Here is a 57,671-nt window from a genome sequence, read left to right on the forward strand (position 1 = left end):
GGCAAGGACAAGGCCGGCGCCGCGGCATCCGCGCACAATGCGGATACTGGAAGGCTGCGTGCCACCCGCGCCGTCACCGAACATCAACGCGGCCGCCGCAGGCGTGCACGGTGTCATACCCGCGCGTGGCGGCCAGCCATCGAGGCCGACAGCCATCGTGCCAGGCGCGAGTGGCGACGTGGTCGGAGTCGATCCTTACTCTAAACGAACCAGGAAATTCACTATGCTGAGCAAACCCGTGTTGACCGTCGCCGAAACGACCCGCATCCTCGAAGCCGCCCGCGCCGAAGCCGAGAAACACCAGTGGGCCGTCGCCATCGTGGTGGTGGACGATGGCGGCCATCAGCTCGGCATGCTGCGTCTGGACGGCAGCGCGCCCGCCAGTTCGTACATCGCGACCGAAAAGGCCCGCACTTCGGCGATTGGCCGCCGTGAAACCAAGGTATACGAAGACATGATCAACAACGGCCGCACCGCTTTCCTGAGCGCGCCGCTGCAAGGCACGCTGGAAGGCGGCGTGCCGGTGATCGTCGAAGGCCAGGTGATCGGCGCGGTCGGCGTGTCGGGCGTCAAGTCGGACCAGGACGCGCAGATCGCCAAGGCAGGTATCGCGGCTATCGCCGCTTGAGTTTGCGAGCCGTTCCGTTCACGAGCCGACCAGAACGGCGGCCCTGAAGCAAAGAATCCACCGTTGCACAACGCGGGCCGATGCCCCCTCATCGGCCCCATTCAGATAGATGGAGCAGTCGATGACTCAGATGAACACGCGCGGCGGACTGCAAGTCGCCGCCAACCTCGACCAGTTCGTCGAAACCGAAGCCCTGCCCGGCACCGGAATCGACAGCGCCGCATTCTGGTCGGGTTTCGACGCCCTCGTGCACGAGCTGGCGCCCAGGAACCGTGCGCTGCTCGCCGAGCGCGACCGCCTGCAAACCGAGCTGGACAACTGGCATCGCGCCAATCCGGGCCCGGTGCGCGATCTGCGAGCGTACCGTGCGTTTCTCGAAGGCATCGGCTATATCGTGCCGGTGCCTGCGAGCGTCAAGGCCACGACCGACAACGTGGACACCGAAATCGCCGAACAGGCCGGCCCGCAACTCGTGGTGCCGCTGTCGAATCAGCGCTATGCGCTGAACGCGGCGAACGCGCGCTGGGGCAGCCTGTACGACGCGCTGTACGGCACCGACGCGATTCCCGAAACCGGCGGCGCCGAAAAGCAGAAAGCCTTCAATCCGGTGCGCGGCGCCGCGGTGATCGCCTATGCCCGCAAGTTCCTCGACCAGGCCGCGCCGCTCGCGAACGGCTCGCATGCCGACGCCACACGCTATAGCGTCGAAGCCGGCAAGCTGGTCGTCACGCTCAAGAACGGCACGAGCGAGCTGAAGACGCCGGCGCAGTTCATCGGCTATCAGGGCGAGGAAAGCGCGCCGTCCGCCGTGCTGCTCAAGCACAACGGCCTGCACTTCGAAATCCAGATCGACGCGAGCGACTCCATCGGCAGGACCGATTCCGCGCACGTGAAGGACGTGGTGGTCGAAGCGGCGGTAAGCACGATCATCGACTGTGAAGACTCGGTCGCGGCCGTGGATGCGGACGACAAGGTCCTGCTCTACCGCAACTGGCTCGGCCTGATGACCGGCGACCTGACCGAAGAGGTCACGAAGAACGGCAAGACCTTCACGCGCCGGCTGAACGCCGACCGCGTGTACACCGCCGCGAACGGCACGGCGCCGGTGGTGCTGCATGGCCGCTCGCTGCTGTTCATCCGCAACGTCGGTCATTTGATGACCAACCCGGCGGTGCTGACGAAAGACGGCCACGAGATTCCGGAAGGCATTCTCGACGCCGTCATCACCACGCTGTGCGCGTTGCACGACCGCAAGCACCATCTGAATTCGCGCACGGGCTCGATCTACATCGTCAAGCCGAAGATGCACGGCCCGGCCGAAGTCGCCTTCGCCAGCGAGCTGTTCGCGCGCGTCGAAGACCTGCTGAAGCTGCCGCGCAACACGATCAAGATGGGCATCATGGACGAGGAGCGCCGCACCAGCGTGAACCTGCTCGCCTGTATCGCCGAAGCGTCGGAGCGTGTCGCGTTCATCAACACGGGTTTCCTCGACCGCACCGGCGACGAAATGCACTCGGCCATGGAAGCCGGTCCGATGATGCGCAAGGGCGACATGAAGTCGAGCGCCTGGATCGCCGCTTACGAGCGCAGCAACGTGCTGGCCGGTTTGAGCGCGGGCCTGCGCGGCCGCTCGCAGATCGGCAAGGGCATGTGGGCGATGCCCGATCTGATGCACGCCATGCTCGAACAGAAGATCGCGCATCCGAAAGCCGGGGCGAACACCGCATGGGTGCCCTCGCCGACCGCCGCCACGCTGCATGCGTTGCATTACCACCAGATCGACGTGCAAGCGGTTCAGCGGGAACTGGAGCGCACGGATTACGCGCAGGTGCGCGACGAACTGCTCGACGGCCTGCTGACGATTCCGGTCGTCGCCGAGGCGAAGTGGAGCGACGACGAGATTCGCAGCGAGATCGACAACAACGCGCAGGGCATTCTCGGCTACGTAGTGCGCTGGATCGATCAGGGCGTGGGTTGCTCGAAGGTGCCGGACATTCATGACGTCGGCCTGATGGAAGACCGTGCCACGCTGCGCATTTCCAGCCAGCACATTGCCAACTGGCTGTATCACGGCGTGGTGAAGCGCGAGCTCGTCGAGGAGACGTTCAAGCGCATGGCGAAGGTGGTCGACGAGCAGAACGCGGGCGACCCGCTCTACAAGCCTATGGCGCCGGGCTTCGATACGATCGCTTTCAAGGCCGCGCAGGCGCTGGTGTTCGAAGGACGCCAGCAGCCGAGCGGCTACACGGAACCGTTGCTGCACAAGTTCCGGCTGGAGGCGAAGAAGGAAGTTTGACGGCGGGTTTGCCGGGCCGTGTGTGATGCGCGGGCCGGCTGAAAGAAAGACGGGCGCCGTGGTTTACGACGCCCGTTTTTTGTTGTCGTTACGCGGGATCTGTCCCGGTGCAATACCGGGGCTACGATCGGGTTCCGACGGTCATTGTTTGCGGCTTAGTGGCGCAGCATCAGATAAACGATGAATGTGCCAACGAGCACGGCACCTGAGCTGTAGAACACGATGCGATTTCGTAGGACATCGAGTTTGGACGGAGAGGATTTTTTCTCCCCATCCAGGTCCCAATAGTCAACGCCGGGGTCCCCGGTGAGATTGATAACGATAAGCCCCGCCGAGCCGACGAAGAGCACGAGCAAAGTCACGAATAACGGCGTTGGCATGTCGGTCAGTCGTTCATCCAATGCATGAAGGCAGGCAGTTCTTCCTGATACATGTCGTTGGTCGTCTGGCCGGCCAGGCCGCCCAGGTTACTACCCATGCATACGAGTGCGACGGCGCATGCAGGTTCAGCCGGCCCGCATACGAAAGAAACCGCAAACCCCGCCAGACCTCCTCCAATCATGCCGCCCGCGATGATACTTCCCTGCCTGGCGACCTCTTTGACTTTATCTGTCGCCGCAACCACTTCACCCGTGGCAATAACCGCAGTAAAGATGATGGCAACCCTAGCGCTGACCTCCAACCGACGCACCTTGGCGGTGACATCGGCGTTGGCCCCGCCCGCCTTCTTGAGCACGGTATAGTAGACAGTGTGCCGTTCTTCGATAGTCAGCATATCAAAGTTCTTGCTGAACTGAACTTGCGCGTACCTGTTAAGGTAGTAGTCGAAACCGCGAGCTTCGAGCTTGAGTTTTTCCGCACGGGCAACACCAACAGCCGACGTGTATTTCCGGTATTCAACGAAGAGCCTGTCGCGCAACTGGCTGCAGTACTCAGCCCCGTCCTTGACCGTCATGTTGCCATAGGCAACTTCCTGCCTGACATCGTCCGATATTTCCTTGATGTGCTTCACATATTGCTTGCGCACCATGTCGTCGGTAATGGCGTTGGCGGCGAAAGTGGTTCCGATGGCCTCGTAGTCCGCGATGGCTGCTTCGAGGATTGCTGTCTGAACCTCATGAGTTTTCCGGGTGTCGAACGACCCGCTGGCAACAGTGTTCCTGGTTGTGGTTGCATCGGACATGCTTATTCCACCATCGCCATCAGAAGGTCGCCCATGACTGAACGAGCGCTTTCCTGCGCATTGCCCAGCACGACATCAACCCTATGGCATGGCGAGGCATTAGGGCGGTCGAAATGCGCCGTGTTATGTGAGTCGAAGACGCTGTCTGCAACTGAATCGTCGGCAAAGTAGGCACGGCAGCGCAGGCCCTCACAACTCCCGGAATCCTTGACGGCAAACCGAATCCAATGGGCTCCGGGCGCTACTTCGGCTAGAGCATCGTTCGCCAATCCATCACCCATGCTCGCCAGTGCGTGACTGTCAAAGCTCTGTGACATTGTGTCCTGAGAAGCGATCATCACAGGGGGTGGATGACATCTGCACACGCAGATGTCGCCTTCCAAGGCCGGATCTTTGCCCATTATGCGCCCAGGCCACCGCGGGCCTTTCTGACCAATATGGCCGGTAATCCGGCACGCTGGGCAGATGACCTGGGCACCCACGAAGGTCAACGCTGTGCCGTGGTGAGTCGCCAACGGAACGCCTTCGATCACCGTTCCACCCGCTGACGATTTGTCACCCACTTTTAGATAAAGACGTTTCATCCTGTGATGTCCTGCTACTCAACAAACGAATTGGTAGCACGAGCCTCAAGGACCCAACAAGGAAAACCGTGTCAAGTTTTGTCAAGATCCGCTGACAGCAGCAGAGCGGCTACCCGGAACGGGTATCGCCTCACTTTCGACTGAGTGAAGAAGGAGGCTTGCGGACGCAGTCGCCAGAGTACGCGCAAAGCGTGGGGCGGCTGAAAAAAGACGGGGCGCCGCGTAATACGCGGCGCCCGTTTAATGTGCGTGACAACCGCACGTTGCTTCTGCGTGGTAAGTTTCACGGCGTGCGCAATCTTGAAGCGAGCGCGGCCCGCATCAAGCCGTCAGCGCTAACCGCAGTGGCTTTCGATGCAGCTCAAGCCGCTTCCGCCGCAAACTGCGCCGGCACGCCATCCTGCATATTGCCCTGCATGTAAGCCTGCAAATACGCTTCAAATTCCGCCTTCACTTCCGGATGGCGCAGCGCGAATTCCACCGTCGCCTTCAGATAACCAAGCTTGCTGCCGCAGTCGAAACGCGTGCCGAAATAGCGATACGCGAGCACCTGTTCTTCAGTCAGCAGCGATTGCACCGCGTCGGTCAATTGCAGCTCGCCACCCGCGCCCGGCTTCAATGCGCGGATATGCTTGAAGATGGTCGGCATCAGCACATAGCGGCCCACCACGCCGAGATTCGACGGCGCCTTGTCCGGCGCCGGCTTCTCGACGATGCCCGACAGCTTGATCACGTTGTCTTCCCATTCGCGGCCGTCCACGACGCCGTACGACCGGCTGTCTTCGCGCGCGATGGTTTCGACGCCGATCACCGAGCTGTGATAGTGATTGAAGGTGTCGACGAGCTGGCTCATCACCGGCTTCGAGCTGTGCAGCAGGTCGTCGGCCAGAATCACGGCGAACGGGCTCTCGCCCACCAGTTTCTCGGCGCACAGCACCGCGTGACCGAGACCGAGCGCTTCGGCCTGACGCACATAGAAACAGTCGACGTTGGCCGGCTTGATGCTGCGCACCAGATCGAGCAGCTTCTGTTTGTTACGCGCTTCGAGTTCGGCTTCGATCTCATAGGACTTGTCGAAGTGATCTTCAATGGCGCGCTTGCTGCGCCCCGTTACGAAGATCATCTCCGTGATGCCGGCGGCAATCGCTTCTTCCACCGCGTATTGAATCAGCGGTTTATCGACGATCGGCAGCATCTCCTTAGGACTTGCCTTGGTAGCCGGCAGGAATCGTGTCCCGAGGCCCGCTACGGGAAACACGGCTTTGGTGACTTTCAGCATGGTAGGCATTCCCACATCGGTTAGAAATTAGTGTGTTCGCGGGCCTGGCGGCCAATCGATGTCGCCGGAAAGACTAGCAAAAAAATGACGCCAGTACGTACGTGAAATTTCCTCAATCCGAATAAATAAATCTATTCTCTTTCGATATGCCGCATCGTGATAAACAGCGGGCAACAATTACGCAATGAAATCGAATTATTTTCCGGCAATTCCGAAAATTTTACAGATCCTGACAACTGGCCTTCAGATGCGCCAAGCCTGCCGACGGATTTGGCGGCGGGCGGGCCTGGCGTCCCTTCCAGCCCGCGTTATTCGTTCTCGTCGAGCTGCGGCAGCTTGCCGGGGGTCATGCGAAAACGACGAATGGGCTCATTGCGCAGCGCCTCCCGGTAGGCGGAGGCGGCGACAAGGATCAGCAGCACGGCAATGCCGGCGAGTAAGTGCAGGTTCATGACTTCACCTCGGGTCAAGAGAATCCGTGGCTTAAATTAGCACGACAAAAGCGGTAAATAATTCGTGGCTGCATCTGCTTATGCTTAATTACAATTAGTCACAAAATCGCCATTTAATTCAATTCAACACGCAATTTTTTATCGATTTTTTACCCGCGTCGTGCACTAGCATGTCAGGCATCGCGGGCGCGTACGGCGCCCGCGCGAATCTGCCAATCTGCATTTCCCCCTCCGTCAGAATAAGGACCGCGTATGAGCGACTCAGCACTGGATGCCGCCGGCTCATCCCTGCCCCTCTCCCCGCCTCGCACAGCCGCCGCGCCACGCGCCCAGAGCGAAGCGCGCGCCGACAGCGCGGGCAAGGAGCACGTCATCGACGCCATGCGGGGCTTCGCCGCGCTGCTGGTGGCGTATTTTCATTGCCGCCAGGTGGAATGGGTGGGCATGCAGGCGTTTCACCAGAGCGTGGGCCATGCATTCAGTCTGAACGCGATCGCCGCGTATCTGACGTTCCCGATTGCATGGGGCTCAGCCGGCGTGCCGATTTTCTTCGTGATCAGCGGTTATTGCATTCACCGCGGCGGCGCGCTGCGCTTGGCCGGCAATCCCGCTTACCGGCTCGATACGGGCAATTTCTGGGTGCGCCGCTTTGCGCGCATTTATCCCGTGCTGCTCGCGGCGCTCGTGCTGACCTTCGCGCTCGACTGGTTCAGCCTGCAACTGCCGCCCGTCAATCACAAGATCCGCGAGATCGGCCTGCAGGCTTTCCTCGTCAATCTGTTTTCGCTGCAAGGCGTGGCCGGCAAGACGTTCGGATCGAACGGCGCGCTCTGGACGCTCTCGCTCGAAGTGCAGTTCTACGCAATCTATCCGCTGCTGTTCGCGCTGCGCCGGCGTATCGGCATGACCTCCGTGCTGGCGATCGTCGCGCTCGTCAACGTAGTGTCCGCCTACGTGCTCGAGCGCCACGACATTCAGTTCTTCACGTCGTACTGGTTTTCGTGGACGCTCGGCGCGTGGATCGCCGACGCCCGTGCCCATCGCGCGCCGCAGGCCCGCTCGTCGATGTGGCTTTACGCGCTCGCCGCGGGCTTCGTCGCGCTCGGCTGCGCCGCGTTTCATTTCGGCCAGTACGGTGCGTTCCAGCTCTGGGCGGTCGGCTTTGCGTTCTACCTGTACAAGGCGCTGGAGCGCGGCAACCCGGAGCGCGGCCCGGCCCTCGGCACGCGTCTGCTGTCGCGCTTTGGCGATTTCAGCTTCTCGCTCTATCTGATCCATCTGCCGATCTTCGTGCTGCTGTCGTCGCTGGTGTTCCGCTCATCCCTGCAAATGTCGATCTGGCCGTCGTTCGGCTACATGCTGGTAGCCGTGCCGGCGGCGTATGTGTTCTACCGGCTGGTCGAGTTGCCGGCGATGAGGTGGTCGGCCAGTTTCAAGCCGAAAGCGGCTTTGAAAAAGGCTTGAACTCACGCAGCAAAAACGCGCGATAAAAAAACGGAGCGAAGGTCGTGAGACTTTCGCTCCGCTGCGCCAACGGCAGGAACCGGCCGAGTCCCTGCCTACCCCGCGTAGAACCTTCCTAGGCCGTTTTCGGCCCCGTCACGCGCTTCAGAATCCGCTCGACACCCTCGACATAGGTGGCGGTGCCGAACCGGCTCAGCGCCGTCTGATACCCGTTCCTGACCAGCCGGTTGCGCAGTTCGTCGTTCGAGCGCAATTCGGCGAGCGCGTCGGCGAGGCCGTGCGCGTCTGCGGGCGTGCACAGCACGCCGTTCTCGTAGTCGTCGATGATTTCCAGCACGCCGCCCGCGCGCGCCGCCACCACCGGCCGCTGCGCCAGCATGCCTTCCACGATCACGCGGCCGAACGGCTCCGGCGTGATCGACGTATGGACGACCGCGTCGACCGCGCACATGCAGGCCGCGATGTCGTGCTGGAAGCCGAGAAAATGCACCCGCCCGCCGAGGTTGTGCGCGGCGACGAACGCGTGCAGTTCGATCTCGTACTGGTCCTCGCCGAAGAGCGGCGCGCCCACCAGCACCGCATGCATCTGTGGATTGAGCACCATCGCTTCGAGCAGCACATGCTGCCCTTTCCAACGCGCGAGGCGGCTGAACGAGCCGACCAGAAAGGCGTCTTCCGGCAAGCCGAGGCGCTTGCGCAGCGTTGCTTGCGGCACGGTGCGCAAGGCGTCGAACGGCGCGGCGGAAATACCGTTGAACACCACGTCGATGCGCTTTTCGTCGAACCGCGTGAGCTCCGCGAACGCGCGCGCCGACGCGGCCGAATTGGCGATCACATGCGTGAGGCCGAGACGCGCGCACCATTTGATGATCGCCAGTTGCTTGCCGCCGAAATGCTCGGGGCTCACGATATCGCGCAGATGCCAGACCACCGGGCGCCGCGCCAGCTTGCCCGCGAGCGCGCCGATCACCATGGCGCGCTGGGTATTCGCGTAGATCACGTCCGCGTTGCGCGCGCGTTTGGCCGTGGCGCGCACGAGCGATACCAAACCCTTGAGCGCCTGGCCCTTCGGCATCGATCCGCCCTGCTTGCGAACATGGCGCAGCGCGCCTGCATCCAGCACGTCGACGGCCACGCCCGCTTTGGCGAGCGCGCTGCGGAACGGCCCGTCGTCGAACAGCACGACCTCGATGCGCGAGCGCAACGCCTTGACGATTTCCAGCAGCGACAGTTCGGCGCCGCCGAGCACGCCGCTTTGATCGACAGCCAGAATGCGCGGACCGCTGGCGACGGTTGGCGCTTTATACGGCACGTACGGCGGCAGCGTCGCCGTGCGCAGCGCCGGCACCGCCGCCCGCACGTGCGCGAAGAAGCGCTCGCGGAAATGCGCGGCGGAGAACTGCTCGGCGTTCGCGCGGCAATCCTGCGGCGAAAAACGCTTCACGTGGCCGTCGAAACGCTCCACCGCGGCGATGATCGACTCGGCGTTCTGGTCGTCGAAGAACATGCCTGTGGGCCGCGGCTCGGACAGATCGCGCACGGTTTCGAGCGCGCCGCCCTTGCCGTAGGCGATCACCGGCGTGCCGCAGGCCTGCGCTTCGACGACCGAAATACCGAAGTCCTCTTCCGCGGCGAACACGAAGGCTTTGGCGCGGCTCATCTTTTCCTTGAGCACCTTGAACGGCTGATAACCCATGATCTCGACGTTCGGCCCCGCTTTCGCGCGGATCTTCTGCATGTCGGGACCATCGCCGATCACGACGAGCTTGCGCTCCGGCATGCGCGCGAATGCTTCGACGATCAGATCGATCTTCTTGTACGGCACCATGCGCGACGCGGTCAGATAAAAATCGTCCTTGTCGGCGCACAGTGCGAAGGCTTCGACGTCGACCGGCGGGAAGATCACCTGCGCATCGCGCTGATAGACCTTCTTGATGCGCCGCGCGATGAACTCGGAATTGGCGACGAAGCCATCCACCGCATTCGAAGTGCGGATGTCCCAGTTGCGCATGTAATGCAGAATCAGCCGCGCCATGGCCGATTTCGGGCCGTTGGTCAGCTTCGACTGCTTGAGGTATTGATGCTGCAAGTCCCACGCGTAGCGAATCGGCGAATGCACGTAGCTGATATGCACCTGGTCGGGGCCGGTCAGAATGCCCTTAGCGACCGCGTGGCTGCTCGAAATCACCACGTCGTACGCGGACACGTCGAGCTGTTCGATCGCGAGCGGCATCAGCGGCAGATACGAACGGTACTTGGTGCGCGCGAGCGGCAGCTTCTGGATAAACGACGTGGTGACGGACTTGCCGCGCAGGAAGCTGCGGTCGTCGAGAAAATCGACGAGGCTGAACAGGTCCGCGTCCGGAAAGCACGCGACGATCTGTTCGAGCACCTTCTCCGCGCCCGCGTAGGTGACGAGCCAGTCGTGCACGATCGCGACGCGCACTGTCTTGTCGGCGCGCAGCGCGGCGCGGCGCGGCGGCGCCTGCACGCCGGGAACGGTGGTGAGTTCGGCCAGTGCGCTGCGCGTCGCGGGTTGCAGCACGGCTTCTTCAAGGACTTCGTGGTTCATGCGCTTTTCCTCGGATTCAGTCGCAACAGCAGTGAACGCGCAAGATCGCGCAAGGCGGGTGTCATCGTGATCGACCAGGCGACATTCGCGCCTACCATCAATACGCCGGCAACAATCGCCATTGCGAGACTCGGCAGGAAGCTGGCGAGCCACAGGCTGGCCAGCAGGAAAGCAAGGTGAGCGAGCATGTCGAGCGCGATCTGCTTCGCACGGATCGCGGACAGTCGCAGCAGCACCGCGTAGTCGAACAGCGCGCGGCCGGCCACGGCCACTGCCGCGCCGGTCAGGCCGAAGCGCGTGATGCCGAACCACAATGCCCCTGCAAACAAGGGCAATTCGAACAAACCGACGCGCGCGGCCGTGGCGGGATTGACCTGCGACTGGATCAGAATCCGCGTGACGTTCGCCTGGCCGACCAGCCACACGGCGACGATCATGATGCGGCCCACCGGCGCGGCCACGGTGGCGATCTCATTGCCCACCCACAGATGCAAAAACGGTTCGAGCACCAGCATCGCGACCAGCGCGACCGGCGTGAACACGCCGTTGAGAAATTCGAGCGACTGCTGCGTGATGGTGTCGGCGTCGGCGCGTCCCACTGCGGAGAGGCGCGGAAACAATGTGCGCACCAGCGCCGTCGGCACGATGTTCAATCGCGTGACAAGGTTCTGCGGCACCGTGTAATACGTGACGAAGCGCGCGCCGAGGCTCGTGCCGAGCATCACGCGGTCGAGCGATTCGGCGATCATGGTGGTGACGCTCGCAATCAGCATCCAGCCGCCGAAATTGAACAGCCCCTTGGCCACGCCGAATTGCGGCGGCAGAATGCGGCGGATTTCCAGCACTTTCAGCGCCGAGCGGCCCAGCAGCAACGCGGCCAGAATCCGCGCGAACACGGCTGCGGCCAGCACGTTCTGCAAGGTCGCGCCCATCCACAGCGCGGCGCCGAGCGGCAGCAACTGGAACAGAAACGTGCCGATGGTCTGATTGGTGTTGTAGACGCCAAAGCGTTCCGCGCCGTTGATCGCGCCCGCGAACACCCACGAGACGTTGGCGATCGGAATCGCCACCGCGAGCCACGGCAACGCCATATACACCTCGTGCTGCAGCTCGGGCGACACCTTGGTGAAATACGCGGTGTAGAGAAACGCGCCGAAATAAATGATCAATCCGCCGATCACGCCGGTCGCGAGATTGAGCCACGTCGCGCTCCAGAACACGCGCGCGCTCTCTTCCTTGTCGCCGGACGCGCGTGCCTTCGAGATGTGATTCTGCGCGGCCATGCTCATGCCGAGATCGAGAATGCCGAAGTAGCCGATCAGCGTCCACACGAGGCTGATCACGCCGTAGCGCTCGACGCCGAGCAGCTTGATATACGACGGCACGGTCACGAGCGAGACGAAAGTCGGCAGCACCAGCCCGAAGAAATTGATCGCTACGTTCTTGAGAATGCCTTTGTCCATCGGATGCCTTGGGTTTGACTACGTTTGCCTGCGGGTCGCCTTGTCATGCGCTGAAGCGCTCATGCCTCGTTCATCACGGCTTCCAGCGGTACATCATCACTTTGCCGCGCGCGTCTTCCTCGACGAACACGAGGTACTCGCCGTTGGCCCGTTTGGCGGCGCTGATGCCGTTCGGCACATCGACCCAGCCCGACGCGCGGCCCACTTCCGGGCCCGGCCGGATCACGCCGACCTCCTTGCCGCTGTCCTTGTCCCACACGTGCACCGCGCCGACCGGCTCGACGCCGAAAATGTATTGCCCTTCGACCGTCAGGCCGATGATCGTGGCGATGGGTTTGCTCTGCGTCTGCCACGGCAGCGTGATCGCATAGCGCTGCACGGGATTGCCGCTCGACCATTTGTCGTAGCGCACCAGCACGCGGCCCACTTCTTTCCAGAAGCCGCGATCGACCGGTGTGTCGGGCGTGTAGCCGCTCACGTACATCGTGTCGGTGTCCGGGTCATAGATCGCGCGATGCAGCTCCGTGAACGGTTGCGGCACCGGGTACTGCGTCATGTTCGAATACGAGTAGAGCGGATTGCCCTTCGCATCCAGCCCGCCGAAACGGAAGCGATAGATGCCCTTGGTGTCGCGCGTGCGCCAGATGTCGCCGGCGGTGTCGACCCACCAGCCCCAGCCGCCCGCGAGCTTCGTGCCGCTCGTGTTGAGCGCGAATTCGTCGATGTTGAACTTGCCGTCGCCGTTCGTATCGCGCCAGATCCAGTCGCCGCCCGGCGGTGCATTCGGCACCTTGGCCACCGCGCGCTCGCGCCCCGCGATGAAGCCGGAAGGAATCGCTGTTTCGCCGTCGTGCTGCGCATCGAAGCGATAGATCTTCAGATGGTCCGCGTACATGTCCGTGAGGTACAGGAAAGTGCGGCCCTTCAGTTTGCGGGCGATCGGCAGGCCGGGATACTGATCGGTGTGGAACACCGGATCGTCCGGGTACTTGAAACGGTTAGAGAGGAAACCTGCGTATTTCCAGTCCTGTCCCGCAGGCTTCGACAGATCGAGTTCGAAGCGCTTGTTGCCGGTATAGACGCTGTCCGGGCGCGACGGATCGATCCACGCGCCATCGACGAACAACAGCCCCTGCACCTGCCAGTTCTGCTTGCCATCCGGCGCGTAGCTTTCGAGCGTGGCCCCGAGGCCCGCACCGATCGGGTCGTAACGCGGACCGATGCCGTTGGTCGACACGTACACGTTGCCGCGCGCATCCACGCCCACGCCAGTGAGTCCGTTGAACCGCTGCGGGCCCGGCTTACCGGCGACGCCGCTGAAAATGCCGCCGCGCTCGCCGAGCGCGCCCGACTCGCCATAACGGCCGTTGTTCTTGCTGAAATACAGCACCTGCTGACGTGGACCGTTATCGGCAATCAGGATGCGGCCTTGCGCATCGACCGCGATATCCACCGCGATCGTTCCGCCAGGCAGCGTAAAGTTTTCGTCGATGCGTTTGCCGGTAGACGTGTAGTGCTCCACGTGCGGCTCACGATCGTTGCGCGTGCCGCTCAACACCCACAGCGTGCCGTCCGGCGCCAGCGCGAGTCGGCCCGGCTCGTGCACGCTCCAAGTGGTTTTTTGCTGCATCGATTCGGCGTCGTACACCTCGATGCGATCGCGCGCCGTGTTCGCCGCGTACAGCGTGGTGTCGTTCGCAGCGAGCCCACCGATCTCGGCGCTCGTGCCGGTCGGAACTTCGTTCATCATCAGGAAGCCGGCCGCCAGCTGCGCGTGCGGGTCGGCACTCTTCGCGGCGGGCTGGAAGGGCGCGGCGCGCTTCGGATCGGCAATCTGCCGGCGCGAAATGCCGTACCACTGCTTGCCCTTCTCCGGCCACACGCCCTGCTCGACCAGGCGTCCTTTTTCATTGCCGACCGCGATCGCAACGAACACGTATTTGCGATTCAAAGCGACCGCGTTGCCGCCACCATTGCCCCAGCCATGGGTGCCGCCCGCGAAGCCGAGCATCTTGCCGTTCTGATAGACGCTCGCCTCAGCGCCGCTTTCGTCCCACGGCGCGTTCGTATAGACCTTGCCATCGGGCGCCACCGCGATCGCGGTGATGTTGATCTGCGCCCAGCTGCCGTCGCCGAAACCGAAGGTATTGCCGATCCACGATGTTTTCGCGTTCAACGCGGTTTCCGCATGGGCCGTGAAACTGGCCGCTCCCGCAGCCAGTCCGGCGGCGCACGCAAAAACAGCGAGCCAGCTTTTGAACGTGAAACGGGGCAAGGTATTTCCTCCAGTCAGCGCCGCGCGCGGGCAATGAGGCTCGCGCGGAAACACAACTCAATGAATGACGCTACGAACGCGGTCGATCTCGTGATGCAGACCGCTAGAAGCCGTGCAAGGACATAGGACAGATTCGTGCGGGAACAGGACTTGGGCAGCGCGTCCCGACAAGCGAACCTCGGCAAACCCCGCAGGTCCGCGCGCCTTGACGGCAATCAGGGCGTGAGGCCCACGCGCCGTCCTTGGCCACCCAATCCGCACGGCTCACATTACGCGGAAAAAACGCCGCGACGAAAATCGAAAATAATTCAAAAATATTCGACGCTTTAAGCGTCGTGAAAGAAACCAATTAAAAATCGATTAAAACGAAATCGGCTATGGCGGCGTTGTCCGCAGACCTGTCAGCATCCATCCTTACCGATGCCCAGCAAAGCAATCCGCACTTATTACATATCCCGTCATGCGTTCGACACAAGCATAAAAATCCATTGTGAATGGATAACGAAACACCCTGTTGCAATCTGATTCATTTATCCAATTCATTCCCGTTTTTTCACGAATTTATTTTCCCTAGAATCGATTGCACTTCCGTTGCGATGCGAAGCGAGCGCGCCTGCTCCACGAAACCCTCGCGCGATCCTTCGCCCGGCCCATCTGCTTCACACCATGGACGGTTCATGACTGCCAGCGCACTGCCCTTAGCGCCTTCCCACTCCCGCCGCATCGTGCAGCTCGACGGCTTGCGCGCCATCGCCGTACTCGCCGTGTTCGCGCAGCACGCGTTGAAAGCGCCGCTATGGATGGGCGTCGATCTGTTTTTTGTTTTGAGCGGTTTTCTGATCACCGGCATCCTGCTCGAACGCAAGGCGCGTCAGCAGTCGTATTTCGGCTACTTCTATACACGCCGGGCGCGCCGCATCCTGCCGCCCTACGTGCTGCTGATGGTGGTGTCATCGATTCTGTTCGGTCTCGGCTGGGCAGAGCACTGGCAGTGGTACGCGTTCTTCGCGACCAATATCGGCGACGCGCTCAATCAGAGCGGTCACGACAGCCTGAATGTCCTGTGGTCGCTCGCCGTCGAAGAGCAGTTCTACATTGTCTGGCCGTTCGTGATCCTGCTCGTGCCCGAGCGCGTGCTCGGCTACGTGGCGGCCGCCTTGATCCTGCTGGTGCCCGTGCTGCGCGCGGTGGCCACGCCCTGGTTCGATTCCTTCTGGCCGATCTATTACCTCACGCCGTTCCGCATGGACCTGCTCGCGGCCGGCGCGCTGCTGGCGGTTGCCGTGCGGCGTGACCGCAATGCGCTCGAGCCTTACAAAGGCGTCGCCGTGCTGGGATTGATTGCGGCGCTGGCCATCCTCGCGTGGCTGCATCTGCACTTTCCGCGCTTTCGCGCGGCCAATACGCCGCTGTCGAACGCCGGGCTCTACAGCGTTTCGCTGGTGCTTTGTACTTCAGTCGTGGTCATCGCCCTGCAGAGCAAGGGCATCGTCAAACGGCTGTTGTGCAATCCCGTGCTGGTCTATATCGGCACCATCAGCTACACGATTTATCTGATTCACCTGAGCGTGCTGTATGCGCTGTGGCCGCTGCATCTGAACCGTTTCGTCACCGCCGCGCTCGCGCTCGCGATCACGCTCGTCTACGCCAGCATCACGTGGTTTGCGTTCGAGAAGCGCCTGATTTTCGGCTCGGCGGGCAAGGCACCGGCGCATGCGCCGACGCAGGCCGCCAACGGCGGCGGCGTCAGCACGGCGCCGCAAGCGCCGCAAAGCCGCGCATGAAGCGCATGAAGCGCCGCGCATGGCTTGCCGCAAGCGTATGCGCCGCTGCATCGCTGCTCGCATCCGCCGCGTTCGGCGCGGCGCCGGGCCCGCGAACACAAGTGCTGATCGAGGCCTACGGCGATTCGACGACGCTCGGCATTACCTGCAGCGAAGGTCATTGCGGCCCGCAGGCGCAAAACGCGGTGGCGTATCTGCAGGACGAATTGCAGGCGCGCCACGGCGAACGGGTGCGCGTGACGAACTACGGCGTGGGCAACACGATGGCGACGCAACTGCGCGACGGCACGGGCAATCGCCGCGCCGGGCCGACGGCGGGTTTGCCGTGGCAGGAACGGCTCGCCGCTTCGTCCGCGCAGATCGTGCTGATCAATTACGGCATTAACGAAGTAATGCAGAACCAGACGCCCGAGCAGTTCTACACGGCCGAAACGACGCTCGTGAAAACCGCCCGCGCACTCGGCAAGCAGCCGGTTCTGCAGACCGCGAACCCGATGCCCGACAACCGCCTCAACGCGCGGCTCGCGACGATGGTCGCGATGACGCGCCGCGTGGCCGCCGAGCAGCAGGTGCCGCTCGTCGATCAGTTCGCGTACATCAGCAATTTGCCGGACTGGAAGACGCTGATGTCCGACGGTGCGCATCCCAAGCCGGGTCTGTACCAGCTTAAGGCCGAACAGGATTTTCAGGTCGTCGAACCGTTGGTGCGGCGGCTGTTGGAAGGCACGCCCTGAAGCGCTTTTTCTCTCTCTTTTAACAATCACGAAGGCAAGCTATGAGCCAACCACGCAAAGCGATCATCACCGGCGTATCCGGACAGGACGGCGCCTATCTGACCAAACTGCTGCTCGACAAGGGCTATATCGTGACCGGCACTTACCGGCGCACGAGCTCCGTCAATTTCTGGCGCATGCGTGAGCTCGGCGTGCTCGATCATCCGAATCTGCGTCTGGTCGAACACGATCTGACCGACCTCGGTTCGACGCTGCGCCTGCTCGAAGGCGCGCAGGCCGACGAGTTGTATAACCTCGCCGCGCAAAGCTTCGTGGGCGTTTCGTTCGACCAGCCGGTGACCACCGCCGAAGTGACTGGCATTGGCGCGCTGAATCTGCTCGAAGGCATCCGTATTCTGAATCCGAAGACGCGTTACTACCAGGCGTCGACGTCGGAAATGTTCGGCCTCGTGCAGGCCGTCCCGCAACGCGAGGACACGCCCTTCTATCCGCGCAGCCCGTATGGCGTCGCCAAACTGTTCGCGCATTGGTCGACCATCAACTATCGCGAGTCATATGGCCTGTTTGCGAGCAGCGGGATTCTGTTCAATCACGAATCGCCGCTGCGTGGCCGCGAATTCGTTACCCGCAAGATCACCGACACCGTCGCCAAGATCAAGCTCGGCAAGCAGGACGTGCTCGAACTCGGCAACCTGAGCGCCAAGCGCGACTGGGGCTTCGCGCTCGAATACGTGGAAGGTATGTGGCGCATGCTGCAAGCCGACGAACCGGACACCTTCGTGCTCGCCACCGGCCGCACTGAAACGGTCCGCGATTTCGTGCGCATGGCGTTTGCGGCGGCGGGCTATCAACTCGAATGGTCGGGTAAGGAAGAGCGCGAGTCAGGTATCGATGTCGCCACCGGCAAGACGCTGGTGCGCGTGAATCCGAAGTTCTATCGCCCGGCCGAAGTGGACCTGCTGATCGGCTGCGCGGACAAGGCTCATGAAAAACTCGGCTGGAAACCGGAAACCACGCTGGAGCAGTTGTGCCACATGATGGTTCATGCGGATCTGGGGCGCAACGAGCATCACGAGACGTTTTGATTCGCGATGAGCGCGTGCGGCCACCGAAACGGCCGCGCGTTAAACCGCGCTCCTGATTTTCAGCGCCGCGCTCTGGTTCTCAGCACAAAAAAACGCGGGCCCGATCTTTATATCGGGCCCGCGTTTTTGTCGTGCGTCTTGCCTTAACGTTAGTGCACCCCACCCGCCGCAATCGCCTCTCCATACACCGACGCCACCCGCTTCGCGATCACCGAGTTATCGAAGTTCTCACGCGCATAACGGCGGCATGCTTCGGCATCCGGTAATTTCAGCGTGCCGTTGAGCGCGCCTGCGAGTCCGTCCGCGATGGCCTTCGCGCCCGTTTCCGGCAGCACCAGATTCGGCGACAAACCCGCCACCGCTTCCGGCAAGCCACCCACCGGCGTCACGAGCACCGGCGTACCGGAAGCCAGCGATTCGACCGTGATCAGGCCGAAGCCCTCAAGCGCCACCGTCGGCACGACGCTGATATTCGCTGCGCGATACAGCGCCGCCAGATGCTGATCGGGCACGAAACCCAGCAACTTCACGTTGTCCTCCAAACCCGCCTCGGTGATGCGCGCCTGCAACTCGCCTTCGAGCCGCCCTTTGCCCGCGATCAGCAGCAGCACATCCGGCGCCGTGCGCTTGAGCAGCTTCACCGCGTCGATCAGATCCTCAAGACCCATACGGCGCACCAGACGCCGCACCGCCAGCACGATCGGCCGGTCTTGCGGCAATTGCAGCTTCAGACGCGCCTCGGCGGGCGTGATCGGCAAATTGAATTGCTCGACATCGACGCAACCCGGCACCACGCGCACGCGGTCCGGCGCAATGCGATAGCGCGAGGTGAGAATCTTGCCGAACGCTTCCGACAACACGATCAGCCGCGACGAGCGCGCATAGACCGATTGCTCGAGATAGCGCTTGGCGCGCTGGCCGAGCGAATCGGCGCCTTCTACATGACTCTCGTCGGCCCACGGCCCCTGAAAGTGTGAAACCTGCGGAATGCCGCGCGTCACGTCGAGACCCGGAAAGGTATAGAGCGCGAAGTGCGAGGAAATCACGTCGGGACGCGACGTGCTGATTTCCTGACGCAGCGCGCGGCGCGCCGCCATCAGCCGCAGCGGCAGCGATTGCGCGGCGGAGCCGAAGCCGTTGATGGCGCCGCCGGTGTCGGCCGCCACTTTGGGCGAGCCGGCCACCACGCCGCGCACCGCGACGCCCGCGCCCGGCAGCGCGCCGACCAGCGAGTAGTACATGCGGTCGAGGCCGCCCGCGCGCTCGGGGAACCAGTGCATCCCGATCTGCAGCGATTTGATAGAGCTCGTCGTCATGGTTGTGACCCCTGTGCGTTCTGAGAGTTGTGATAGTTGAGCGATGAATGCATCGGGCGAGTGAGTGAAACCCGCAACGTCATTCCGCGCTTTTCTGGCCGGCCAGCGTGTTCAGCGTCAGAGCGTCGGTCTTGGCGACCGCTGCCGCTTCCGCCTCGCTGCGTCGGCGATCTTTCTGCTGTCCTGCGAGTTGCCGATACAGCGCGATGTATTGCTCGGCCATGCGCGCCCAGCCGAAGCCGGTCGCGAGTTCATTGGCGGCGACGCCCATCGCGCGGCGCGCCACGTGGTTGTCAGCAAGCCTCGCGACCGCGCTGGCCAGCGCCTTGGGATCGTCCGGATCGTCGAGCACGATGCCGCACTCCGGCGTGATGATTTCAGCGCCGCCAGCGGTGCGCGCCGTGACCACCGGCAAGCCCGCTGCCATCGCTTCGAGCAGCGACAGGCTCATCGCTTCATAGCGCGACGGAAACACGAAGGCGTCGACCGAATGCATCAGCACCGGCATCTCTTTCACGAGACCGAGAAAATGCACGCGATGCGCAATACCGAGCGCCTTCGCTTCTTCCGGATACGGGCTGCCCGGCAGAAAGCCGGCCACCGCGATCTGCACGTGCTCGGGCAGATGTTTGAGCGCGGCCAGCACGGTGCCGAGGTTCTTGCGCGGCGTGCGCAGATCGCCGACGAACAGCAGCAAAAACGCGTCTTTCGGTAAGCCGAATTTCTCGCGGTCGCCGGTGGCCGCGGCGAAGCCTTGCGTATCCACACCGTTGTAGATCACGTCGACACGGTTATCGGGCGTGAGGCCGATCGCGCGGATTTCGTCGGCGACCTTTTGCGACACCGCCGTGATCACCTTCGAGCGCCGGTAAGCCCAGCGTTCGAGCAGCGCATTGCAGCGCGTATAGACGGATTGATACGCGGACCACACGCCCTTGGTAAGACCGAACGGGTAGTACTTGCTGCCGAACCAGCCGCTATGCACGAAGTGCGAGGTGTTGACGTCGGCGGGCATCCACGTGATGAAGCCGTTCACGTGCAGCACGTCGTATTCGCGGCGATGCGCGCGCAGCCACAGCGCGCTCTTGAACGCGAACACCTGCTGGCGCAGCAGATTGGTCGGCCACCAGCGGCCGATTTTGATCGGCGCCCAGCGGACGTTCGGATGCGCGAGCAGATCCGGCGCGACGTGCGAGGCAATCAGCGTGACGCCGATGTTCTCGTCGAGAGCCGCGCGCGCGATCTCGTGGTTGACGCGCCCCTGGCCGTCGTTATGGCGCACGACGTGCGTGACAATGGCGACTCTCAATCAGTGCCTCCGTGGAAAGATAGCGTGTGATTTGACATACGTGCGCGGTTGATCTTTTCGTAATGCACCGCGGAAAGAATCGAAAAAACACTCATGAAAAGCAGCAGCCCGCCCGTGCCGACCAGCGAATTCGTGAACACCAGCATCGCGAAGGTCGCGAGACTCAGGCTCATGCAGGCGGACACGAACTTGTCGTTGCGCAGCTTGAACGACGCGAGCACCGCGCGCGTCACCAGCCAGATGATCCCGGACATGTAGAGCAGCGTGCCGGGCCAGCCGAGCACGAATGGAATGTTCATCACGCCGCTATCGAAGTTGCCGTACTGGCCGAGCTGGCCGCCGTCGTTCGAGAGCTTGGTGGAGGTGCCGGTGGCGCCCATGCCTTCGCCGGAGACATCGGTAAAGGCCGTTTTGGCGAAGGTCGCGTAGAACTCGTTACGCGCGGCATAGCTCTGGTCGTCGTTCAGGTTGACGATGGTGGTCAGGCGCGCCTGCATCCGCTCGGCCACCGGACCGACCGCCAGCAGCGGCACGCACAGTCCCGCCAACAGCACCGCGCTGGCGACAATGCGCACCCGCACCTTGTTGTTCGATTTGACGAGCTGAATCAAAAGCGCGATGACCCAGCCGCCCCACGTCGAACGCACGAGGCTCAGCGCAAACGCGAAGAAGCCGAGCGCCGCGGCGACCCAGCGCACCCGGTGCGTGGCCGCCATGACGAACACCATCGCGCCCATCATCGCGAACGCGAACGGTCCCGACGAGTTCATCGTGCTGAACACGCGCACGCCCATCGGCACGGGGTCGCCTTGCGAATTCATCTGCGAGCCGAGCATCCACAGCGCGTCCCATTGCGGCATGATGAAGAACTGCACCAGACCGTAGCCGCCCATCACCAGCATGCCCCAGATGAACGTATTGACGATGGTGTCGCGGTACTTCGGATACTGGCGCGTGTGCGCCATGATGTGAAAGCCGATCAGAATCGGATACAGCCAGTTCGCGAGGTCGTAGGTGGCCGCGAGCGGCCCGCTCGACATCACGCCGACGAGGAACGCATAGATGAGCCCGAGCAGGACCAGCAGCACCGGCAGGCCGCGCCGCTGCGCGAGCAGTTTGTAGTAGCGCAGCAGCGACAGCGCGCTGATCATCGTCACCGCGAGCGGCGCGACCTGGATCAGGCTGGTCGGCGTGAACGAGCCCTTGGACCAGTCGGCCAGACGCCGCACTTCCGGGCTCAGGAACCACAGCCACCACATGAAGCCGATGTAGCGCGCCGGACTCTTGAAGTAGAGCCACAGGCCCGTCAGGATCGCGAGCACCGGAAACGCGAGCGTGAGCACCGTGCCCTGATGCGCGCCGATCAGCAGCGTCGTGACGAACCACAGCAAAGCCTCCGGCAGCCATTCCTTGCGGCTGCTGGACGGTGCCCGTCCGGTGCCGTTCGCGCTAGCGGCGCTTCGCGTAAGCGTCGACATCGTTCAGAGACCTCCGCGCGACTGGCGCGCCGGCCGCCGCTCGGACTCGGACACGCCCGCCGCCGTCGCCATGCCGACCGCCGAGCGCGTGCGCGCCGCTGCGCGCGCGCGCAGCATCTCCTGCGTGATCTGCACGTGCTGCATGGCGTAGTGCTGCGTCGTCAGATCGCGCGACAGCAGGCCGGCAGCGGCCGCCTGCGCCTGGCGCAGCGCGTCGAGCGGCGCGGCGGCGAGCTCATCGACCGCTTCACGCAGCGCCTGCGGATTGAACGGCGGAATATAGAACGCCTCGCCAGCCGGAAAATAATCCTGCAAGGCGCCGACATTCGTGACCACCATCGGCTTGCCGACCGCCGCCGCTTCGAGCATCACGGTGATGCCCGAGGCGTGCGAATTCGGCCGTAAGGGCACGACGATCAGATCGGCCCAGTCGTACAGTTCGTGTTGCTTCTTGATGCCGGAGAACAGCGCGATCTCGACGTTGGGCGCGCGCAGCGACGCCGGAATCCGGCGCCGGGTCGCAAGCTTCACGGTGTAGCGCGGGTCGTTGCCGAACGCCTTGATGAGCGTCTCCCAATCGCGGTCGCGGTCGTTGCCGATCGCGGCAATGCGGATCGGCGTGTGCGGCGTCCATTCGGCCGGCGTCTTGACGGGGAAGTCGTGCGTGTTCAGGCCGTACAGCAGCGGCTTGGCGTCGCGAGCGAAATAACGCTGGCACAGTTCGGCGTTCTCGCTGGCGAGCGTGGTGAGCTGATCGGCGCGCGCCATCAGCTTGCGATACAGCCAGCTGCGCAGAATGCCGTAGGAAGGCCATTTATCGAGCAGCCACACGCTTTGCGCGAGCAGCAAGGGGGATGCGTCAGCGCCAGCCTTGCGGCCGCTCAGCAGCAGCATAAGGGCTGCGGACAGCCATTCCTGTTCGGTATGCGTCCAGATCACGTCCGAGCGCAGCATCTCGGCGCGGTTGCGCCACGTATGGATGAAGTCGAACCCGAGCGCCGCCTTCAGCGCGCGGCGCAGCAAGCGCACCGGCTTGCTCTCGCGGGCATCCTGCGAATAGGTGAGCTTGAACGCGTCGGATTCCGCGTGGTGATAGCCGTACAGACAACCAATGTTGTCGCCCGGTCGGTAAAAGCGCGGGTCGGCGCCGTAAAACAGATGAACGTGAACTTTCGTACTCATGCAGGCACTCCGCTCTGCCGGTGGAAAGGGGCATCGGCGGCCCGGATGCGGGCCGTGCGCCGATGCGCGAACGTGCGCGACGTGGTGCGCGGTGTGGCGATCACGCGGCGCGTGACAGCGCGCGACGCGCCTCGTGTGCACCGCTGCGCACGGCGCGCCAGCGCGTGAGCTTCAGGCCCGCCTGCTTCGAGAGCAGCGCGAGCGCCGCGTGCGTGAGGCCCGGATAGACCCGCGTGCCCACCAGCGTCCACCACCACCAGGCGGTTTCGCGACGCAGCGGCGGCAACTGGTCGCGCAGGATCAGATGGAAATTGAACGCGGCGTTGCGCAAGGCGGCCATGGTTTGCGCGTCGCGGCGGTCGTCGTCGAAACGCTCGGCGGGGAAATGGTCGACCGCCACGCGCGGGTCGTACATCAGCTTCCAGCCGGCATTCTTCACGGCGAGGCTGAACGCCATGTCGTTGTGGACCTGCGCGCCGGCGCCGCGCAACCGCGCGTCGAAGCGGATGGTGCGCACCGCCTCGCGGCGGTAGCTCATGTTGGCGCCCTTCAGAATGTCGACTTCGCGCGCGCCGCCCACACCCAGGTGATGATTGCCGATGATCTTGCCGTGCGCCGTGACCTTGCCCACCAGCGGCCGCTCGCCGTCCAGTACGCGGCCTTTTTCGTGCACCCAGTCGCGTCCGCCGAGCGCGCCCAGGCGCGCGTCGCCCTCGAATGCGGCCGCGATGCGTTCGACCCAGTCGACGTGCGGCGCGGCGTCGTCGTCGGTGATCGCGATCACGTCGCCGCGCGCGGCGTCCAGACCGCGATTGAGCGCCGCGACCTGGCCGGGCACTTCGACAATCGCCAGCGCGAGCGGCAACGCGCCCGCCACAGACGGATCGCGCAGGCATGCGTGGGTCGGTTCGTCGTCGGCGCGCGCCACCACCACCACTTCGTCAGGCCGCCGCGACTGCCGTTGCAGCGCCGCGAGGCAGCGCGCCAGATCGGCCGGGCGGCGGTAAGTCGGAACCAGTACCGTCACTTTCATCGTGATGTCCTTTGTTATCGTCGTTGCGCGAGGTTCGCAGTGCATCCGCAAACCCGCCGCCTCAGGTGCTCAGGTATTCCTGAACCGCCGCGTAGCCACGGTCGTAGCCGCCGCGCGAGCGCGCCGGCATGCCGTTGAAAATGCCGCCCTGCACGTGCACGCCGGCCGCGCGCAGACGCTTCAACGCATCGTTGATCTCGCCTTCGCTGTGCACGCCCGAGCGCATCACGAAGAAGGTCGAGCCGGCATATGCGCCGATGATCGACGCATCGGTCACGGCCAGCACCGGCGGCGTGTCGATCATGATCACGTCGTAGCGCTTGGCGAGGCCTTCGAGGTACTGCGGCAGACGCGGCGACATCAGCAGTTCCGACGGATTCGGCGGACGGCGGCCGCACGAGATGAAGCTCAGGCCGTCCACCTGCGAACTGCGGATCGCTTCTTCCAGCGAGATCTGGCCGCTCAGCAATTCGGACAGGCCGTTATCCGGCGCACCGCCCAGATAGCGTTCGAGCACGCCGCGGCGCATGTCGCCGTCGATCATCAGCACGCGCTTGCCGGAGTTCGCGAGCAGCACCGCGAGGTTGACCGTCAGGAAGCTTTTGCCGACGCCCGCCATCGGACCCGTCAGCATGACGATGCGGTTCTTCGCGTCCATCAGCGTGAACTGCATGGAGGTGCGCAGACTGCGCAGGCTTTCGACGGTGACGTCCTTCGGCCGCGCGTTCGCGAGCACCGAGCGCAGACGTTCGCCGCCGCGCTGGAAGCTGGCTTCGAGCACGCCCTGTTCGGCGGAGAGCGGCACGAGGCCGAACACCGGCAGATGGAACGCGCGCTCGATGTGGTCCGGGTCGTCGATGCCCTTGAACATATTGCGGCGCAGGAACACGAAGCCGGTGCCCGCGATCAGCCCGAGAATCACCGCCGCCGACAGGATCAGCGCCTTCTTCGGCTTGACCGGCACGCCCGGGCGCAGCGCGGCGTCGACGATATGCACGTTGCCGCCGGTGCCGGCCTTCTGCACGGACAGTTCCTGCACGCGGTTGAGCAGCAGCACGTAGATGTCTTCCGCCACCTTCGCGTCGCGTTGCAACTGCACGGCCTTCACTTCGGTGGCCGGCAGATCGCGGAAGCGGTCGGCGTATTTGGTGCGTTGCGCCTGCAACTCGGCCATCTGCTGACGCGCGGCTACCAGCATCGGGTGGTCATCGCCGTAACGCTCGGTGAGCTGCGCCATCTGCAGACGCAGGCCGGCGATCTGCTGCTCGTATTGCACGCTGCCTTCGAGGTACACCTTGGCCTCGTCGCTCGCGTTGATCGAGCCGGACTGGCGCTGATACGCGGTCAGCGCGGCTTCGGCGCGTTCGAGATCGGACTTCAGGCGCGGCTCCTCGCTCTTGAGGAAGTCGAGCATCTTGCTGGCGTCGGCCTGCTTGTTCAACACGTGCTGGCGCACATACGATTGCGCGAGCGCGTTGGCGACCAGCGCGGCATGTTCGGGGCTCTTGTCTTCCAGCGAGATCTGGATCACGCCGGTCTGCTTGCCCTGCTCCTGCACCGTGATGGACGACTGGAACGCGGAGATCGCGTCGAGGTCGTTGGCGCGCATCACCGTGAATTCCTCGCCCGGGCGCGCCACCAGTTTGTTGACCATGATGGTCACGCCGCCGCCCTGCTCCTGCTGGCCGACCCGCCCGTGCAGCAGCAGCGAGCCGTTCGCGGCGTACAGGTTGTACTGCTGGTCGTCGATCACCTTCATGGTGAGCTTCTGACCTTCCAGCGCGGGGATCACGTCGATCGAATCGACCTCGGCCTCTTCACCGCCCCATGCATACGACGACAAACCGAGCCACGGACGCGCCGGCTGACCCGGCGTGGCCATGCGCGCGGCGATGCTGCCGAGCAGAGGCAACGTCTTCGGCGTGACGCTGAAGTTCAGCTTGAGTTGCTGCACGACCGGGCCGACCACGCCGCGGCTCTTGATGATTTCGATCTCGGCGTCGGTCGGCAACGAGGTCGAGCCGGTGGTGATCGCCGCGCCGGTCTGCGTCTGCGTGAGCGCCTGCGACGTGTTGTCCGATTGCTCGACCCGCACATGCGCGTCGGCCGAATAGATCGGCTTGGCGAGAAAACAATAGGCGCCGGCGATCCCGACGATCACCGCGGCGATGGCGATGAGCCACCAGATGTCGTCGAGGATCACCTGCACCAGTTGTCCGAGGACGACGTCCTCTTCTTCGGTCTTGATCGGACCGGCCATGTGTGGAGAGATTTGGTTGCTCACAATTCGCTTCCCGTATCGGTTACAGCGGTATTTGCTTCGGTCCCGCGCCACGTCCATCACGGACGGCGCGGCGCGGGGCCTGACGACGGCTCAGACTGCGGTTACGACGATCAACGCGTCAGCTGTTTCAGGTAGAACAACGTCTGCACACTTGGCAACACCTGCTGCAACACACGGTTGAAGGTGGTCGACGCGGCGGTGCCCACATACACGACATCCAGCGGCTGCAACTGGAACTGCGAGGACAGCATGATGGCGTCCGGCTGCGTCATGTCGAGGCGGTACACGTCCGGCGTGGTCGGGTGATCCTTCATGCCGCGCATCACGAAGATCTGGCGCGGATTGGCGTCGGTGTCGAGAATGCCGCCGCCTTGCGTGAGCGCATCGGCGATCGTCATGCGGCCTTTGATGATCGGCAGCTGGATCGGCGTCTTCACTTCACCCATCACGAACACGCGGCTGTCGGTGCGGTCCGGCACGTTGATCACGTCGCCGTTCTGCAGCATCACGTTCTGCGTGGTGTCGCCGCGATCGAGCATGCGGTCGGCGTCGAGCACGTAGAGTTTGTTGTTGCGCGTGAGACGCACGCGCTGAATATCGGCGTCGGCATTCGTGCCGCCCGAGCGCGTGATCGCGTCGACCAGCGTGAGCGGCACGTCGCTCATGGCGAGCGGGCCCGGCGTCTTCACCTCGCCGGTCACCTGCACTTTCTGGCCGCGGTACGACAGTACGCGCACGTCGACTTGCGGATTGCGGATATAGCGCACGAGGCCGGTGCTCAACTGATCGCGCACCTCGCCGACAGTTTTGCCGGCGGCCCGGATACGGCCGACGAACGGGAAAAAGATCGTGCCGTCGGCAGCGATGGTCTGGCCGTACGGATCGGCCTGGCCCGGCAGCGCCGCCGTGTACGGCTGCTGCAAGGCGCCGCCGATCGACTGCGTGGTGTTGCCGCCCGCCGACAGCGTGCTGCCCTGCGGCGTGGTCAATTCAGGGTGATCCCATACTGTGATGCCGAGAATGTCCTGCGGCGCGAGGCGGTACACGTACTGCGACGGGTCGCTCAGGTTGGAGGGCGGCAGCACCTGCGTCTTCCCGGCGGCGGCTTGCGCCTGCGCGGTCACGACGGCGGCATCGATCACATGGACCGGATAGGTTTCGGCGGTCTGGCTGTCGTGCTGGCCGTCGTCTTTCAGACGGGACGTATCGAGGTAATTGCCAGGTGCGGTGGCGCAGGCCGACAGAAAGGACGTCAGCAAAAGCGTGGCGGCGAGCTTCGAACTGAGATTCGTGGACTTGCCGTTCGCGAATGAGTGTGCAGCGGGTTTTTTCATCAGCATATTTTCTTCAGCCATCCCATGACCAGATGTTCGATGAGCACGAGACTCTCCCTATAAGCGGTTTCCGCACCGCCGTGCGGATCGGCGACGTCGGAATCCGCTTCCCACTTGCCGAGCGGATAGACCTTGCCGCGTGAAGCCGGATCGAGCGCTTCGACGTCGCTCACCTGCGCGCGCTCGGTGACCAGCACGAGATCGGCATTGCGCACGAGTTGCCGGTCGAGCCGCCGCGAGTAGTGGATGCCGGAGGCCACGCCCTGCTCGGCGAGCAGGCGTTGCATGACCGGGTCCATGGCGTGGCCGTTCATCGCCCGCAAGCCCGCCGAATGAAACGAGATCGGCGCCGCCTGCGAACGCGGCGCCGCGCGTTGCCGGGCCTTGAACAGCATTTCGGCAGCGGGCGAACGGCACACGTTTGCATGGCAGACGATCAGAACGTTGGCGAACATGGCGGGCTCCGTGATGACGGCTTACCGGTACGTTAGCGACCGATCAGCGGCCGGCTTCGGCCGCGTCTGCCGTTTGCGCGTGCTCGTGCGGCAAGGCGTTCGTGCCGACCCTGGCCGGCGCGTTGCGCAGCGCGTGCTGCCGGCCGATCGCGTGATACTCGATACCGAGTTCGAGCAGCGCGTCCGGTTCGTACAGGTTGCGGCCATCGAAAATCAGCGGCGTCTTTAGAATGCGTTTGAGCGAATCGAAGTCCGGGCTCTTGAACACCTTCCACTCGGTGAGAATCACCAGCGCGTCGGCGCCGACAGCCGCGTCCATCTCTTCCTTCACGAATTCGAGGCGCGCGTGTTGCTGCGGCACGTCTTTCAGATCCAGCGCGAAGACGCGCTTCGATTCGTCGATCGCGACCGGGTCGTACGCTTTCACGCGCGCGCCACGGCGCAGCAGTTCGGCGATCAGCGGACGGCTCGGCGCTTCGCGCATGTCGTCGGTGTTCGGCTTGAACGCGAGGCCCCACACGCCGAAGGTGCGGTCCGACAGGTCTTCGCCCAGACGCGAAACGATCTTGTGCGCGAGTACTTTCTTTTGCGTGTCGTTGACGGCTTCGACCGCTTCGAGAATTCGCAGATTCGCCTTGAAATCAGCGGCTGTGCGGATCAGCGCCTGCACGTCTTTCGGAAAACACGAGCCGCCGTAGCCGCAACCGGCGTACAGGAAGTCGTAGCCGATGCGCGGATCGGAGCCGATGCCGCGGCGTACAGCCTCGATATCCGCGCCGACGCGGTCGGCCAGATTCGCGAGTTCGTTCATGTACGAAATGCGCGTGGCGAGCATGGCGTTGGCCGCGTACTTGGTGAATTCGGCCGAGCGCACGTCCATGTACAGCGTGCGTTCGCGATTGCGGTTGAACGGCGCGTACAGACGCTTCATCAGGTCGCGCGCTTTTTCGCCGGGCACGTCTTCGTCGCAACCGAGCACGATGCGATCGGGCCGCGTGAAGTCTTCAACCGCCGCGCCTTCTTTCAGGAACTCGGGATTCGAAACCACCGAGAACATATGCGCGGCGTTGCGTTCGGCGAGTTCGGCGGCGATCACTTCGCGCACGCGCGAAGCCGTGCCGACCGGCACCGTCGATTTGTCGACGATCACCTTGAAGCCCGTCATATGGCGGCCGATATTGCGCGCGGCAGCGAGCACGTATTGCAGGTCGGCGGAGCCGTCTTCGTCGGACGGCGTGCCGACCGCGATGAACTGGATATCGCCGTGCGCGACGGCGGCTTCGACGTCGGTCGAGAACTTCAGGCGGCCGGCCTTGCGATTGCGCGCAATGATTTCCTGCAGACCCGGTTCATGGATCGGCACACCGCCGTTGTTGAGCACGTCGATCTTGCGCTGATCGACGTCGAGACAGAACACATCGTGGCCGATGTCGGCCAGACAAGCGCCCGTCACGAGGCCTACGTAGCCGCTACCGATGATCGTCAGGTTCATGTATTACACCTCGGAAAATGGAATCCAATAATTAGTCACATGACGCGTGACCGAAGCCCGCAAGAAAACGCCGGGCCGTCAATAAGCGTTGCTGCCCACGAAGCCTTTCCACAGCGTCAGCACGACGATCTTGATGTCGAGCCAGAAGGTCCAGTGCTGCATGTAGTACAGATCGAGCTTGACGCGGCCCATCATCTTTTCGATGCGGTCGGTTTCGCCGCGATAGCCGTTGATCTGCGCCCACCCGGTGATGCCCGGTTTGATCCGGTAGCGATGCATGTAGCCCTTCACCAGATCCTTGTAGATGTCGTCGTGCTCGAGCGCATGCGGACGCGGGCCGACCACCGACATCTCGCCGCGCAGCACGTTGATGAACTGCGGCAGTTCGTCGAGACTGGTGCGCCGCAGGAACGCGCCGACCGCCGTGATGCGCGGATCGCGCCGTGTGGCCTGGGTGATCTTGCCGTGCTCTTCCTTGTGCATCTTCATCGAGCGGAACTTGTAGATCTCGAACTGATGGCCGTCGATGCCCTTGCGCTTCTGCCGGAAGAACACGGGGCCCGGTGAGTTGATCTTCACCGCGGCGGCGATCACCAGCATCACCGGCGCGAGCGCGGTCAACGCGGCGAGCGCGAACAGACGGTCGAACACGCGCTTGGGCAGCACGCGCAGATCGGTGATCGGCGAGGCGGCCAGGTTGATCGCCGGCACGCCGAGCAGATCGACCATCGGCTGATTGAAGAGCGTCAGGCTGCGCACGTCCGGAATGAAGCGGATGTTCACGAAGTCGTTGCGCAGATCCATCACGAAGCGATGGATCGCTTTTTCCTTCGAGATCGGCAGCGCCAGCCACAGTTCGCGGATCGCGCGCTGGCGCACGAGCTGCAGCATGCGCTGATAGTCGCGCTCGACCGGCACGCCTTCGATCGCCTCGCCCGCGTCCGGATCTTCATAGTGATTGATCGTGCTGTCTTCATCGAACACCACGACCGGCGAGAAGCCCGCGTCAGGACGGCTGCGCATCTGCTGGATCAGAAAGCGCCCATACGGCGCGCCGCCGACGATCGCCACCGCGCGCTGATTGAAGCCTTCGCGGCGCAGTCCGCGCAGAATCGAATAGACGATCACCTTGGTGACGATCAGCAGCACGATGGTGGCCACGGCCCAATAGACGAGCCACAGCCGCGACAGGCTGTCCGAGCGGTGCAGGCTGAAACTGATCAGCACGCCGGTGACTTCCACCAGCAGCCAGCAGCCCGCCACGCGGCACAGCAGGTCGTAGAGCGGCTTGCCGCGCCACGACTGATAGATCCCGAGCGCCGGGAAAAACACCACCACCAGCAGGCAATCGAACGCGAGCGAGACGCTTTGCATATCGTCCAGCCACACGACTTTCCCGCTGTGCACGGCCGCCGCAATGGCGGCGCCGAGCGCGACCATGGCGATGTCGATGATTCTCGATAGAACGCTCAGCATGCGCTGCCCCTCAGTTCGTCAGTCAAGTGCCATCCGTTGGTTGGTTGAAATGCAGTCCGGCGACGGGACGCACAACGCCGGTAACCGCGTCATGCAATTCCATGCGCGACGCGTAACTGTCTGAACCGGTGCTAATTGCCCTTCTGTTTCCCACGCGAAAAAACTGCCTGAACAGCCGATTGGGAAATCTGTGTCGGAATGAGTGAATACCCTTGTTCAGGTATAGATAAAGCGATATTAAAATTCCCACTGCAAGACCGCAAAATATCTCAAATTGTATCGGTCAATGTTTCGGCATTTTTTCTGAATTTTGTTCGGCAATTGTTACCGAATTCGGCGTTTTAGTGGCGCCTTGCAAGCCTTGATGTCAGCCGGTCTCGCACTTTAAGAGCGTTTTCCTACGAAGCTTACGCGCCGCCTTCCTCTATCATTCTGACGCATGGACAGCGGTAAAAAAATGGTCCGTGATTTTTTTCGGGTAATTTTTCTTTTTAAAAAATTATCCGGACATTTTTTCTTCACGAAATTGAGAATTTGATTAGGCGTTTTATATAGTTTCTATTTAACGCGCTTTTATTGATTCCTGAGTTCGTGATAAAACTCGACGCATTCACCCAGCCTCGAGGAGTCCATCATGACAGCTCCGGTTACGGCAACGCCCGCCGACACCCGGTCCACGCAAGTCAAGTCCCTGAACGTCAAGCTCAAGGTTCATCCCGTGATTCTGGCGGGCGGTTCCGGCACGCGGTTGTGGCCGATGTCGCGCGAACAGTATCCGAAACAGTTGATCGGCCTGCTAGGCGACGATTCGCTGCTGCAATCCACCACGCGCCGTCTCGACGGACTCGAGGCCGGCTATCCGCTCACCGAGCAGCTCGTCGTGGTGGCCAATGAAGAACAGCGCTTCACCACTGCCGAGCAATTGCGCACGAGCGGCAAGCCGACCCGGCTGATTCTCGAACCCGCCGGCCGCGATACGGCGCCGGCACTCACGGTGGCCGCCCTCTCGGTCGCCGCGCAGGACGAAGACGGCATCATGGTCGTGATGCCCGCCGATCACGCGGTCACCGACATCGACGGATTTCACGCGGCCGTGGCCGCCGGCGTGCAGCACGCGGCGGCCGGCCATATCGTGACGATGGGCATCGTGCCGACGCGCGCGGAAACGGGCTACGGCTACATTCGCATCGGCGCGGCGCTTGGCACGACTAATCACACGCAAGAGGCCGACGCGGAAGTGACCGGCAAGGTCGGCGCGCGCAAGCTCGATCGCTTCGTCGAGAAGCCGCATCTGGAACTCGCGCAGCGTTACATCGACTCGAAGGAGTACTGGTGGAATAGCGGCATCTTCATCATGCGCGCGTCGACCTGGCTGAAGGCAATCCGCCATTTCCAGCCGGCTATTTACGAAGCCTGCGATGCAGCCTTCGCGGGCGGCAAGGCGGACGGCGACTTCTTCCGTCTGCAACGCGACGCGTTCAGCGCCTCGCCGTCGAATTCGATCGACTATGCGGTGATGGAACAGCTCGGCAACGATCAAAGCGCGGCCTCGGGCGTGGTCGTGCCGTTGCAGGCAGGCTGGTCCGACGTGGGTTCGTGGGACGCGATCTGGGATATCTCGGACAAGGACGCCGATCAGAACGTGGGACGCGGACGCGTGATGTTCGAAGGCGCGGCCTCGACCTTCGCGCATTCGGAAGGACGCCTGATTGCCTGCGTGGGTACGCAGGATCTCGTAGTGGTGGAAACGGCCGACGCCATTCTGGTCGCCGACAAGTCGCGCGTGCAGGACGTCAAGAAGATCGTGGGCCGGATTCGCAACGACGGCGGGCTGGAAGCGGCCAACCATCGCAAGGTGCATCGCCCGTGGGGCAACTACGATTCCGTCGACACCGGCGAGCGCTTCCAGGTCAAACGGATCGTGGTGAAACCGGGTGCGCGGCTCTCGCTGCAAATGCATCATCACCGCGCCGAACATTGGATCGTCGTGCGCGGCACGGCGCTCGTCACGCGTGGTGAAGAGCGCTTTATCGTCTCCGAAAACGAATCGGCTTATATTCCGCTGGGTGTCACCCACCGCCTCGAAAATCCGGGCAAGATGCCGCTCGAAATGATCGAGGTCCAGTCCGGCTCGTATCTCGGCGAAGACGACATCGTGCGCTTCGACGATACCTACGGACGCCAGTAACGCGCGTGGACGAGGGGCGTCGGTGAACGGCGTCCTTCAGACAACACCAGTGAATCGCAGCGAATGCCACAACGAATGAAGCGGGAACCTGCGGCGGTTGCTCCTACCGGCCGCGGGGAACTGCCGTGCTAGCCGCCGCGCTCACCCCGCGTGGGAGATGAGTTCTGTGTACGACGGATAACGATCTGATGCACTGCTCTCGGTCGCTGCGGTGGCGCCGGCCGGTTCGCCGGGATAACGGCGCAACGGTCCACGGAACGCATTGAGCGGTCCATGCAACGGCGCGCCATGATTGACCGCGACCGGCTCGGGCACATGGCGCAAGGCAGGCAACGGACGTGCCGCCACGGGCGCCGGGTTTGCTGCAACATGTGCCGGTGCTTGAGCCGCAGCCGCGGATTGCTCTGCCGCCGCCAACGTGAGGCATTCGCGGTCGATCCACTGCCGCGCCCAGTCGAGCGCATATTGCTCCGCCGCTTCGGCTTGCGCAAAGCGCGGGCCGACGAGACCGGAACGCTCGACGCGTTTGCCGTCCTTCATGATTTCCGCCCACGCCCGATACATGGCGTTCGGCACCTGCTCGGCCGCGACGTAAATCACGTAGCCACGCCGGTCGGCGATTTCCGTGCCGCGTGGCGCGAGGCTCATCGACAGCGGGCTGCGCCGATCGTCGGGCGCGGAGGTTCCGCGCGCCGACGCGATGGCGGAGTTCAAACCATGCATGGCGGCACCGACCGCGCGCGCTTCGTCCGGACGCGGCAGGCCGGCCCGTACGACGTGCCGTGCGGGCGCTGCGACGGGTGCGGCTGGCGCACGAGACACCGGCGGCACATGCGTGACGCCGGACAACTGACGCGTCATGTCGGCAATCGGATCAGCCGAACGCCAGTTGCCCAGGCTGCTCGACACGCCGCCTGGCGCTTGCCATGACTCGGGGCTCCTCCAGGACACGCCACGCAGATGCTCGTCGCGCACGCTGGGAGTTTCCGCTACCGGTGCCGCAGGTTTGGCCGCGACGGGCGGCGCCGGTTGGGGGACGTACGCAAAGGTGCGCCCGGTTTGCGATAACAGCCGAACCATCTCGAGCAGCGTGCCGTTCAATTGCCACTCTTCAAAACGGCGCCGGCAAGTCGGACCCGACGGATAACGCCCTGGCAGTTTGGACCAGGGTTCACCGGTTGTCAGAATCCACAGGACGGCATTCGCCACGATGCGCGGTTCGGCGCGGGGCCGGCCGCGTCGGTTTAGACGGACGGCCGGCTCATCTGAAACAAGCGCTGCCAGCAGCGCCCATTCGTCATTGCTTAGCTCATCGAAAAACATTGGGTTTTCTCCACGCAGCCTGGCCAGGCCGCGGCTTTGGACTGCCACGGATTCAACTTTCACGACCCGTGTGCAGGCCTCGGTTGCACAAATATGTTTTGTACGTTTTGTTGTCTGGTCAATACCGCCCCGACTTAGTGCGGTTCGTCCCTATTGCGAAGCACAAAACGTGGTCTCACTCGTGCATGGGAGAATTTGTGCACGAAGCATACCATCCCCAGGGTTTGCGTGAATATGAATGAGACAAGTGTTACGGATGGAAACAATCTTGTCCTTTTTGCTGCGTCATTGCTCGCAATGCCGTCATAAAAGTCGCGTCGCTTCCAGCAGAAAAATGGCGCTATTGCACCGCACAACGCACAGGTATCGCGGCGAATAACGTTTATGAATCTGTTGTTCGTCCGGCGCCGGATTTCAATGCGATTTGGCTCGGCATTAGCCGGTCGACTGAAGAGCCGCAAGCGGCGTTGATCAATCTATGTGCGGTGCATCAACGCGAAGGAAATCGCGCGGTGTGAACGCCGCAGGACCACCAATCGAACGACGGAGTTCGTCACTCACCCCTTTGCCGATTCAACCAGTAGACCAGCGTTCAGCGCACAGGTTTCGCCGCGCCCTCGCCTACCACCGTCGTCCATTCACGCACGCGCCAGCGTGTCACGAGACCGGCGAGTACATATGGATCGGCCTTGGCAAAGGCTTCGGCGGCAGCGGCTGAGTCGCCTTGAAAGAGCAGTATGGCGGTGTCCGTGGGCTCGGCCAAGGCTCCGGCCAGCAACAAGTCGCCGCGCTCGGTGGCCGCCCACGCCAGCTTCAGATGCGCATCGCGATACGCTGCGCGCCGTTCGAGATAGTCGGACACCAGGTCGTACATCAACAGATAGTGCATAACGAGCCTCCTCGGCCGGTGTACGAGCGGATCAGCTGCGCAATCGGCGGCATGCCTTCTGGTCGATATTACCCATATGTTGGGTGGTGGAATTTCATGCCGAATTACAATTCAATTGCAAGTGCAGCAATGCGCAAAGCATGCGCTAATTTTTCACCGGTCTCATGGAATTGTTTAGTGCTAATTCGTTTGAATTCGCCCCATGAATTTAATCTGGAATGCATAACATAACTCCATGGTCGCGCCATTCGCATTTCATCCTCTAATCCGCCCTCAGTCCCCGTCGCGTAAGGGAAAACCAGCGTCAGCGCCTGTCAACCGGATTGCGCTTTTAGCCGTTCTGGCAGACAGCATTTGCCATAATGGACGTGCCGAGGGTCCTGGATACCGTTGACGCCCGCGCGCATGAACGACCAAAAACGTTTTCACCACCGATGGAGTGTCACATGAAAATCCAATCCGCTATCGCTACGCTCGTTCTGGGTGCTGTCCTCGTTTCTTCGCCGGTGTTCGCAGAGAACAGCCAGCAAACCAAAATGGCCGACTGTAACAAGCAGGCCGGCGACAAGAAGGGCGACGACCGCAAGGCGTTCATGAAGACCTGCCTGTCCGCGAAGCCGGCCGCCGCTGCGCCGATGAGCCAGCAGGACAAGATGAAGGCGTGCAACACGCAAGCCACGGGCAAGAAAGGTGATGACCGCAAGGCGTTCATGAAGAGCTGCCTGTCGTCCGCACCGGCTAATTAAACACAACGAATCGGCGCCGCGCGACAAGCGCGGCGCCTGCGCGCGTTCAACTCGAACACTGCGGTGCTGTTGGCCTGCGCTAGCTCTGCGCGTGCCCGCCCCTTCCTGCGTACCCCATCCGCCCGAACCCGCCATTTTTCTTCTATGATGGCTGCGGAGACGGCCCACCCCCATACAACATTAGACGGGCCGCCATCTTGTCGTTGGTGCTGCAGAGCATCCATCGGAGGCAAGGATGGTATCGAAGCATAAAAACCGCTGGTTGAGGCGGTGGCTGGTCGTCATCATATTTTGGGCGGTGCCCGTGGCGATCGTGGCGGTGAGCGAAATCCGGGAGGAAATGGCGTACAACGCTGTCGACCTCGACCGTGCGCTGACCAGCTGGAATTTCACCGACGCGCAGCGCGCCGCCGGCGCCCCCGCGCGCTGCCGTGGCAAGCCCGACGAAGCGCAGGCCGCGGGCTGTCCGGCCGATGTGCTGGCGGCCAACGCGCCGCGTCAGCAGGACGCCCGCAATGAATACAGCGTGCGCCGCTCCACTCTGATGGCCTATCTGTGGCACGCGTTCGTTGGCTACTGGATCGTGCCGGCCGTGGCGCTGTTTGTGCTGGGCGTGCTGATCGGCATGGTGCGCCGCGCGCTGCGGCGTCCGCCGGCGGTCAAGAGTCCGGCGAACCACGGTTGAACGCGCGCCCAGATCGAAACGGCCGGATCTCGGGCCGATCAAAGGGCCGATTAACGAGGCGAATTCCGGGCCGAATTCCGGGCCGAGCTGCGGCGTCACGGCAACACTTTCAAATCGATTTCGATGTCGGTTCGGGCAGCGCAAAATCGGTAAAAATGAATGCTCCAAACGATCGCCCTCTTGCTCCTATTGGCTTTGGTGAAACTCGGCGCGACTCGTCCGAACCCATTCAAACGCGCGCTTTGCGTAGCCTCAAGCTGTACTCCGCCGTCGGTCAAAATTACGGCACGGCGCCTTACGATTAGCCCGAAACCCCCGCTGCACAAGGCTTTTCGCCTGACGAGGAAGTGCGCCTTTTGTGCTTGCGTGTGATATAACTCAAAGGCAACCTGGCTAATCAGATGAGGTTGCGCCCCGGAACCATGACGGAGAAAAACGATGCAAAGACGAAACTTCATGTTGAAGACTACCGCTGCGCTCGCTTTCGGAGGCCTTGCACTCGCCGGTTGTACGACCAATAAAGGCAACCCCGATACCCCCGCCACCGATTCAGCCAAACGCCAGTCGATCGACGCTAGCGTCGAGGGCACCATGTCGCGGCTCTATACGACCGTGAAGGGTTCGCGTGAACTGGTCTCGAAGGCGCGCGGCGTCCTCGTGTTCCCATCGGTGCTGCAGGTGGGCTTCGTTGTCGGCGGACAGTATGGCGAAGGTTCGCTGCGCGTAGGCGGCAGCACGGTCGGTTACTACAGCACGATTTCCGGTTCGTTCGGCCTGCAGGCGGGTGCGCAGTCGAAGGCGATCATCTTCCTGTTCATGACGCAGGACGCACTGGACAAATTCCGCAATGCCGACGGCTGGTCGGCGGGCGGCGACGCGTCCGTCGCGCTGATCAAGATGGGCGCCAACGGCGCGATTGACACCACCACGGCCACCGCTCCGGTCGAAGTGTTCGTGCTGACCAACGCCGGTCTGATGGCCGATGTATCGCTGCAGGGCACCAAGGTTTCGCGCCTGAAGATCTAGCCGGGCGCGTTAGCCGATGGCCGGTCTGCGAGGTGTGCGTCTGATCCGCCGGGTTCCGTAAGCAGCGGTGGCCGGATCAGACGCAATCCTGCGCAGCCTGCCTTTGCAACGTCAGCAACGCGGCATGCGCCGCGCCGGTGAGCTTTTGTGGGCCGCAATCGCGCGCGGTCCATCACCACCGCGCGGTGCCTGTCGCGGCAGCCCCAAGTCTCGAGTCGCACGCCAACAAAAAGCGGCCATGCGCATCACGCATCGCCGCTCTTTTTTACCCTGCCGCTCGAGTCGAATCGCTTCGGCTCAGCTTCCCGACGTATCGATCACCTTGAAGCGCGAACGCTTCTGCGCGCGAATCACCATCTGATACGCATCCACATACTGCTGCGCCATGCGATGCGAGGTAAAGCGCTCCTCGAAGCGTTGCCGGACGCCCGCGCGCGGCATCTTGTGCAGGCGATTGACCGCCGCCACCGCGCCGATTTCGTCTTCGACGATATAGCCCGTCACGCCGTCTTCCAGCACTTCCGGCACGGAGCCGCGGTTAAACGCGATCACCGGCGTGCCGCATGCCATCGCTTCGATCATCACGAGGCCGAACGGCTCCGGCCAATCGATGGGAAACAGCAGCGCGTGCGCGCCGGACAGGAATTCGGCCTTCTGGTGATCCGCGATCTCGCCGATGAACTTCACGTGGGGCAAATCCAGCAACGGCCGGATGTCGCGCTCGAAGTACTCGCGATCGGCGGCATCCACTTTGGCGGCGATGCAAATCTGCATGCCGCAGCGGCCCGCAATCCGGATCGCGGTATCGACGCGCTTTTCCGGCGAGATCCGGCCGAGAAACGCGAGGTACTTCTGCTCGACCGGCTGCGGTGTGTAGAGCTGCTCCGGCAAGCCGTGATAGACGGTGGTCAGCCACTTGGCCTGCGGCAGCGGATGCCGCTGCGAATTCGAAATCGAAATCACCGGCGCGGTGTTGAACGTGTCGAACACCGGCTGCTGCTCGGGCAAATCGAGGCGGCCGTGCATGGTCGTCACGAACGGCGTGTCCTGGCGTTTGAACACCGAGAACGAGTAGTAGTCGAGGTGAAAATGCAGAACGTCGAAATTCTCGGCCTGGCGGCGCACCAGTTCCATCAGCAGCATATGGGGCGCCACGCGGTCGCGAATGCCCGGATCGAGACGCAGCGCGCGCGGCCAGACGGCTTCGAGCTTGGCGCTCGTAACGGAGTCGCCGCTCGCGAACAGCGTCACGTCGTGGCCGAGATCGACCAGCGCTTCGGTGATGTACGACACGACGCGCTCCGTGCCGCCGTACAGCTTCGGCGGCACCGATTCGGTCAATGGGGCGATCTGCGCAATCTTCATATTTTGTCTCCGTGAGCTGACGGCTTGCGCCCCGAGGCGGTGCGCGTCAGCGGCGCCGAGTATGACAGCGCCGATACCTCCGATCAATGCAACGGCCCAAGCCGGCCGCCTGCACCACCGGCATCGCAGCATTATTCACTACAGGACAACAAAAAGCCCCTGGTCTTGCATTTCCTCGGTGCTGTTACATTCAGCTTACATACGGCTCGGCGCGTGAACGGCTTTTTGTGCTCAACGCGCAGGCCATTTCCACGGCGGCAGATCGCGATCGTCGGCATCGGTAATGCGAGTTGCGCCAAACTGCTTCTCCAGCACGATCGACTGGCTCGCCTCTTCGCGCTCGAGCGCCGCGATCAGACGCGCCGCGTGCGACACCACCAGCACCTGCGAATGCGCGGCAGCTTGCGCGATCAGGCGCGCGAGCGCCGGCAGCAGGTCCGGATGCAGACTCGTCTCCGGCTCGTTCAGCACCAGCAACTCGGGCGGACGCGGCGTCAGCAAGGCTGCGACCAGCAGCAGATAGCGCAAGGTGCCGTCCGACAACTCCGCGCCTTTCAGCGGCCGCAGCAGACCGTGCTGCTGCATCGTCACTTCAAAGCGGCCGTCCTGGGTCGCGACGTCGAGGCGCGAACCGGGAAAGGCGTCGTCGATGGCCGCATCGAGCGCGGCCGGATCGCCGATCTCGCGAATGGTTTGCAAGGCGGCGGCGAGATCCGTGCCGTCGTTCGCGAGCACGGGCGTGTGCGTGCCGATCTGCGGCAGGCGCGCGGGCGCCTCGGCGTCGGTGCGGAAATGGTCGTAGAAGCGCCACGAGCGGATCTGCTCGCGCACCGTGATCATCTCGGGCGCGGTGCGCGGGTCGGAGAACTCCGTCATCATGCTGTCGAAGCTGGCGACGGGTTGCGCAATGGTTTGCCAGTCGCCGCGCTCGTCGCGCGTGCGCAGCGCCGGGCCGTGGCGATCGACCAGCAAGGCCGACGGCCGCATCACCGGGCCGCTCCAGATGCATTCGCGCTTGATAGTCGGATCGAGCGGAAAGCGCGTGGCGCGATTCACGAGCGGCAAACCGAGATCGATCGCGTAGCCGAATTGATCGCCGGAAAAACCGAGCCGCAAGCTGACCGGCTCCTTGCGGCGCAGCGGTTCCACCGCGAACTCGCCCGCCAGCACGGCTCGCGAAAAGCGCTCAGGACCGGCCCATAGCGTCGATGGCAAGCCGCCCTCGCGCGCGAGCGAGGTAATCAACCCGCCGCGCGCGGCTTCGGCCAGCAGCCGCAGCGAGCGATACACGCTCGATTTGCCGCTGCCGTTCGGACCTGTGATTACGTTCAGCCTGCCGAGCGGCACGATCAACTCGCGCAAAGAGCGATAGCCCGCAATTGCTAACGTGGTCAGCATGCGCTCGCCCGACATTCAGGGGCGCACGCGCGTGCGTTCCGCAACTCTGCCGCGCCTGGACACGCGCTCACGCCGGCGCGCCCGAAACTGGACAAGCACTGGTCGACACGCCCCATCACTTATGCCCGCCACCCTTGGCCGGCTTCTGCGCCGGCACGCTGCGCAGATCGCGCAGGAAGCTATCGCGCCAGACACCAAGATCGTTCTCGCGCAGCGCCGCCATGTTGATCTCGTGACGCCGCTGACGCGCGTCGAGCGGCATTTGCAACGCGCGCTGCAACGCTTCGCACATGCCGATCGCATCGTGCGGATTGACCAGCAGCGCGCCGGTCAGCTCCGCCGCCGCGCCCGCGAAAATCGACAGCACCAGCACGCCGGGGTCCTCGGGATTCTGCGCGGCGACGTATTCCTTCGCGACCAGATTCATGCCGTCGTGCAGCGGCGTGACGAAACCGATCTGCGATTCACGGAACAGCGACATCAGCTTCCAGCGGTCGTACTGCTGGTTCAGATAGCGGATCGGCGTGTAGTCGAGCCCCGAGTAGCGGCCGTTGATGCGCCCTGCTTCGTACTCCAGATCCTGGCGAATCTTCTGATAGGTGGCGACGTCCGAGCGGGTCGGCGGCGCGATCTGCACCAGCGTGACATTGCCGCGCCATTCCGGCGAGCGCTCCAGCAGATGTTCGAATGCCCTGAACCGTTCGACGAGACCCTTCGAGTAATCGAGCCGGTCGACGCTCATGATCAGCTTGCGCCCTTCCAGGCTCTGCTTGAGATCGAGCACGTGCTGACGGCTCTCGTAACGCTTTGCCTGCTCGGCGATTTCGTCGGGGAACACGCCGATCCGGTAGACGCCCGTGCGCAGCTTGCGGCCGAATGCTTCGACCACGCCGTCCGCGCTCACCGTGCCGCGCGCGTGGCGCGTAACGTAGTCCTTGAAGGCGAGTTCGTCGGTGGCGGTCTGGAAGCCCAGCAGGTCGTAGCACGACAGCGACTTCACCAGCTCTTCGTGCGGCGGAATGTTGAGCAGGATCTGCGGCGCCGGAAACGGAATGTGCAGGAAGAAACCGATGCGGTTCGTGATGCCCTCGTTGCGCAGCGCTTCGGCGAACGGGATCAGATGGTAGTCGTGAATCCAGATCACGTCGTCGGGTTCGAGCAGCTTGATCAGCTTGTGCGCGAGCCATGCGTTGACGCGCCGGTAACCCGCGTATTCCTCTCGCTCGTAGCGTGCGAGGTCGTTGCGGTAGTGGAACACCGGCCACAGCGTCGCGTTCGAAAAGCCGCGATAGTACTGGTCGTAATCCTTGCGCGTCAGACCGACGGTCGCGAAGGTCACCGCACCGTCCTGCTCCAGCGTCGGCCCGGCGTTGGCGACGGTCTCGCTGACCACGTCGCCGCTCCAGCCGAACCACACGCCTCCGGCATCCTTCAGCGCGCCGAATACGCCGACCGCGAGGCCGCCGGCCGAGCCCTTGGTTTCCGTCGGCGTTGCGACGCGATTCGACACGACGATCAGTCGGCCCATATTGCATGTCCTCCTTGGTTCGCGCGGCGCGCCCGGTGCTTTCGCAGATGTTCGAAGTGTCTCGCGCCTGGTTGCGCGGCGAGAACCCAAAGCACATGAAGCACGCGATGCCGCGCCGGATTCGTGAGTGAGTGGACGGTTCGACCGTTTTGGTGCCCGATCAGTTGCATTTATCGGCGCCGGGACCTCGAAGTATGCCGCCTCCAGCCGTCAAACTTTTTCTTTCGCCTGCCCCGGCACGCCCACCGCCGACTGCCGTCCGGCGCGTGCCGCCACCGGATCGGCCTCGGTGTGCGCGGCGGTACTGCCGGCCGGCGTCTGCGTGCTGCGCGGCACCCAGTCGAGTGGTTCGCCCTTACCCGTTTCCAGCTCCGCCGACACTTCCGCACGCGCCCGCGGCAAGTACTGCGGATAGTGCTGCTGAATGAAGTCGAGCAGACCTTCGCGCACCCGGCAACGCAAATCCCAGTTCAGGCCGGAGTCGAGCGAACTGACGAGCGCGCGCAATTGCATGGAGCGCTCAGTGCCGTCCGTGACCTGCAGCACCTGCACGCGCCGGTCCCACTCGGGCGCGTCCTCGACGATGCGCGCGAGTTCCTCGCGCAACGGCGCGAGCGGCATGCGGTAATCGACGTAAAGAAACACCGTGCCGATGATCTGCGAACTGCTGCGGGTCCAGTTGGAAAACGGGTTTTCGATGAACCATTGCAGCGGCACGATCAGCCGCCGCTGATCCCACAGACGCACCGACACATACGTGCCGGTGATTTCCTCGATACGCCCCCACTCGCCCTGGATCACGACGACGTCGTCGAGACGGATCGGCTGCGACAGCGCGATCTGCAAGCCGGCGATCAGATTGCCGAGCACCGGCCGCGCCGCGATACCCGCGACCAACCCCGCCACGCCCGCCGACGCCAGCAGGCTCGCGCCGATCTGCCGGACGCTCGGAAACGTCATCAACGCCCCGCCCACCCCGACGATCACGATCACGAACATCACCGAACGGGCCAGCACGCGCGCCTGCGTATGAATGCGGCGCGCCTGCAGGTTGTCGGCGGTATCGAGCGGATGGGCCTGAATGATGGCCTCGCCGATCGCCGCCGCCGAGCGCACCGACAGCCACGTGATTCCGCCGATCAGCATGATCGCCACAGCGTCGCGCAGCGGCGTGATGAAGGTCAGCGTGTCGGGCGCTTCCCACCAGACCGCCTCCAGCGCGAGGATCACGAGCACGAACAATGACGGCTTGTCGATATAGCGCAACACGACGCTCGTCAGCGGATACGGGCGCGCGAGCCGCGTCACGATGCGCGCGCCGATCTGATGGATACCCACGGCCAGCACCATCGCGATGACCGAGACGATCAACGCGCCGGGCCACGTATGCAGTGGCGCTTCGGCCATGCGGCTGAGGTCGTCGAGAGTTGGCATGAAGGGGCTTTTCCTCCTGGCTTGGGTGGGGGTAGAACCCGCGCTGAACGGAAGCGGAACCGGCGAGCCTCGAACGGGGCTGCGGTGTTGCGTGACGCGCGGCGCGCCGGACGGCGGAGCTGACGAAGCATCCACCGTTGTAGCCGCGGGTGTGAGCGGCACGACTGCGCGCCGTCGCAAACCGCCTACAGACATCTTAGATCGTTCGTCAGCGCAATCCTGGAAAGGTACCAGGGCCAGCCGCTTCTGCAAACGGACGGCCTTGGTTAAACCGGTTTTCAGGCGGGACTTCGGAGCAGACCCGAGCGGGGTTCCGGTCGCTGAAACGCGAAACACAGCCGCAGGCTGAAATGCCAGACGCGCCCGCCTTGGGGCGCGCGAGGCATCAGCCGTGATTCAATTCAAATTCAACTACCGCTCTTGCAGGGAAACGCCTTGCCGAGTCCCAGCGAGATCGCCGTGCTGGCGTTGTAGCCCGCGACGTTCGGATTTTCGGCAATATACTTGCGCACCGCGTCGGTCAATTGCGCCGAGCGCGCGTCCTGCGGCAAGCAAAAGTACTGGCCGACGCGCGGACCGGTCGTGCCGCCGATCGCGTCGATGGTATTGAAGATGCCGTCAGCGGCGCCTTCGATATAAGCGGCGCACGCGCTACGCGACGCCACGTCCGTCTTGGTGCACAGCTTGTTGAGGTCGCCTCCCGTAAACGCGGCTGCCGATAGCGGTACGGCAAGCGCGCTGGCGAAAATCAAAGCCCGCAGCATGGTGTTCCTTTCCAGGGTCGTTTATCAGGCGGTCTTTCGCCGCATCCGAACGGCACGCCCAGGCGGCGCGCCAAAGTCGTCATTCTGCACTGTTTTGCGAAGCTCAAGCGTGCGCGGCCCCGCTATCTTCAGGCACTTTTTACTGCGATGCCGGGCGGCGGCCGTTGCGCCGGTATTTCTGCGCTTTGGCGGAAGTACGGTAGTGCTTGGCGGGCGGGGACATGCGCTCGGCGAGCGGCTAGTCTGTGGCGACGCCCGAGGCGCCGACAGACGGGGCTGATCCGGGCCCGAGAGCTTGCGGGCAGACATGCGAGTCCGCCGCCGGCTGAACCAGCCGGCACGCCCGCTGCCCTTCAAACCGCCAACTCACGCCGCCACGCGCATCACTTCTGTTGCATCTGTTGCAGGCGCGCGGTCAGCCCTTCGACCACGTCCGGCTCCTTGTAGGTTTTGGCAAAATCGAGCGCCGTCATGCCGATCTGGTTCTTCACCGTCAGATCCGCGCCGTTGTCGAGCAGCAGCTTCACCGTCGATACGTGGCCGCCGCGCGCGGCCATCATCAGCGGCGTGGTGCCGTTCGGCGAGCCGGCGTCGACGTAGGCCGAATGGTCGAGCAGCACCTTGACGATATCGTCATGCCCGTTCGCGGCCGCGTAGTGCAGCGGCGCCCAGCCCTTCTTGTTGACCTCGGCGTCTTTCGCGATCAGCAGGTTGACGAAGTCGAGGTCGCCGTTCAGCGCGGCCATCATCATCGCATTCTCGCCGGCTTTGTCCTGAATCTCGATGTTGGTCTTCGGATTGGCGACCAGCGCGGCGCCAACCTTGTCCGATTTCTCGCGCGCGGCCAGCACGAGCAGCGGAATGCCCTGGTTGTCCACGCTATTCGGGTCCATGCCCTTGGCGAGCAGCTTGTTGACACCGTCGACGTCGTCGAATTTGACCGACTTGATCAGCGAATCGATCGGCGCAGCCTGAGCCGGCGACACCATCAACGAACTTAGCGCGGCACAAGCCAGCGCGGCCGCGAACGCGACGCGCGAGGCGCCACGCCGTGCCGAAGCCAGCGCGCCACGCGCCGCCGAAGTGTCTTGATCCCCAGCAAACGACATCGAAATTTCACTCATATTTAACTTTAGGAAACGTCCCTATCCTTTTGATAATTATCGACTTTACGTCTCACGCGCCAGCCGGCGCGGGGATCTTGAAAAGCCGGAAGAAGTTCTGCGTGGTCGCGGCGGCCAGCGCCGTTTCCGGTATCTCGCGTTGCTGCGCGATGAACCGTCCGACATAACTCACGTACGCAGGTTCATTCGGCTTGCCGCGATACGGTACCGGCGCGAGGTACGGCGAGTCGGTTTCGATCAGCAAACGCTCGAGCGGCACGCGGCGCGCGACGTCCTGCACGTCGGTCGCGCTCTTGAACGTGACGATGCCCGACAGCGAGATATGAAAATTCTGCGCCAGCGCCTGTTCGGCGACGGCCCACGGCTCCGTGAAGCAATGCATCACGCCGCCGGGCTCGCTCGCGCGCTCCTCGGCCATGATGCGCAGCGTGTCTTCCGACGACGAGCGCGTATGGATGATCAGCGGCTTGGCCGTCGCATGCGCCGCGCGAATATGCGTGCGAAAACGCTCGCGCTGCCATTCCATGTCGGCGATCGTGCGGCCTTCCAGGCGGTAGTAGTCGAGCCCCGTCTCGCCGATCGCGACCACCTTCGGATGCGCGGCCAGTTCGACCAGTTCGGCGACGCTCGGCTCGCGCATGTCTTCGTGATCCGGATGCACGCCGACCGACGCGTACACGTTCTCGTACCGGTTGGCGATATCCAGCACCGACGGCAGTGTTTCCAGATCGACGGACACGCACAGCGCGTGCGTGACCGAATGGCTGCGCATATTCTCGAGCACCTGCGGCAGGCGGTCGGCGAGTCCTTCGAAGTTGATGTGGCAGTGCGAGTCGACAAACATGGTGATGTCCTGCTTAGGAAGTGCTCGAAGTGAATCAGGCGGCGGCTGCGGCGGAGTCCAGGCGTTTGCCGAGAATCACCAGATCGCGCTCCACGCCGTCCAGCACGGCCACGCGCGGCAACGAGCCCCACGTGTCGAAACCGAAGCTGCGGAACAGGCGCAAGCTCGCCTCATTGTGGCCGAAGATGAAGCCGAGCACGGAGTCGATGCCGAGCGCCGGCGCCGCTGCCAGCGAAGCCGCGAGCAATTGCTTGCCAAGGCCGCGGCCGCGCGCGCTTTCGTCGAGATAGATGCTGACTTCCGCGGTGCGCTGATACGCGGGACGGCCGTAGAAATCCGAAAAGCTCAGCCACGCGATCACGCGGCCGGGCTGGTCCGCGTCTTCCACCACCCACAGCGGCCGCTTTTGCGGACCATGTGCATGAAACCAGCCCACCCGGCTTTCGACACTGACCGGTTCAAGATCGGCCGTGACCTGCCGCGACGGCACAGTCGAGTTGTAGATGGCGACGATTGCGGGCAGATCGTCGAGCGTGGCATCGCGGTAGGAAAGGCTCATGGTGCGTTGAACGTTAGAGGGAAGGCAAATACAGGAAGATGGACGGGCGCAAGCCGCCTCGTGTGGTAAAGCGCCGCAAAGCGCGCCGCCGCTGCCGGCGTGTCTCGCGGACAAGCCTTAGGCGAACAACTCGCGGTAGCCGATAAACAGTTCCTCGAACACCAGCCGCGCATTCAGCGGGTGGTTCTCGACGGCGCGCTGGCGCGTCACGATCCGCATAAAGCGCGCGAACGCGCTGGCATCGGCCTGCGACGCGCAGCGCGTCAATGCCGCCGACGCCTGCGGAAAATACCGCGGCGCGCCTGCCGTGCGCTGCGCCAGCAAATCGTACATCCAGCGTTGCAGCCAGCCCAGCACCAGCGGCACAGGCAGCTTCTGCAGGGCCTCGCCGCAGGCGAAAGCATCGCAATCGGGGCCCGCGGCGAGTTGCTTGAGCGTCCAGTCGCGTAACGCGCGGTTCTCGTCGCTGGCGAGCGCGAGTGCGGTGAGCGGCGCACCGCCGGCTTCGGCGAGCAGCGCGGGCGCTTCGGCCACGCCTTGCGCGGCGAGCCATTTCGTCGCCACGTCGGGCGCGGGCATGGTCATCGGCCATTGGCGGCAGCGGCTGATGATGGTGGGCAGCAGGCGGTCGATGCGCGCCGACACCATCAGGAACACGACGCCCGCCGGCGGTTCTTCGAGCGTCTTCAGGAGCGCATTGGCCGCGGCGATGTTCAGCCCTTCCGCCGGATACAGCACGACCACGCGCGCGCCGCCGCGGTGCGAACCCACGCCGACGAAGTCGAGCAAGCCGCGAATCTGCTCGATCTTGATTTCCTTGCTGGGCGCGCGGGTTTTCTTGCCTTCGTCGGCGTCGGCCTTGTCGGCTTTTTCGTCTGCGGCATTGTTCAGGCCGGCTTCGGCGGCCAGCGCCTCGGGCACGACGATCCGGTAGTCGGGATGATTGCCCTGCGCGAACCAGTTGCAGGCCACGCACGCGCCGCACGGCTCGCCGTTGGGCTGCTGCGCCTCGCACAGCAGGCCTTGCGCGAGATGCTGCGCGAAGCGCAGCTTGCCGATGCCGGCCTGTCCATGCAGCAACAGGGCGTGCGGCCAGTGGCCGCGCAGCTGCTGCAGGCGGTTCCAGTCATCGGCTTGCCACGGATAAATCATCGTTTCTCTTTTAAATCAATCTATTGCAGGAGTTTTATGAGGCGGCACACGAACTCTGCACTGCGTTATAAGACAAGGTTATATTCTTTTAAATTCAAAGCACTGCGATCAATTCCTCAAGTTTTCTCTGAATCTGCACAATGCTCTGCGCGGAGTCAATGATAGCGAACCGGTATGGCGCTTCTTCGGCGCGGCGCAGATATTCGGCGCGCGTGCGCTTGAAAAACGCCACCGACTCGCTCTCGAAGCGATCCGGATCGCGCGCCGCGCTACGCCGTTCGTTGGCAATCTCGGGCGCGAGGTCGAACAGCACCGTCAGGTCCGGCTGAAAACCGCCCTGCACCCAACGCTCCAGCGTTTCCAGCTTGTCGCGCGGCAGGCCGCGCCCGCCGCCCTGATAGGCAAAGGTCGCGTCGGTGAAACGGTCCGACAGCACCCAGTCGCCCCGTGCGAGCGCCGGCTCGATCACTTCCGCCAGGTGCTGGCGGCGTAGCGCGAACATCAGCAGCGCCTCGGTTTCGAGGTCCATTTTCTGATGCAGCACGATCTCGCGGATCTGCTCGCCGAGCGGCGTGCCGCCCGGTTCGCGCGTCATCACGACCGAGCGGCCGGTGCTCGCGACTTTCTGTTCGAGGCGCTCCCGAAACCAGCTGAGATGGGTGGTCTTGCCCGCCCCGTCGATGCCCTCAAACGTAATGAATTTGCCCCGCGCCATCATTGCCCTCGAATGTATTTGTCCACGGCCTTGTTGTGATCGCCGAGGGTGTCGGAAAAGATACTGCTGCCGTCGCCGCGCGACACGAAGTACAGCGCGGTGGTTTGCGCCGGATTCAGCGCCGCTTGCAGCGACGCCACGCCGGGCAGCGAGATGGGCGTTGGCGGCAGGCCCATCCGGGTGTAGGTATTGTAGGGAGTGTCGGTCTGCAGGTCTTTTTTCCTGATATGGCCGGCATAGCTGTCGCCCATGCCGTAGATCACGGTCGGGTCGGTTTGCAGCGGCATGCCCACGCGCAGACGGTTCGCGAACACCGCCGCGACCATCGGCCGGTCGGATTTCTTGCCCGTTTCCTTTTCGATGATCGACGCCATGGTCAGCGCGTCGTACGGCGTCTTGTACGGCAGGTTCGGCGCGCGCGCGGTCCACGCTTCGTCCAGACGCAGGCGCATCAGGCGGTAAGCGCGGCGGTACACGTCGAGATCGCTGGTGTTCTTGTCGAACAGATACGTATCCGGAAAAAACAGCCCTTCACCGTTGCCGATCGACGCCTCCGGCGCATTGATTGCGTTCATCAAATCCGTATCGCTCATGCCGATCGTGTCGTGCTTGAGCGCCGGATTGGCGTCCAGCTCGGCGCGCATGCGCTTGAAGGTCCAGCCTTCGATGATGGTCGCCACGTATTCGTTGACGTCGCCGCGAGCGATTTTCTGCAGCACCTCGTACGGCGTCACGCCCGTCTTGAATTCGTAGTTGCCCGATTTCAGCTCGCTTTGCAGCCCCAGCAGCCGCGTCATGATGACGAACAGTTCGGGCTCGACCGGCACGCCGCCGCGATTGAGCTGCAGCGTGACGCTACGCAAGCTGCTGTGCGGCTTGACGGTGACATCGAGTTGCGCAGGGTTCAGATCGAGCGGGCTGTTGGCCCAGTGATACCCACCGGCAATGGCGGCTGCGGCCAGCACAACGACAATTGCGCCGGCGACGAAACATTTCTTGAAAAGGGTCATGCGAAACGTGGCAGGGTTGGACTGCATATAATACTTGTTTGCCTTAGCTAAAGTCAGAATTGACTGTTCTCGGAATCCATGAACACACCGCTCGCTACCGCTTCAGGCACACCCTCAGGCAACGCCGTCACGGCCGCTGCCGCCACGCCCGCCGTTCTGCCCACGCTGCCGCGCCCTTCCGCCGATGAATTCGACGCCGTCATTCACCACGGCGCGTATATGCCGCTCACGCAGTTCGGCGTGATCGACGCCGCCGGCGACGACGCAGCGAGCTTCCTGCACGGGCAGTTGACCAACGACACCCAGCACCTCGACGCCGCCAACGCGCGCCTCGCCGGCTACTGCTCGGCCAAGGGGCGTCTGCTCGCATCGTTCCTGACGTGGCGCAGCGGCGACACGATCCGCCTGCTGGCATCGAAAGACGTGCAGGCTGCCGTGCAGAAGCGGCTCTCCATGTTCGTGCTGCGCGCCAAGGCCGGGCTTGTCGATGCGAGCGGCGAACTGGCCGTGATCGGTCTCGCCGGCGACGTGCGCAAGGCACTCTCGGGCGTGTTCGACGCGCTGCCGGACGGCGTGCACGTGAAAGTGGACGGCGCGGCGGGCTCGCTGATTCGCGTGCCGGACGCGCTCGGGCACCTGCGTTTTCTGTGGATCGGCCCGAAGGCACAGGTCGAGTCGCTGCTGCCCTTGCTCGACGAAAAACTCAAACGCGTCTCACCGGCCGTGTGGGACTGGCTCGACATTCGCGCAGGCGAGCCGCGCATCACCCAGCCGGTGGTCGAGCAATTCGTGCCGCAAATGGTCAATTTCGACGTGCTCGGCGCGGTGAATTTCCGCAAAGGCTGCTATCCCGGCCAGGAAGTAGTGGCGCGCAGCCAGTATCGCGGCACGATCAAGCGGCGTACCTCGCTCGCCAACGTGCCAGGCGAACTCGACACGGTGCACGCCGGCGCGGAACTGTTTCATTCGGACGATCCGGGCCAGCCGTGCGGCATGGTCGTGAATGCGGCGTCGGCGCCGGACGGCGGCGTCGATGTGCTGGTCGAGATCAAGCTCGCGGCGCTGGAAAACGGTTCGGTGCATCTGGGCGCGGCGGACGGCCCGGCGCTGCGGTTTCTGCCGCTGCCCTACGGGCTGCCGACCGAAGTTTAAATTTCTCTCGCGGTACGAAGCGGCGCAATCAGGCGCCGCTTTTTACTGGCCTCTTGATCTGCAACGCCCCACCGGGAGATGCCCCCCGATGTGCCTGATCGTCTTCGACTGGCGACCCGATGCGGTCGACGGCCCGCTTTTCACGCTCGCCGCGAACCGCGACGAATTCTTTCGCCGCACCGCCGAGCCGATCAGCTGGTGGCAGGACGCGCCGGGCGTGCTGGCCGGCCGCGATCTGCAGGGCGGCGGCACGTGGCTCGGCATGTCGCGCGACGGCCGTTTCGCCGCGCTGACCAACTACCGTGCGCCGCATGAAATGCGCGCCGACGCGCCGACCCGCGGCACGCTCGTCAGCGACTGGCTGAGCGCCGCCGCGCGCGATGCGACGGGAAATCCGCACGAGACCCCGCTCGCGTACCTGCAACACGTCGCGCAAACCGGCGACATCTACAACGGGTTCAATCTGCTGGTGGGCGACTGGACGCGCCGCGAACTCGCCTGGTACTGCAACCGGGGCGACCTCGCCCCCGCGCTGCTCGCACCAGGCACGCATGGTATCTCGAATGCGGTGCTCGATACCGCGTGGCCGAAGCTGGTGAAAAAGCGCGCCGAACTGGGCACGCTGCTCGCGCGCGATGCGATGCCGCCGCTCGAACGCCTGATCGATCTGATGCGCGATCCGCGCCTCGCGCGCGACGACGAGTTGCCCTCCACCGGCATTCCGCTCGAACGGGAACGGGCGTTGTCGGCGGCGTTTATCGAAACGCCTGAGTACGGCACGCGCGGCACGACCGCGTTGCGCGTGGCCGCGCATGGCGAAGTGATCAGCGTGGCCGTCGCCGAGCGTAGCGACGACAACGGCTCGCACCGCATCGTGCGGCCCGGCGACTTCGAGCGCAGCTTCGCTTTCAATATCGAGCGCGAGATGGCGTGACGATCGGTGGGCGGCCTGGCGGCGGTTCGCCGCTCACTGCTCGACATCGGCGCTGACCACCAACGCTGCGCCTCTAACCGCCTGACAAACCACGCTCAATCCACGCCGAACGCCGCGCGCAATGCCGCGGCGGCATCCGCGTGCGCCTCTGCGACCTCCGGTACATAACCACCCATCTTGAAGAACTCGTGGATCATGCCCGGATAGCGCCTGAGCGTGGCCGCATTACCCGCGGCACGCAATTTCTCCGCATAGGCATCGCCTTCGTCGCTCAACGGATCGTATTCGGCGGTAGCGATCCACGCCGGCGCAACGCCGCTGAAATCGGGCGCGCCGCGCTGGCCGTCGAGCGGCGCGAAACGCCAGTCGTCGCGGTCGCCCGTATCGCGCACGTATTGCTCGAAGAACCATTGGATCGTGTCGCCGGACAACAGAAAACCGTCGGCGAGACGCGAGTGCGAATCGGTTTGCTGGTAGCCGGTCGTGCCCGGATAGACCAGCAATTGCAAGGCGAGCTCGATGCCGGCATCTCTTGCGAAGACGGCGCAGACCGTGGCCAATGTGCCGCCCGCGCTATCGCCGCCCACCGCTAGCCGGCCCGTATCCACGCCGAATTCCGCGGCGTGCGTATGCAACCAGGTCAAGGCGTCGAACGCGTCGTCGACGGCGGTGGGAAATTTGTGCTCCGGCGCGAGCCGGTAATCCACCGACAGCACCGTGCACCGGCCGTCGCGCGCGAACATCCGGCACAGCGCATCGTGCGTGTCGACGCTGCCCACCGTGAAGCCTCCGCCGTGGTAGTACACCAGCGCCGGCGCGGGCTCGGCCCAGCTCGGCTCGACCGGTTGATAAAGACGCACGCGAATCGTCGCGCCGTCGCGTGTCGGGATGCGCAGATCTTCGAGCGCGAACATCGGCGCGCTCGCGATCTCCAGAATCGGCGCGCTTTTTTCGTATGAAGCCCGCGCGTCTTGCGCGGTCATTTCGTGAAGCTTCGGGCGTTTGGCCCGCGCGATCATGTCGAGCACCTGCTCGATCTTCGGATTCAGCGGCATGGTGCGTCTGATGGCGCATGAGCGCCGAAGGTTCAAAAAGAAACCGGCGCGATAGCGCGCCGGCGATGCGATAAAACTCGCGCCTAACCGGCGTTCTTCACTTCCGGCTTGAGCGACATGGGATCGGTAGGATTGCGCAACTGCTCGATGTCCTCGTGACGCAGCTTCACCGTCGCCATGATGCCCGGATGCGTGACGATATAGAAACGCCGCGCGGCGATCGCTTCGAAGGTGATGTCAGCGACATCGCCGGCATTCAGCTTGCCCGATTGCACGGCGCGCTGCAGTTGCTTGCCCGCGGCGATCTGCGAGCGCGTCGGTCCGCGGTCGTTGCGCAGGTCCGCGGGGCGCGCGCGTTCCGCATCGGCGATGCCGGTCGGCACGAACGCCGGGCACAGCAGCGAACAGCCGACCAGGCCGCCCGCTTCCGCCTGGCCGGCTTGCGCCAACTGCAGGTCGTGATACAGCGTTTCGGTGAGCGACACCACGGCGTGCTTGGACGCGTTGTAGATGCCCATCGCGGGCGGCGACAGCAGCCCCGCGACGGACGCCGTGTTGACGATATGCGCCGGCTCGTTTTGCGCCAGCATGATCGGCGTGAAGACCCGCACACCGTGCGCGACGCCCATCACGTTCACGCCGAACAGCCAGGACCAGTCGTTCGCCGAGCTTTCCCACAGGAAGCCGCCCGAGCCCACGCCCGCATTGTTGAACAGCAGGTGCACGCGGCCATAGGCGTCGAGCGCCGCTTGCGCGAGCGCTTCGACCTGCGCCGCGCTGGCGACGTCCGTCGGCACGCCGATCGCCTCTGCGCCCTCGGCACGCAGGGCCTCGACGGTTTGCGCGAGCGCGTCGGGATTGACGTCGGCGAGCACGAGCTTCATGCCGAGCGACGCGCCCTTCTGCGCGAACGCACGGCCGAAACCGCTCGCCGCACCGGTGATCACCGCCACCTTGCCTGCGAATTCGAACATCGTTTGACTCTCCTGGTTTGCCCGGCGTGTTGTGTGATTCGCTTGAACGCCGGCGCGATCAGATCAGCTTGACGAGTTGCTTGCCGAAGTTCTTGCCTTTGAGCAGACCGATGAACGCCTCGGGCGCGGCTTCGAGTCCTTGCGCGATGGTTTCGCGATACGCCAGCTTCTTTTGCGCGACCAGCGTGCCGAGTTGCTTGAGCGCCTCCGGCCACACGTCCATGTGCTCGCTGACGATAAAGCCCTGCACGAGCAGACGCTGCGTGAGGATCAGCGACGGATGCTTGAGCGGCATCGGCTCGCCATCGTAGCCCGCGATAAACCCGCACAGCGCGATCCGGCCGAACGCATTCATGCGCGCGAGCGTCGCGTCGAGCACTGCGCCGCCGACGTTCTCGAAGTAGCCATCCACGCCGTTCGGCGTCACGGCCTTGAGGTCCTGATAGAGATTGCCGGCCTTGTAGTCGACGCAGGCGTCGAAGCCGAGCGTGTCCGTTACATAGCGGCACTTGTCCGCGCCGCCGGCGATGCCGACCGCGCGCGCGCCGGCCAGCTTCGCCAGTTGGCCGACCACGCTGCCCACCGCGCCGCTCGCCGCGCTGACTACCACGGTCTCACCCGCTTTCGGCGCGATGATGCGGTTCAGCCCGTACCACGCGGTGACACCCGGCATGCCCACCGGGCCGAGATAGGCCGACAAGGGCACATGCGTGTCGTCGACTTTCTGCACGCCGGTCCCGTTCGAGGTGCCGTATTCCTGCCAGCCGAACATCGCGACGACCTTGTCGCCGACTGCGAACTTCGGATTCTTCGACTCCACCACTTCGCCGACCGTGCCGCCGATCATCACTTCGTTCAGCGGTTGCGGCGCCGCGTAGGACTTGCTGTCGTTCATGCGGCCGCGCATGTACGGGTCGAGCGACAGGTAGTGATTGCGCACGCGCAATTCACCGTCGGCCAGCGGAGCGAGCGGTGTTTCGACGAGACGGAAATTATCGGGCGTCACGGCGCCTTGCGGGCGCGACGCCAGCACGAGTTGACGGTTGATCTGGGGCATGACGATCGTCTCCATGAGTTGCCGATGAATCGGCGTATGAATTGGCGAATGAATCGGCGAATGATTTGAACGGAGTTTGCAAAGGGAGAAACGGCGCGCGCGTCTCGTTCAGATGCGCACGCGGTTCGCAAGCTTGCGCTCAGCCGTCGCTAGGACCGGGTTTCGCCGATGGGTCGCTGCGCAAGCGCTGTTGCGTAATGTCGCGCCCTACGGCGAGACGCCGCATGTACTTGAAGGTGCCGAGCGCCTTGGCGACGAAATGACCTTCGCTGTCGCGGATCTCGCCTTCGCAATAGGCCATGGTGGTGGAGCGATGCAGCACGCGAGCGCTCGCGCGCAATTCGCCGCGGCCCGGCTGCATGAAGTTGACCTTCATCTCGACCGTGACGACGCCGACGCCGTCGCCGGCCAGACTGCGCGCGGCCATCGCAAGCGCGATGTCGGCGAGCGTCATCGTGACGCCGCCGTGGGCGACGTCCCACGTGTTCATATGATCGTGCCGCAGCGGCAGCACGACTTCGCTGACGCCGTCCGCGGCCGACAGAAGCTGTGCGCCGAGCCGGTCGACGAACGGGCTCTCGGGCATGGACGCAGTACTCGCGTTAGATGAGGGCGAATCGGTCATGGCTGTATGCGGATTGTCTGGTCGGTACGTTCGTGAAATTGCTGCGGGGCGCGTGGGGAGGCTTTGGCATTCTGTTCGAGCTTGCCCATCGGCCAAGGCAAACAGGAAGCCTATCAAACTTACGCGTTTGGTGGAGTTTTATCGGGAGGTTCGGGCCGGAAGAAATGGGCCGCCGGCGATGCGGATGAAGGCTCGGTCGCGAGCGTTGCGCTCTGCGAATCGATCGCGTCTGTCGAGTCGAAACGACCGGCTGGGCTAGTGCGGTCCGATTCGGGACGGCCACAAACTCCAATCGGGTTCAGGCTGCGTAGGCGGCGAATTAGAAGAAGCCTACGAGACTACTTTCACACACCAACTTTCAGGATCGGCGCGCGAGCGCGACGCCGATCCGTTCGGCATTTGTTAATGGCTAAAGTCAGCGCCCAGCCAATCCGCTGCGGTGGTCTTCGCATAGCTGACGGCGTCTTGTGGATCGGGGAAAACGCCAAGCTGGTCCCAACGCTCTTCCGCGGCAAACGGTCCCTTGATGCCAAGCGCTTTCTGAATACTCAACTGCGCCGCGTATCTTCCGTCCTCGAGAGGCCGCGCTGTGGCAACCACCTTGTGCGGGAGTCCTTGCCGCACGGGTTGAATCAGTTCCAGAGGACCGCCGGCAGCGCCGACATCGATCAGCTCGTTTCGCGTGTTGCAGTCGGGGCAATAGAAGTAAAACGAATTGTGGTCCCGGTTCGGTTTGACCTGTTTGCGGGCAAGTACAGCTCGGCACTCGACATTTTCACAAATGAATGGCATATCGTCTCCGTGGTGATCTTCGAGTGGTAACGCGAGGCAGATCGGCATTGCCTTCAAGAACGATCTGCCAGAAGCAGCCGGTCAGCAATCAGCACATGACCGGATTGCTAATGATAGGAAGATGCCATTCAGCGTGCCTTGCCAGTCTTTCACCGCTCCTTGCTACGAGCCGCTGCGCCGGCAGACGATCCATCAATGATGATCAAAGTAACGTCCCTCTTCAAGCACTTATAGATTGGCGCTGCACCGCATCAATTCGAGTGAGCCGCCATTCGTGCGGCCAGCCGCCCTAACCTGCGCACGGCTTCGTCGGCGAGATCGAGATCCGTGCTCGGCGAACTGAGCCTGATGAAATGATCGAAGCGCCCGCCATTCGAAAACACCGTTCCCGGCATCACGCGAATGCCCTCGTCCAGTGCGGTCTTGAAGAACACCGTGGACGACATGTCACGCGGCAATTCAATCCAGAAAAACATCCCGCCGCGCGGCGGCGTGAAACGCGTGCCGTCGGGAAACGAGGTGGCGATCGCCGCAGCCATCCGTTCGCGCTGAAGCCGCAAGCGGTCGCGCAAACGCCGCAAATGCCGTTCATAGGCGTTCGTTTCCAGAAATTCGGCGAGCACGACTTGCGACAGTTGTTCGTTGTGCCGCGACTGCGCGAACTTCAGCATGCCGATGCGCGGATGCCAGCGGCCGCCGTTGATCCAGCCGACCCGCATGCCGGGCGCCAACACCTTGTTGAACGACGTGCAGTGAATCACGGTGCCGTCGGTGTCCCACGCCTTCAGCGATCTGGGCGGCTGCGCGGTGTCGGCCAGTTCGCGGTACGGATCGTCTTCGATCAGCGGAACGCCGGCTTGCGCGCACAGTTCGACGAGCCGCGCCTTGTGTGTGTCGGGCATCACGCTGCCGAGCGGATTCTGCAGGTTCGGCACCACGACCACGGCCTTGATGTCGGGATGCGTGTGCAGCGCGAACGCCAGCGCTTCGATGGCGAGGCCGGTGGTCGGACTGGCCGGAATTTCGAGCGCGCGCAAGCCGAGGCTTTCGAGCGCCTGCAGCAGCCCGAAAAAACACGGCGATTCGACCGCGACGGTGTCGCCCGGTTGCGTCACCGCTCGCAACGCGAGGTTCACGGCTTCGATGCCGCCGTGGGTCATGATGATTTCGTCGG

General features: G+C 63.5%; 49 protein-coding genes (1 of these 49 cut by a window edge). 12 read left to right on the top strand and 37 right to left on the bottom strand.

The window, feature by feature from the left end:
• Positions 1–223: 223 nt before the first annotated feature.
• The gene (locus B0G75_RS16300) at positions 224–628 is read left to right on the top strand and encodes a heme-binding protein (RefSeq protein ID WP_106307296.1); all 405 of its coding nucleotides are present in this window, start codon (positions 224–226) and stop codon (positions 626–628) included.
• A gap of 121 nt (positions 629–749) precedes the next feature.
• Positions 750–2,924 (top strand): malate synthase G, encoded by a 2,175-nt coding sequence (locus B0G75_RS16305; RefSeq protein WP_106307299.1) that lies wholly within the window; start codon positions 750–752, stop codon positions 2,922–2,924.
• A 155-nt stretch (positions 2,925–3,079) separates the two neighbouring features.
• Here the strand turns inward: B0G75_RS16305 and B0G75_RS16310 are convergent, their stop codons facing one another.
• The 5 genes from B0G75_RS16310 to B0G75_RS40700 all read right to left on the bottom strand — a co-directional run bounded on the left by B0G75_RS16310 (position 3,080) and on the right by B0G75_RS40700 (position 6,422).
• Positions 3,080–3,304 carry a hypothetical protein gene (locus tag B0G75_RS16310; protein WP_106307302.1) on the bottom strand — a complete coding sequence of 75 codons (225 nt, stop codon included), beginning with the start codon at positions 3,302–3,304 and terminating at the stop codon, positions 3,080–3,082.
• 5 nt (positions 3,305–3,309) lie between these two features.
• Positions 3,310–4,107, bottom strand: a complete 798-nt coding sequence (locus B0G75_RS16315) for a hypothetical protein (RefSeq protein ID WP_106307305.1) — start codon at positions 4,105–4,107, stop codon at positions 3,310–3,312.
• Positions 4,108–4,109: 2 nt separating this feature from the next.
• The gene (locus B0G75_RS16320) at positions 4,110–4,691 is read right to left on the bottom strand and encodes a PAAR domain-containing protein (RefSeq protein ID WP_106307308.1); all 582 of its coding nucleotides are present in this window, start codon (positions 4,689–4,691) and stop codon (positions 4,110–4,112) included.
• Between the two features lie 361 nt (positions 4,692–5,052).
• On the bottom strand, positions 5,053–5,970 hold the full coding sequence (gene galU, locus B0G75_RS16325; protein ID WP_106308023.1) for a UTP--glucose-1-phosphate uridylyltransferase GalU: 918 nt from the start codon (positions 5,968–5,970) through the stop codon (positions 5,053–5,055).
• A gap of 308 nt (positions 5,971–6,278) precedes the next feature.
• Positions 6,279–6,422: a hypothetical protein gene (locus B0G75_RS40700; protein WP_166679105.1), complete on the bottom strand. Its 144-nt coding sequence runs from the start codon at positions 6,420–6,422 to the stop codon at positions 6,279–6,281.
• Between the two features lie 252 nt (positions 6,423–6,674).
• Here B0G75_RS40700 and B0G75_RS16330 point away from each other — a divergent pair, with 252 nt between their 5' ends.
• Positions 6,675–7,886, top strand: a complete 1,212-nt coding sequence (locus tag B0G75_RS16330) for an acyltransferase (RefSeq protein ID WP_106307311.1) — start codon at positions 6,675–6,677, stop codon at positions 7,884–7,886.
• A gap of 115 nt (positions 7,887–8,001) precedes the next feature.
• Here B0G75_RS16330 and B0G75_RS16335 read toward each other — a convergent pair whose 3' ends face one another.
• The 3 genes from B0G75_RS16335 to B0G75_RS16345 all read right to left on the bottom strand — a co-directional run bounded on the left by B0G75_RS16335 (position 8,002) and on the right by B0G75_RS16345 (position 14,196).
• A complete protein-coding gene (locus tag B0G75_RS16335; RefSeq protein ID WP_106307314.1) occupies positions 8,002–10,458 on the bottom strand; it encodes a glycosyltransferase family 4 protein in 2,457 nt (818 codons plus the stop codon).
• The gene (locus tag B0G75_RS16340; protein ID WP_106307317.1) at positions 10,455–11,921 is read right to left on the bottom strand and encodes a flippase; all 1,467 of its coding nucleotides are present in this window, start codon (positions 11,919–11,921) and stop codon (positions 10,455–10,457) included. Before B0G75_RS16340 ends, B0G75_RS16335 begins: the two co-directional genes overlap by 4 nt.
• Positions 11,922–11,994: 73 nt before the next feature.
• Positions 11,995–14,196, bottom strand: coding sequence for a hypothetical protein (locus tag B0G75_RS16345; RefSeq protein WP_106307320.1), 2,202 nt, complete (start codon positions 14,194–14,196; stop codon positions 11,995–11,997).
• 677 nt (positions 14,197–14,873) lie between these two features.
• Here B0G75_RS16345 and B0G75_RS16350 point away from each other — a divergent pair.
• The 3 genes from B0G75_RS16350 to gmd are packed head-to-tail and all read left to right on the top strand — an operon-like array spanning position 14,874 to position 17,799.
• Positions 14,874–15,980: an acyltransferase gene (locus B0G75_RS16350; RefSeq protein ID WP_106307323.1), complete on the top strand. Its 1,107-nt coding sequence runs from the start codon at positions 14,874–14,876 to the stop codon at positions 15,978–15,980.
• 5 nt (positions 15,981–15,985) lie between these two features.
• Positions 15,986–16,714 (top strand): SGNH/GDSL hydrolase family protein, encoded by a 729-nt coding sequence (locus B0G75_RS16355; protein ID WP_106308026.1) that lies wholly within the window; start codon positions 15,986–15,988, stop codon positions 16,712–16,714.
• A 41-nt stretch (positions 16,715–16,755) separates the two neighbouring features.
• The gene (gene gmd / locus B0G75_RS16360) at positions 16,756–17,799 is read left to right on the top strand and encodes a GDP-mannose 4,6-dehydratase (RefSeq protein ID WP_106307326.1); all 1,044 of its coding nucleotides are present in this window, start codon (positions 16,756–16,758) and stop codon (positions 17,797–17,799) included.
• A 149-nt stretch (positions 17,800–17,948) separates the two neighbouring features.
• On the opposite strand, the gene B0G75_RS16365 is transcribed toward gmd, so the two are convergent.
• The 10 genes from B0G75_RS16365 to B0G75_RS16410 all read right to left on the bottom strand — a co-directional run bounded on the left by B0G75_RS16365 (position 17,949) and on the right by B0G75_RS16410 (position 31,158).
• Complete coding sequence (locus B0G75_RS16365; protein ID WP_012432972.1) at positions 17,949–19,115, bottom strand: glycosyltransferase family 4 protein; 1,167 nt, start codon at positions 19,113–19,115, stop codon at positions 17,949–17,951.
• A gap of 79 nt (positions 19,116–19,194) precedes the next feature.
• A complete protein-coding gene (locus tag B0G75_RS16370) occupies positions 19,195–20,424 on the bottom strand; it encodes a glycosyltransferase family 4 protein (protein ID WP_106307329.1) in 1,230 nt (409 codons plus the stop codon).
• Positions 20,421–21,902: a glucose-6-phosphate isomerase gene (locus tag B0G75_RS16375; protein ID WP_106307332.1), complete on the bottom strand. Its 1,482-nt coding sequence runs from the start codon at positions 21,900–21,902 to the stop codon at positions 20,421–20,423. Before B0G75_RS16375 ends, B0G75_RS16370 begins: the two co-directional genes overlap by 4 nt.
• 3 nt (positions 21,903–21,905) lie before the next feature.
• Complete coding sequence (locus tag B0G75_RS16380) at positions 21,906–23,084, bottom strand: glycosyltransferase (protein WP_106307335.1); 1,179 nt, start codon at positions 23,082–23,084, stop codon at positions 21,906–21,908.
• A gap of 100 nt (positions 23,085–23,184) precedes the next feature.
• Entirely contained in the window at positions 23,185–24,117 is a 933-nt protein-coding gene (locus B0G75_RS16385; protein ID WP_106307338.1) for a glycosyltransferase family 2 protein, read from the bottom strand.
• 61 nt (positions 24,118–24,178) lie between these two features.
• A complete protein-coding gene (locus B0G75_RS16390; RefSeq protein ID WP_106307341.1) occupies positions 24,179–26,377 on the bottom strand; it encodes a polysaccharide biosynthesis tyrosine autokinase in 2,199 nt (732 codons plus the stop codon).
• 134 nt (positions 26,378–26,511) lie between these two features.
• Positions 26,512–27,741 (bottom strand): polysaccharide biosynthesis/export family protein, encoded by a 1,230-nt coding sequence (locus B0G75_RS16395; protein WP_106307344.1) that lies wholly within the window; start codon positions 27,739–27,741, stop codon positions 26,512–26,514.
• Entirely contained in the window at positions 27,735–28,190 is a 456-nt protein-coding gene (locus B0G75_RS16400) for an exopolysaccharide biosynthesis protein (protein ID WP_106307347.1), read from the bottom strand. The genes B0G75_RS16395 and B0G75_RS16400 overlap by 7 nt, the downstream gene beginning before the upstream one ends.
• A 43-nt stretch (positions 28,191–28,233) precedes the next feature.
• A complete protein-coding gene (locus B0G75_RS16405) occupies positions 28,234–29,682 on the bottom strand; it encodes a UDP-glucose/GDP-mannose dehydrogenase family protein (RefSeq protein WP_106307350.1) in 1,449 nt (482 codons plus the stop codon).
• Positions 29,683–29,760: 78 nt separating this feature from the next.
• Positions 29,761–31,158, bottom strand: a complete 1,398-nt coding sequence (locus B0G75_RS16410; protein ID WP_106307353.1) for an undecaprenyl-phosphate glucose phosphotransferase — start codon at positions 31,156–31,158, stop codon at positions 29,761–29,763.
• A gap of 634 nt (positions 31,159–31,792) precedes the next feature.
• Between B0G75_RS16410 and B0G75_RS16415 the strand changes: the two genes are divergently transcribed.
• Positions 31,793–33,346 (top strand): mannose-1-phosphate guanylyltransferase/mannose-6-phosphate isomerase, encoded by a 1,554-nt coding sequence (locus B0G75_RS16415; RefSeq protein ID WP_106307356.1) that lies wholly within the window; start codon positions 31,793–31,795, stop codon positions 33,344–33,346.
• A 141-nt stretch (positions 33,347–33,487) separates the two neighbouring features.
• On the opposite strand, the gene B0G75_RS16420 is transcribed toward B0G75_RS16415, so the two are convergent.
• The gene (locus B0G75_RS16420; protein WP_106307359.1) at positions 33,488–34,669 is read right to left on the bottom strand and encodes a transposase; all 1,182 of its coding nucleotides are present in this window, start codon (positions 34,667–34,669) and stop codon (positions 33,488–33,490) included.
• Positions 34,670–35,261: 592 nt separating this feature from the next.
• Positions 35,262–35,558, bottom strand: coding sequence for a YciI-like protein (locus B0G75_RS16425; protein ID WP_106307362.1), 297 nt, complete (start codon positions 35,556–35,558; stop codon positions 35,262–35,264).
• 446 nt (positions 35,559–36,004) lie between these two features.
• On the opposite strand from B0G75_RS16425, the gene B0G75_RS16430 reads away from it, so the two are divergent.
• The 3 genes from B0G75_RS16430 (at position 36,005) to B0G75_RS16440 (ending at position 38,015) form a co-directional block, all read left to right on the top strand.
• Entirely contained in the window at positions 36,005–36,304 is a 300-nt protein-coding gene (locus B0G75_RS16430) for a PsiF family protein (protein WP_106307365.1), read from the top strand.
• A gap of 235 nt (positions 36,305–36,539) precedes the next feature.
• Positions 36,540–36,989 (top strand): hypothetical protein, encoded by a 450-nt coding sequence (locus tag B0G75_RS16435; RefSeq protein ID WP_106307368.1) that lies wholly within the window; start codon positions 36,540–36,542, stop codon positions 36,987–36,989.
• Positions 36,990–37,427: 438 nt separating this feature from the next.
• On the top strand, positions 37,428–38,015 hold the full coding sequence (locus B0G75_RS16440; RefSeq protein ID WP_106307371.1) for a YSC84-related protein: 588 nt from the start codon (positions 37,428–37,430) through the stop codon (positions 38,013–38,015).
• A 297-nt stretch (positions 38,016–38,312) separates the two neighbouring features.
• Here the strand turns inward: B0G75_RS16440 and B0G75_RS16445 are convergent, their stop codons facing one another.
• The 11 genes from B0G75_RS16445 to mltG form a co-directional block, all read right to left on the bottom strand.
• On the bottom strand, positions 38,313–39,380 hold the full coding sequence (locus tag B0G75_RS16445; RefSeq protein ID WP_106307374.1) for a glycosyltransferase family 4 protein: 1,068 nt from the start codon (positions 39,378–39,380) through the stop codon (positions 38,313–38,315).
• Positions 39,381–39,611: 231 nt separating this feature from the next.
• Positions 39,612–40,778 (bottom strand): AAA family ATPase, encoded by a 1,167-nt coding sequence (locus tag B0G75_RS16450; RefSeq protein WP_106308029.1) that lies wholly within the window; start codon positions 40,776–40,778, stop codon positions 39,612–39,614.
• Between the two features lie 115 nt (positions 40,779–40,893).
• Positions 40,894–42,306 (bottom strand): alpha,alpha-trehalose-phosphate synthase (UDP-forming), encoded by a 1,413-nt coding sequence (otsA, locus tag B0G75_RS16455; RefSeq protein WP_106307377.1) that lies wholly within the window; start codon positions 42,304–42,306, stop codon positions 40,894–40,896.
• A 210-nt stretch (positions 42,307–42,516) separates the two neighbouring features.
• Entirely contained in the window at positions 42,517–43,740 is a 1,224-nt protein-coding gene (locus tag B0G75_RS16460; RefSeq protein WP_106307380.1) for a mechanosensitive ion channel family protein, read from the bottom strand.
• Positions 43,741–44,147: 407 nt separating this feature from the next.
• A complete protein-coding gene (locus B0G75_RS16465; protein ID WP_012432952.1) occupies positions 44,148–44,504 on the bottom strand; it encodes a Rap1a/Tai family immunity protein in 357 nt (118 codons plus the stop codon).
• Between the two features lie 383 nt (positions 44,505–44,887).
• The gene (locus B0G75_RS16470; protein ID WP_106307383.1) at positions 44,888–45,628 is read right to left on the bottom strand and encodes an ankyrin repeat domain-containing protein; all 741 of its coding nucleotides are present in this window, start codon (positions 45,626–45,628) and stop codon (positions 44,888–44,890) included.
• Between the two features lie 52 nt (positions 45,629–45,680).
• Positions 45,681–46,472, bottom strand: coding sequence for a TatD family hydrolase (locus tag B0G75_RS16475; RefSeq protein ID WP_106307386.1), 792 nt, complete (start codon positions 46,470–46,472; stop codon positions 45,681–45,683).
• A gap of 34 nt (positions 46,473–46,506) precedes the next feature.
• Positions 46,507–47,031 carry a GNAT family N-acetyltransferase gene (locus tag B0G75_RS16480; protein ID WP_106307388.1) on the bottom strand — a complete coding sequence of 175 codons (525 nt, stop codon included), beginning with the start codon at positions 47,029–47,031 and terminating at the stop codon, positions 46,507–46,509.
• 117 nt (positions 47,032–47,148) lie between these two features.
• Positions 47,149–48,183: a DNA polymerase III subunit delta' gene (locus B0G75_RS16485; RefSeq protein ID WP_106307391.1), complete on the bottom strand. Its 1,035-nt coding sequence runs from the start codon at positions 48,181–48,183 to the stop codon at positions 47,149–47,151.
• A 94-nt stretch (positions 48,184–48,277) separates the two neighbouring features.
• Positions 48,278–48,898, bottom strand: coding sequence for a dTMP kinase (tmk, locus tag B0G75_RS16490; protein ID WP_106307394.1), 621 nt, complete (start codon positions 48,896–48,898; stop codon positions 48,278–48,280).
• Positions 48,898–49,908 (bottom strand): endolytic transglycosylase MltG, encoded by a 1,011-nt coding sequence (mltG, locus tag B0G75_RS16495; RefSeq protein ID WP_106308032.1) that lies wholly within the window; start codon positions 49,906–49,908, stop codon positions 48,898–48,900. The genes tmk and mltG overlap by 1 nt, the downstream gene beginning before the upstream one ends.
• Positions 49,909–49,986: 78 nt before the next feature.
• On the opposite strand from mltG, the gene B0G75_RS16500 reads away from it, so the two are divergent.
• Together B0G75_RS16500 and B0G75_RS16505 are read left to right on the top strand one after the other, a co-directional pair.
• Positions 49,987–51,060, top strand: a complete 1,074-nt coding sequence (locus B0G75_RS16500; RefSeq protein WP_106307397.1) for a folate-binding protein YgfZ — start codon at positions 49,987–49,989, stop codon at positions 51,058–51,060.
• A gap of 88 nt (positions 51,061–51,148) precedes the next feature.
• On the top strand, positions 51,149–51,994 hold the full coding sequence (locus tag B0G75_RS16505) for an NRDE family protein (RefSeq protein WP_106307400.1): 846 nt from the start codon (positions 51,149–51,151) through the stop codon (positions 51,992–51,994).
• Positions 51,995–52,089: 95 nt separating this feature from the next.
• Here the strand turns inward: B0G75_RS16505 and B0G75_RS16510 are convergent, their stop codons facing one another.
• From B0G75_RS16510 to B0G75_RS16535, 6 genes are all read right to left on the bottom strand, one after another.
• A complete protein-coding gene (locus B0G75_RS16510; protein WP_106307403.1) occupies positions 52,090–53,049 on the bottom strand; it encodes an alpha/beta hydrolase in 960 nt (319 codons plus the stop codon).
• A gap of 83 nt (positions 53,050–53,132) precedes the next feature.
• Positions 53,133–54,023, bottom strand: coding sequence for an SDR family oxidoreductase (locus tag B0G75_RS16515; RefSeq protein ID WP_106307406.1), 891 nt, complete (start codon positions 54,021–54,023; stop codon positions 53,133–53,135).
• Between the two features lie 58 nt (positions 54,024–54,081).
• A complete protein-coding gene (locus B0G75_RS16520; protein ID WP_106307408.1) occupies positions 54,082–55,080 on the bottom strand; it encodes an NADP-dependent oxidoreductase in 999 nt (332 codons plus the stop codon).
• A gap of 139 nt (positions 55,081–55,219) precedes the next feature.
• Positions 55,220–55,705, bottom strand: a complete 486-nt coding sequence (locus B0G75_RS16525) for a PaaI family thioesterase (RefSeq protein ID WP_106307410.1) — start codon at positions 55,703–55,705, stop codon at positions 55,220–55,222.
• Positions 55,706–56,107: 402 nt separating this feature from the next.
• Complete coding sequence (locus tag B0G75_RS41370; RefSeq protein ID WP_012432939.1) at positions 56,108–56,497, bottom strand: hypothetical protein; 390 nt, start codon at positions 56,495–56,497, stop codon at positions 56,108–56,110.
• Positions 56,498–56,748: 251 nt separating this feature from the next.
• Positions 56,749–57,671: the 3' portion of a PLP-dependent aminotransferase family protein gene (locus B0G75_RS16535; protein ID WP_106308034.1), read on the bottom strand. The gene runs 574 nt beyond the window's last position; only the last 923 of its 1,497 coding nucleotides appear in the window; its start codon lies off the right edge, out of view; it ends in the stop codon at positions 56,749–56,751.

The organism is Paraburkholderia sp. BL18I3N2, assembly GCF_003001875.1.
Classification (GTDB): Bacteria; Pseudomonadota; Gammaproteobacteria; order Burkholderiales; family Burkholderiaceae; genus Paraburkholderia; species Paraburkholderia phytofirmans.

Bases quoted from the DNA above. Each gene is read 5' to 3' on its own strand.
- B0G75_RS16300 (WP_106307296.1), top strand. From the start codon at position 224: ATGCTGAGCAAACCCGTGTTGACCGTCGCCGAAACGACCCGCATCCTC.
- B0G75_RS16305 (WP_106307299.1), top strand. From the start codon at position 750: ATGACTCAGATGAACACGCGCGGCGGACTGCAAGTCGCCGCCAACCTC.
- B0G75_RS16310 (WP_106307302.1), bottom strand. From the start codon at position 3,304: ATGCCAACGCCGTTATTCGTGACTTTGCTCGTGCTCTTCGTCGGCTCG.
- B0G75_RS16315 (WP_106307305.1), bottom strand. From the start codon at position 4,107: ATGTCCGATGCAACCACAACCAGGAACACTGTTGCCAGCGGGTCGTTC.
- B0G75_RS16320 (WP_106307308.1), bottom strand. From the start codon at position 4,691: ATGAAACGTCTTTATCTAAAAGTGGGTGACAAATCGTCAGCGGGTGGA.
- galU (WP_106308023.1), bottom strand. From the start codon at position 5,970: ATGCTGAAAGTCACCAAAGCCGTGTTTCCCGTAGCGGGCCTCGGGACA.
- B0G75_RS40700 (WP_166679105.1), bottom strand. From the start codon at position 6,422: ATGAACCTGCACTTACTCGCCGGCATTGCCGTGCTGCTGATCCTTGTC.
- B0G75_RS16330 (WP_106307311.1), top strand. From the start codon at position 6,675: ATGAGCGACTCAGCACTGGATGCCGCCGGCTCATCCCTGCCCCTCTCC.
- B0G75_RS16335 (WP_106307314.1), bottom strand. From the start codon at position 10,458: ATGAACCACGAAGTCCTTGAAGAAGCCGTGCTGCAACCCGCGACGCGC.
- B0G75_RS16340 (WP_106307317.1), bottom strand. From the start codon at position 11,921: ATGGACAAAGGCATTCTCAAGAACGTAGCGATCAATTTCTTCGGGCTG.
- B0G75_RS16350 (WP_106307323.1), top strand. From the start codon at position 14,874: ATGACTGCCAGCGCACTGCCCTTAGCGCCTTCCCACTCCCGCCGCATC.
- B0G75_RS16355 (WP_106308026.1), top strand. From the start codon at position 15,986: ATGAAGCGCCGCGCATGGCTTGCCGCAAGCGTATGCGCCGCTGCATCG.
- gmd (WP_106307326.1), top strand. From the start codon at position 16,756: ATGAGCCAACCACGCAAAGCGATCATCACCGGCGTATCCGGACAGGAC.
- B0G75_RS16365 (WP_012432972.1), bottom strand. From the start codon at position 19,115: ATGACGACGAGCTCTATCAAATCGCTGCAGATCGGGATGCACTGGTTC.
- B0G75_RS16375 (WP_106307332.1), bottom strand. From the start codon at position 21,902: ATGTCGACGCTTACGCGAAGCGCCGCTAGCGCGAACGGCACCGGACGG.
- B0G75_RS16380 (WP_106307335.1), bottom strand. From the start codon at position 23,084: ATGAGTACGAAAGTTCACGTTCATCTGTTTTACGGCGCCGACCCGCGC.
- B0G75_RS16385 (WP_106307338.1), bottom strand. From the start codon at position 24,117: ATGAAAGTGACGGTACTGGTTCCGACTTACCGCCGCCCGGCCGATCTG.
- B0G75_RS16390 (WP_106307341.1), bottom strand. From the start codon at position 26,377: ATGGCCGGTCCGATCAAGACCGAAGAAGAGGACGTCGTCCTCGGACAA.
- B0G75_RS16395 (WP_106307344.1), bottom strand. From the start codon at position 27,741: ATGCTGATGAAAAAACCCGCTGCACACTCATTCGCGAACGGCAAGTCC.
- B0G75_RS16400 (WP_106307347.1), bottom strand. From the start codon at position 28,190: ATGTTCGCCAACGTTCTGATCGTCTGCCATGCAAACGTGTGCCGTTCG.
- B0G75_RS16405 (WP_106307350.1), bottom strand. From the start codon at position 29,682: ATGAACCTGACGATCATCGGTAGCGGCTACGTAGGCCTCGTGACGGGC.
- B0G75_RS16410 (WP_106307353.1), bottom strand. From the start codon at position 31,158: ATGCTGAGCGTTCTATCGAGAATCATCGACATCGCCATGGTCGCGCTC.
- B0G75_RS16415 (WP_106307356.1), top strand. From the start codon at position 31,793: ATGACAGCTCCGGTTACGGCAACGCCCGCCGACACCCGGTCCACGCAA.
- B0G75_RS16420 (WP_106307359.1), bottom strand. From the start codon at position 34,669: ATGTTTTTCGATGAGCTAAGCAATGACGAATGGGCGCTGCTGGCAGCG.
- B0G75_RS16425 (WP_106307362.1), bottom strand. From the start codon at position 35,558: ATGCACTATCTGTTGATGTACGACCTGGTGTCCGACTATCTCGAACGG.
- B0G75_RS16430 (WP_106307365.1), top strand. From the start codon at position 36,005: ATGAAAATCCAATCCGCTATCGCTACGCTCGTTCTGGGTGCTGTCCTC.
- B0G75_RS16435 (WP_106307368.1), top strand. From the start codon at position 36,540: ATGGTATCGAAGCATAAAAACCGCTGGTTGAGGCGGTGGCTGGTCGTC.
- B0G75_RS16440 (WP_106307371.1), top strand. From the start codon at position 37,428: ATGCAAAGACGAAACTTCATGTTGAAGACTACCGCTGCGCTCGCTTTC.
- B0G75_RS16445 (WP_106307374.1), bottom strand. From the start codon at position 39,380: ATGAAGATTGCGCAGATCGCCCCATTGACCGAATCGGTGCCGCCGAAG.
- B0G75_RS16450 (WP_106308029.1), bottom strand. From the start codon at position 40,778: ATGCTGACCACGTTAGCAATTGCGGGCTATCGCTCTTTGCGCGAGTTG.
- otsA (WP_106307377.1), bottom strand. From the start codon at position 42,306: ATGGGCCGACTGATCGTCGTGTCGAATCGCGTCGCAACGCCGACGGAA.
- B0G75_RS16460 (WP_106307380.1), bottom strand. From the start codon at position 43,740: ATGCCAACTCTCGACGACCTCAGCCGCATGGCCGAAGCGCCACTGCAT.
- B0G75_RS16465 (WP_012432952.1), bottom strand. From the start codon at position 44,504: ATGCTGCGGGCTTTGATTTTCGCCAGCGCGCTTGCCGTACCGCTATCG.
- B0G75_RS16470 (WP_106307383.1), bottom strand. From the start codon at position 45,628: ATGAGTGAAATTTCGATGTCGTTTGCTGGGGATCAAGACACTTCGGCG.
- B0G75_RS16475 (WP_106307386.1), bottom strand. From the start codon at position 46,472: ATGTTTGTCGACTCGCACTGCCACATCAACTTCGAAGGACTCGCCGAC.
- B0G75_RS16480 (WP_106307388.1), bottom strand. From the start codon at position 47,031: ATGAGCCTTTCCTACCGCGATGCCACGCTCGACGATCTGCCCGCAATC.
- B0G75_RS16485 (WP_106307391.1), bottom strand. From the start codon at position 48,183: ATGATTTATCCGTGGCAAGCCGATGACTGGAACCGCCTGCAGCAGCTG.
- tmk (WP_106307394.1), bottom strand. From the start codon at position 48,898: ATGGCGCGGGGCAAATTCATTACGTTTGAGGGCATCGACGGGGCGGGC.
- mltG (WP_106308032.1), bottom strand. From the start codon at position 49,908: ATGACCCTTTTCAAGAAATGTTTCGTCGCCGGCGCAATTGTCGTTGTG.
- B0G75_RS16500 (WP_106307397.1), top strand. From the start codon at position 49,987: ATGAACACACCGCTCGCTACCGCTTCAGGCACACCCTCAGGCAACGCC.
- B0G75_RS16505 (WP_106307400.1), top strand. From the start codon at position 51,149: ATGTGCCTGATCGTCTTCGACTGGCGACCCGATGCGGTCGACGGCCCG.
- B0G75_RS16510 (WP_106307403.1), bottom strand. From the start codon at position 53,049: ATGCCGCTGAATCCGAAGATCGAGCAGGTGCTCGACATGATCGCGCGG.
- B0G75_RS16515 (WP_106307406.1), bottom strand. From the start codon at position 54,023: ATGTTCGAATTCGCAGGCAAGGTGGCGGTGATCACCGGTGCGGCGAGC.
- B0G75_RS16520 (WP_106307408.1), bottom strand. From the start codon at position 55,080: ATGCCCCAGATCAACCGTCAACTCGTGCTGGCGTCGCGCCCGCAAGGC.
- B0G75_RS16525 (WP_106307410.1), bottom strand. From the start codon at position 55,705: ATGACCGATTCGCCCTCATCTAACGCGAGTACTGCGTCCATGCCCGAG.
- B0G75_RS41370 (WP_012432939.1), bottom strand. From the start codon at position 56,497: ATGCCATTCATTTGTGAAAATGTCGAGTGCCGAGCTGTACTTGCCCGC.